The 43,062-nt window shown below is 70.8% G+C and carries 46 protein-coding genes, 2 tRNA genes and 1 pseudogene (1 of these 49 cut by a window edge); 18 read left to right on the top strand and 31 right to left on the bottom strand.

The window, feature by feature from the left end; all coding sequences use genetic code 11:
* Positions 1-357, bottom strand: a pseudogene (locus ACYVC6_RS09470) (homogentisate 1,2-dioxygenase); the annotation flags it as partial.
* Between the two features lie 79 nt (positions 358-436).
* On the opposite strand from ACYVC6_RS09470, the gene ACYVC6_RS09465 reads away from it, so the two are divergent.
* From ACYVC6_RS09465 to ACYVC6_RS09455, 3 genes are read left to right on the top strand one after another with little or no spacing between them, the layout of a single operon-like run.
* Positions 437-1,285 (top strand): hypothetical protein, encoded by an 849-nt coding sequence (locus tag ACYVC6_RS09465; RefSeq protein ID WP_460713274.1) that lies wholly within the window; start codon positions 437-439, stop codon positions 1,283-1,285.
* Positions 1,286-1,315: 30 nt separating this feature from the next.
* On the top strand, positions 1,316-2,536 hold the full coding sequence (gene fahA / locus ACYVC6_RS09460; RefSeq protein ID WP_460713272.1) for a fumarylacetoacetase: 1,221 nt from the start codon (positions 1,316-1,318) through the stop codon (positions 2,534-2,536).
* 20 nt (positions 2,537-2,556) lie between these two features.
* Positions 2,557-3,285, top strand: a complete 729-nt coding sequence (locus ACYVC6_RS09455) for an IclR family transcriptional regulator (RefSeq protein WP_460713270.1) — start codon at positions 2,557-2,559, stop codon at positions 3,283-3,285.
* Here the strand turns inward: ACYVC6_RS09455 and ACYVC6_RS09450 are convergent.
* Together ACYVC6_RS09450 and ACYVC6_RS09445 are read right to left on the bottom strand one after the other, a co-directional pair.
* On the bottom strand, positions 3,200-3,811 hold the full coding sequence (locus ACYVC6_RS09450; RefSeq protein WP_460713268.1) for a YczE/YyaS/YitT family protein: 612 nt from the start codon (positions 3,809-3,811) through the stop codon (positions 3,200-3,202). The two genes, ACYVC6_RS09455 and ACYVC6_RS09450, sit on opposite strands and share 86 nt — an antisense overlap.
* 82 nt (positions 3,812-3,893) lie before the next feature.
* Entirely contained in the window at positions 3,894-5,342 is a 1,449-nt protein-coding gene (locus ACYVC6_RS09445) for an aldehyde dehydrogenase family protein (protein WP_460713266.1), read from the bottom strand.
* A 249-nt stretch (positions 5,343-5,591) separates the two neighbouring features.
* Between ACYVC6_RS09445 and ACYVC6_RS09440 the strand changes: the two genes are divergently transcribed.
* The gene (locus tag ACYVC6_RS09440) at positions 5,592-7,124 is read left to right on the top strand and encodes a GMC family oxidoreductase (RefSeq protein WP_460713264.1); all 1,533 of its coding nucleotides are present in this window, start codon (positions 5,592-5,594) and stop codon (positions 7,122-7,124) included.
* Between the two features lie 139 nt (positions 7,125-7,263).
* On the opposite strand, the gene ACYVC6_RS09435 is transcribed toward ACYVC6_RS09440, so the two are convergent.
* Both ACYVC6_RS09435 and ACYVC6_RS09430 read right to left on the bottom strand, forming a co-directional pair.
* Positions 7,264-7,782 (bottom strand): AraC-like ligand-binding domain-containing protein, encoded by a 519-nt coding sequence (locus ACYVC6_RS09435; RefSeq protein WP_460713345.1) that lies wholly within the window; start codon positions 7,780-7,782, stop codon positions 7,264-7,266.
* A gap of 201 nt (positions 7,783-7,983) precedes the next feature.
* The gene (locus ACYVC6_RS09430) at positions 7,984-8,694 is read right to left on the bottom strand and encodes an IclR family transcriptional regulator (protein ID WP_460713262.1); all 711 of its coding nucleotides are present in this window, start codon (positions 8,692-8,694) and stop codon (positions 7,984-7,986) included.
* Between the two features lie 91 nt (positions 8,695-8,785).
* Here ACYVC6_RS09430 and ACYVC6_RS09425 point away from each other — a divergent pair, with 91 nt between their 5' ends.
* From ACYVC6_RS09425 to ACYVC6_RS09415, 3 genes are read left to right on the top strand one after another with little or no spacing between them, the layout of a single operon-like run.
* Positions 8,786-9,748 carry an MBL fold metallo-hydrolase gene (locus tag ACYVC6_RS09425; RefSeq protein WP_460713260.1) on the top strand — a complete coding sequence of 321 codons (963 nt, stop codon included), beginning with the start codon at positions 8,786-8,788 and terminating at the stop codon, positions 9,746-9,748.
* Positions 9,749-9,793: 45 nt separating this feature from the next.
* Positions 9,794-11,464, top strand: coding sequence for an FAD-dependent monooxygenase (locus ACYVC6_RS09420; RefSeq protein WP_460713258.1), 1,671 nt, complete (start codon positions 9,794-9,796; stop codon positions 11,462-11,464).
* Positions 11,461-12,486 (top strand): AraC-like ligand-binding domain-containing protein, encoded by a 1,026-nt coding sequence (locus tag ACYVC6_RS09415; protein WP_460713257.1) that lies wholly within the window; start codon positions 11,461-11,463, stop codon positions 12,484-12,486. Before ACYVC6_RS09420 ends, ACYVC6_RS09415 begins: the two co-directional genes overlap by 4 nt.
* 26 nt (positions 12,487-12,512) lie before the next feature.
* Here the strand turns inward: ACYVC6_RS09415 and ACYVC6_RS09410 are convergent, their stop codons facing one another.
* From ACYVC6_RS09410 to ACYVC6_RS09360, 11 genes are all read right to left on the bottom strand, one after another.
* Positions 12,513-13,262, bottom strand: a complete 750-nt coding sequence (locus ACYVC6_RS09410) for an ABC transporter ATP-binding protein (RefSeq protein WP_460713255.1) — start codon at positions 13,260-13,262, stop codon at positions 12,513-12,515.
* On the bottom strand, positions 13,259-13,960 hold the full coding sequence (locus ACYVC6_RS09405; RefSeq protein WP_460713253.1) for an ABC transporter ATP-binding protein: 702 nt from the start codon (positions 13,958-13,960) through the stop codon (positions 13,259-13,261). Before ACYVC6_RS09405 ends, ACYVC6_RS09410 begins: the two co-directional genes overlap by 4 nt.
* Positions 13,953-14,999, bottom strand: a complete 1,047-nt coding sequence (locus tag ACYVC6_RS09400; RefSeq protein WP_460713251.1) for a branched-chain amino acid ABC transporter permease — start codon at positions 14,997-14,999, stop codon at positions 13,953-13,955. The genes ACYVC6_RS09405 and ACYVC6_RS09400 overlap by 8 nt, the downstream gene beginning before the upstream one ends.
* A complete protein-coding gene (locus tag ACYVC6_RS09395) occupies positions 14,996-15,862 on the bottom strand; it encodes a branched-chain amino acid ABC transporter permease (protein WP_460713249.1) in 867 nt (288 codons plus the stop codon). Before ACYVC6_RS09395 ends, ACYVC6_RS09400 begins: the two co-directional genes overlap by 4 nt.
* 72 nt (positions 15,863-15,934) lie before the next feature.
* On the bottom strand, positions 15,935-17,257 hold the full coding sequence (locus tag ACYVC6_RS09390; RefSeq protein WP_460713247.1) for an ABC transporter substrate-binding protein: 1,323 nt from the start codon (positions 17,255-17,257) through the stop codon (positions 15,935-15,937).
* A 482-nt stretch (positions 17,258-17,739) separates the two neighbouring features.
* Positions 17,740-17,815, bottom strand: a tRNA-Glu gene (locus ACYVC6_RS09385).
* 61 nt (positions 17,816-17,876) lie between these two features.
* A tRNA-Gln gene (locus ACYVC6_RS09380) sits at positions 17,877-17,948 on the bottom strand.
* A 65-nt stretch (positions 17,949-18,013) separates the two neighbouring features.
* On the bottom strand, positions 18,014-19,033 hold the full coding sequence (locus ACYVC6_RS09375) for a lysostaphin resistance A-like protein (protein ID WP_460713245.1): 1,020 nt from the start codon (positions 19,031-19,033) through the stop codon (positions 18,014-18,016).
* Positions 19,030-20,481, bottom strand: a complete 1,452-nt coding sequence (gltX, locus tag ACYVC6_RS09370) for a glutamate--tRNA ligase (RefSeq protein ID WP_460713243.1) — start codon at positions 20,479-20,481, stop codon at positions 19,030-19,032. Before gltX ends, ACYVC6_RS09375 begins: the two co-directional genes overlap by 4 nt.
* Positions 20,478-21,287 carry a fumarylacetoacetate hydrolase family protein gene (locus ACYVC6_RS09365; protein ID WP_460713241.1) on the bottom strand — a complete coding sequence of 270 codons (810 nt, stop codon included), beginning with the start codon at positions 21,285-21,287 and terminating at the stop codon, positions 20,478-20,480. Before ACYVC6_RS09365 ends, gltX begins: the two co-directional genes overlap by 4 nt.
* A 9-nt stretch (positions 21,288-21,296) precedes the next feature.
* Positions 21,297-21,749, bottom strand: coding sequence for a MarR family winged helix-turn-helix transcriptional regulator (locus tag ACYVC6_RS09360; protein ID WP_460713239.1), 453 nt, complete (start codon positions 21,747-21,749; stop codon positions 21,297-21,299).
* A gap of 59 nt (positions 21,750-21,808) precedes the next feature.
* On the opposite strand from ACYVC6_RS09360, the gene ACYVC6_RS09355 reads away from it, so the two are divergent.
* Together ACYVC6_RS09355 and ACYVC6_RS09350 are read left to right on the top strand one after the other, a co-directional pair.
* The gene (locus tag ACYVC6_RS09355) at positions 21,809-22,177 is read left to right on the top strand and encodes a VOC family protein (RefSeq protein ID WP_460713237.1); all 369 of its coding nucleotides are present in this window, start codon (positions 21,809-21,811) and stop codon (positions 22,175-22,177) included.
* Between the two features lie 4 nt (positions 22,178-22,181).
* Positions 22,182-23,042, top strand: a complete 861-nt coding sequence (locus ACYVC6_RS09350) for a 3-methyladenine DNA glycosylase (RefSeq protein ID WP_460713235.1) — start codon at positions 22,182-22,184, stop codon at positions 23,040-23,042.
* Here ACYVC6_RS09350 and ACYVC6_RS09345 read toward each other — a convergent pair.
* Positions 23,032-23,475, bottom strand: a complete 444-nt coding sequence (locus ACYVC6_RS09345; RefSeq protein WP_460713233.1) for a DUF1330 domain-containing protein — start codon at positions 23,473-23,475, stop codon at positions 23,032-23,034. The two genes, ACYVC6_RS09350 and ACYVC6_RS09345, sit on opposite strands and share 11 nt — an antisense overlap.
* Before the next feature lie 102 nt (positions 23,476-23,577).
* Positions 23,578-23,964: a VOC family protein gene (locus ACYVC6_RS09340; RefSeq protein WP_460713231.1), complete on the bottom strand. Its 387-nt coding sequence runs from the start codon at positions 23,962-23,964 to the stop codon at positions 23,578-23,580.
* On the opposite strand from ACYVC6_RS09340, the gene ACYVC6_RS09335 reads away from it, so the two are divergent.
* Genes ACYVC6_RS09335 through bioD form a run of 5 tightly spaced genes read left to right on the top strand, consistent with a single transcriptional unit; the run spans position 23,963 to position 28,421 of the window.
* Complete coding sequence (locus ACYVC6_RS09335) at positions 23,963-24,268, top strand: DUF1905 domain-containing protein (RefSeq protein WP_460713229.1); 306 nt, start codon at positions 23,963-23,965, stop codon at positions 24,266-24,268. The two genes, ACYVC6_RS09340 and ACYVC6_RS09335, sit on opposite strands and share 2 nt — an antisense overlap.
* A gap of 23 nt (positions 24,269-24,291) precedes the next feature.
* Entirely contained in the window at positions 24,292-25,359 is a 1,068-nt protein-coding gene (bioB, locus tag ACYVC6_RS09330; protein WP_460713227.1) for a biotin synthase BioB, read from the top strand.
* A complete protein-coding gene (locus tag ACYVC6_RS09325; protein WP_460713225.1) occupies positions 25,352-26,632 on the top strand; it encodes an adenosylmethionine--8-amino-7-oxononanoate transaminase in 1,281 nt (426 codons plus the stop codon). Before bioB ends, ACYVC6_RS09325 begins: the two co-directional genes overlap by 8 nt.
* Positions 26,629-27,759, top strand: a complete 1,131-nt coding sequence (locus tag ACYVC6_RS09320; protein ID WP_460713223.1) for an 8-amino-7-oxononanoate synthase — start codon at positions 26,629-26,631, stop codon at positions 27,757-27,759. Before ACYVC6_RS09325 ends, ACYVC6_RS09320 begins: the two co-directional genes overlap by 4 nt.
* Positions 27,756-28,421 (top strand): dethiobiotin synthase, encoded by a 666-nt coding sequence (bioD, locus tag ACYVC6_RS09315; protein ID WP_460713221.1) that lies wholly within the window; start codon positions 27,756-27,758, stop codon positions 28,419-28,421. Before ACYVC6_RS09320 ends, bioD begins: the two co-directional genes overlap by 4 nt.
* 45 nt (positions 28,422-28,466) lie before the next feature.
* Here bioD and ACYVC6_RS09310 read toward each other — a convergent pair whose 3' ends face one another.
* The 5 genes from ACYVC6_RS09310 to ACYVC6_RS09290 form a co-directional block, all read right to left on the bottom strand.
* Positions 28,467-28,859, bottom strand: coding sequence for a VOC family protein (locus ACYVC6_RS09310; RefSeq protein WP_460713219.1), 393 nt, complete (start codon positions 28,857-28,859; stop codon positions 28,467-28,469).
* Positions 28,852-29,637, bottom strand: coding sequence for a MerR family transcriptional regulator (locus ACYVC6_RS09305; protein ID WP_460713217.1), 786 nt, complete (start codon positions 29,635-29,637; stop codon positions 28,852-28,854). The genes ACYVC6_RS09310 and ACYVC6_RS09305 overlap by 8 nt, the downstream gene beginning before the upstream one ends.
* Positions 29,638-29,678: 41 nt before the next feature.
* Positions 29,679-30,248, bottom strand: coding sequence for a GNAT family N-acetyltransferase (locus tag ACYVC6_RS09300; RefSeq protein WP_460713215.1), 570 nt, complete (start codon positions 30,246-30,248; stop codon positions 29,679-29,681).
* The gene (locus ACYVC6_RS09295) at positions 30,218-31,639 is read right to left on the bottom strand and encodes an amidase (RefSeq protein WP_460713213.1); all 1,422 of its coding nucleotides are present in this window, start codon (positions 31,637-31,639) and stop codon (positions 30,218-30,220) included. The genes ACYVC6_RS09300 and ACYVC6_RS09295 overlap by 31 nt, the downstream gene beginning before the upstream one ends.
* Before the next feature lie 118 nt (positions 31,640-31,757).
* A complete protein-coding gene (locus ACYVC6_RS09290) occupies positions 31,758-32,303 on the bottom strand; it encodes an NADPH-dependent FMN reductase (RefSeq protein WP_460713212.1) in 546 nt (181 codons plus the stop codon).
* A 73-nt stretch (positions 32,304-32,376) separates the two neighbouring features.
* Between ACYVC6_RS09290 and ACYVC6_RS09285 the strand changes: the two genes are divergently transcribed.
* On the top strand, positions 32,377-32,979 hold the full coding sequence (locus ACYVC6_RS09285) for a TetR/AcrR family transcriptional regulator (protein WP_460713209.1): 603 nt from the start codon (positions 32,377-32,379) through the stop codon (positions 32,977-32,979).
* A 16-nt stretch (positions 32,980-32,995) separates the two neighbouring features.
* Here the strand turns inward: ACYVC6_RS09285 and cimA are convergent, their stop codons facing one another.
* The 7 genes from cimA to ACYVC6_RS09250 all read right to left on the bottom strand — a co-directional run bounded on the left by cimA (position 32,996) and on the right by ACYVC6_RS09250 (position 39,772).
* Positions 32,996-34,582 carry a citramalate synthase gene (cimA, locus tag ACYVC6_RS09280; protein ID WP_460713343.1) on the bottom strand — a complete coding sequence of 529 codons (1,587 nt, stop codon included), beginning with the start codon at positions 34,580-34,582 and terminating at the stop codon, positions 32,996-32,998.
* Between the two features lie 100 nt (positions 34,583-34,682).
* Entirely contained in the window at positions 34,683-36,260 is a 1,578-nt protein-coding gene (locus ACYVC6_RS09275) for a serine/threonine-protein kinase (protein ID WP_460713207.1), read from the bottom strand.
* 36 nt (positions 36,261-36,296) lie between these two features.
* Entirely contained in the window at positions 36,297-37,073 is a 777-nt protein-coding gene (heR, locus tag ACYVC6_RS09270) for a heliorhodopsin HeR (RefSeq protein WP_460713205.1), read from the bottom strand.
* 120 nt (positions 37,074-37,193) lie between these two features.
* Complete coding sequence (locus tag ACYVC6_RS09265; protein WP_460713203.1) at positions 37,194-37,415, bottom strand: hypothetical protein; 222 nt, start codon at positions 37,413-37,415, stop codon at positions 37,194-37,196.
* Between the two features lie 43 nt (positions 37,416-37,458).
* Positions 37,459-38,529, bottom strand: coding sequence for a branched-chain amino acid aminotransferase (locus ACYVC6_RS09260; protein ID WP_460713201.1), 1,071 nt, complete (start codon positions 38,527-38,529; stop codon positions 37,459-37,461).
* A gap of 20 nt (positions 38,530-38,549) precedes the next feature.
* Positions 38,550-39,623, bottom strand: a complete 1,074-nt coding sequence (locus ACYVC6_RS09255; RefSeq protein WP_460713199.1) for a 3-isopropylmalate dehydrogenase — start codon at positions 39,621-39,623, stop codon at positions 38,550-38,552.
* A gap of 11 nt (positions 39,624-39,634) precedes the next feature.
* Positions 39,635-39,772 carry a hypothetical protein gene (locus ACYVC6_RS09250; protein WP_460713197.1) on the bottom strand — a complete coding sequence of 46 codons (138 nt, stop codon included), beginning with the start codon at positions 39,770-39,772 and terminating at the stop codon, positions 39,635-39,637.
* Between the two features lie 411 nt (positions 39,773-40,183).
* Here ACYVC6_RS09250 and ACYVC6_RS09245 point away from each other — a divergent pair, with 411 nt between their 5' ends.
* Both ACYVC6_RS09245 and ACYVC6_RS09240 read left to right on the top strand, forming a co-directional pair.
* Positions 40,184-40,753: an O-methyltransferase gene (locus tag ACYVC6_RS09245; protein WP_460713195.1), complete on the top strand. Its 570-nt coding sequence runs from the start codon at positions 40,184-40,186 to the stop codon at positions 40,751-40,753.
* Between the two features lie 169 nt (positions 40,754-40,922).
* Positions 40,923-41,909 carry a TerC family protein gene (locus ACYVC6_RS09240; RefSeq protein WP_460713193.1) on the top strand — a complete coding sequence of 329 codons (987 nt, stop codon included), beginning with the start codon at positions 40,923-40,925 and terminating at the stop codon, positions 41,907-41,909.
* Here ACYVC6_RS09240 and yczE read toward each other — a convergent pair.
* Entirely contained in the window at positions 41,836-42,531 is a 696-nt protein-coding gene (gene yczE / locus ACYVC6_RS09235; RefSeq protein WP_460713191.1) for a membrane protein YczE, read from the bottom strand. The two genes, ACYVC6_RS09240 and yczE, sit on opposite strands and share 74 nt — an antisense overlap.
* Before the next feature lie 61 nt (positions 42,532-42,592).
* On the opposite strand from yczE, the gene yczR reads away from it, so the two are divergent.
* Positions 42,593-43,062, top strand: the beginning of a protein-coding gene (gene yczR, locus ACYVC6_RS09230) for a MocR-like transcription factor YczR (RefSeq protein WP_460713189.1). It continues 982 nt past the right edge of the window; the window shows 470 of its 1,452 coding nt (coding positions 1-470); its start codon is at positions 42,593-42,595; its stop codon lies beyond the right edge, outside the window.

Here is a 43,062-nt window from a genome sequence, read left to right as displayed (position 1 = left end):
GATCGCGTTGCGGTAGTAGGGCGAGGGGTCGGTCCCGGTGACGACGTAGCCGATGCGGACGTCGTTGTTGCCGAGCACGAGCCGGCGGTCGGTGACCGCGTCGGTCCCGGTCTCGAGGTCGTGCAGCTTGAGATGTCGCGGCTGGAGGGGGTGGTTGGGCGTCCGGGCCTGGTCGGGCAGCTCCCACACCTCGGTGGCGACGATCGCCGACGGGACGCCGCGGTGGTAGAGCAGCGACGAGTCCGACGAGAAGCCCTCCTCACCCATCAGCTCCTCGTAGTACAGGCGCCCCTCCGGGTCCCGGTGCTGGGTGTGCCGCTTCGGCGGAACCGATCCGACCTGCCGGTAGAACGCCATCTTCCTTACCTCGTCTCGCTCACCGATAATAGAACAGTGCTTATTCTCATTTCGAAGATACTCCGGTACCGTGAGGAGCGTGTCAATCCCCTCGCGCTTCCGGCACCTCGTCGACGACGCCGCGATCTTCCCGCCGGGCCTGTCCCCCCTTCCCGAGGCGGTCGTGGCGCACGCCGATCACCTGCGCTCGGACCATCGCGAGCTGGTGGGTCCGTTCGTGGTGGGCACCGGTCATCTCGCCGAGCTCGTCGGGCTCGCCACGCCGGCGCTCTTCCCTGCCAGGCTCCGGGTCAGCGTCGTGGTGCCGTCGCCCCGGGAGCTCCCCGCAACCGTCCGGACCGTCGACGACGCGGCCCACCTGGAGCTGGCAGGCCTCGAGGTCAAGCTCCACCACGACCGGCCCGCGACGGATCAGGTCCGCGAGATCGCTGCCGGGCAACGGCACGGCGCGGCGACGTATGTCGAGGTTCCCCGGCCCAGCGACCCGCAGTGGCCGGACGTGCTCGAGACATGCGCCGAGTCAGGACTGCGGCTCAAGTTCCGCACCGGAGGCACCGAGGCCGCCGCCTTCCCGTCCGAGACCGAGGTCGCGACCTGGGTGCGCGACGCGGTCGGTAGGTCGGTCCCGTTCAAGTGCACCGCCGGCCTGCACCAAGCGGTGCGCCACACGGGCGCGACGACCGGCTTCGAGCACCACGGCTACCTGAACATCCTGCTGGCCACGGTCCGGGTGGCGCAGGGGGCCGGGCCCGGCGAGGTCGAGGCCGTCGTGGCCCAGCGCGATGCGCACGCGGTGGCCAACGAGGTCGCCCGCTGCTCGGACCGGGTCATGGCCTCGGCCCGCGAGGCCTTCACCTCCTACGGCTCGTGCAGCATCCTCGAGCCGCTCCAGGACCTCGCCGATCTCGAACTTCTCGTCTGCGCCTGACCTCTCCCCCGCATCCACAGGAGCCCACCCATGACGAGCACTCCCTCCTCCACGCCGACGTGGGTCCCCGGCGCCCACGGCAGCCTCTACGACGTCGACAACCTTCCCTACGCCGTGTTCTCCGACGCCTCGGGGCCGAGGCGAGTGGGCGTGCGCATCGGCGACCACGTGCTCGACCTGGCGGCCGCCGCCAGCACGTCGGCCGCGCCGTACGTCCCCCTCGTGGAGTCCGCGTCGCTCAACGCCCTGATGGCCGCCGGACCGGAGACCTGGGCAGCGGTGCGCGCGTGGGTCGTCGGCCTGCTCACCGATCCCGACCAGCAGGGACGGCTCTCCCTGGTCCCCCTGGCCGACGCCGAGCTCGCCCTGCCCTTCGAGGTCGGGGACTATGTCGACTACTACGCCTCCGAGCACCACGCGGCCAACGTCGGCAGGATCTTCCGCCCCGACGCGGACGCGCTGCTTCCCAACTGGAAACACCTCCCCGTCGGCTACCACGGTCGGGCCGGGTCCATCGTGGTGTCCGGCACCGACGTCCACCGACCCTCGGGACAGCGCAAGGCGCCGACGGACGCGGTGCCGTCGTACGGTCCGAGTCTTCGGCTCGACATCGAGGCCGAGCTCGGCTTCGTCGTGGGCCAGCCCCGTCCGCTCGGGCAGCGGGTCTCCACCGCGGAGTTCGCCGACACCGTCTTCGGCGTCACCGGCGTCAACGACTGGTCGGCGCGAGACATCCAGGCCTGGGAGTACGTGCCCCTCGGCCCGAACCTGGCGAAGTCCTTCGCGACCAGCGTCTCCGCCTGGGTCACTCCCCTGGCCGCGCTGGAGCACGCGCGAGTCGATGTGCCCGGCCAGGACGTCGAGGTGCTGCCCTACCTGCGCGAGACCGGGCCATCCGGCTATGACATCGAGGTCGAGGTGGAGGTCAACGGCACTGTCGTCGCGCGCCCGCCGTACTCGTCGATGTACTGGTCGCCGGCGCAGATGCTCGCCCACCTCACGGTCAACGGTGCTTCGCTGCGGGTGGGGGACTTCTACGCGTCGGGCACGATCTCGGGTCCGGAGAAGGAGCAACGCGGGTCCTTCCTCGAGCTCTCCTGGGGCGGCACGGAACCCTGGACCGCCGCGGGGCAGGAGCGCACGTTCCTCGAGGACGGCGACGAGGTGGTGCTGCGCTACACGGCGCCCGGTCGGACCCACGCGCGCATGGGGCTGGGCGAGGTGCGTGGCACGATCCTGTCCACCACCTGACTCATGAGCGGAGCCGGTCGATGAACCCGACGGAGCCTCCTAGCGAGGGTTCCCAGACCTTAGAGCGCGGTCTCGCCGTGCTGCTCGAGCTCGGGCGTCATCCCGAAGGGCTCACCACGAGCGAGGTGGCGACCAGGTGTGGGCTGCACCGCTCCATCACCCACCGCCTCCTGGTGTCGCTGCACCGCACCGCGTTCGCCTACCGCGACGCCGAAGGCCGCTACACCGTCGGGCCCACCGTCCACGACCTCGTCGAGGGCTCCCGACCACAGCTGCGCGAGGTCGCCGAACCCGTCCTCCACCGGCTCGCCCGCCTGGTGGACGCCACCGCGAGCCTGGTGGAGGTGGTCGGTGACCACGCGGTCACGACCCTCGTCGCCGAGCCACCCTCGGACGGTCCCCGCTTCTCCTACCGCGTGGGCAACCGCGATCCACTGGACCGGGGCGCCGGCGGTCTGGCCGCGCTCGCCTCGGGTCCACCGATGGCCGGAGAGCCCGATCGGGTCGCCGAGGTCAGGGCGGCCGGCCACGTCACGACACACGGCGAGCTCAATCCCGGCGCGCACGGAGCAGCAGCCCCGCTGCCCGGCTGGGGTCGGCTCGCGGCGGTCGTGGTGATCACCTCGGACCGGCAGTCGGCCGAGCGGGCAGTACCAGCCCTCGTCAGCGCGGCTCGCGAGATCCTCGCGGCCAGGTCGGCCGAGGCAGCAGAGAGGATCCCGGCAGCGGTCGCAGCCGAAGCCACCTGAACGCCAGGGCCACCGACGGGCCCGCGACGGCGACGAAGAGCACGGTGCCGAGTCCGACGGGCCCGCCGAGCAGCCACCCGAGGCCGAGACCAGTGCCTTCGGAGAGCACTCGCGCGGTCCCCACTCCGATGGGAACCCTCACGTGCAGGGCCAACATGAGCCCGTCGCGCGGCCCCGGGCCCAGATGAGCGCCGACATAGACCGCACATCCGGCAGCGAAGACGGCGATCCCCGCCATGAGCACGACCAGACGCTCCACGAGGGTCTGTGAGGGCAGCGTGGCCAAGACGGACGTGGTCAGGAGCACGTTGAGCGCGAGACCGATGACGAGCACGTTGAGCACCGTCCCGACGCCCGGTCGTACGCCGAGCAGCGCGACGAGCAGCACGAGGACGGTGCCCACCAACATGGACGCGGTCCCGATCGCGATCCCGATCCGCTCCGCCAGTGCGATGTGCAGGACCTCCCAGCTCGCGACACCCAGTCCGGCACGGATCGTCAGCCAGATGCCGACGGACGACACCACGAGGCCGCCGACGAGCTGGACACACCGACCGCCTTTGCTCGTCGGCCAACGAGGCTTCACGCAGTGGGCCGCACGCCGGTGGTCATCCCCCGTAGTGCAGCCACACCGACTTCACCTCCGTGTACGCGTCGAGCGCCCAGGGCCCCATCTCGCGTCCCCAGCCCGAGGCCTTGTAGCCGCCCCAAGGAGCGGCCATGTCGGGGATGGGCGGCATGTTGACGAAGACCGCTCCGGACTTGATGCCGTTCGCCAAACGCTGGGAAGTTGCGATGTCCCGCGTCCACACCGTGGCGGCCAGGCCGTACGGCGTGTCGTTCGCCCGGGCGATCAGGGCGTCGAGCTCGTCGCCGTCGTCATAGCTGGTCACCGAGAGCACCGGCCCGAAGATCTCCTCCCGCATGATCTCCGCGTCGTCGGTGACGCCGCGGAAGACGGTGGGTTCGAAGAAGTAGCCGTCGCGGTCGATCCGGTGTCCGCCGGTGACCAGCTCGGCACCGTCGTCGGCACCGGTGGCGACCAGCTTCTCCACGTGCGCGAGGTGCTTGGCCGATACCAAGGGCCCGAGCACGTTGGACTCATCGGCCCCGGGCCCGATCGGCACCTGCGCCAGCGCCTGTCCCACCTTGTCGACGAACTCCTGCTCGCGCGCGCGGTCGACGTAGAAGCGGGTGTAGGCCGCGCAGACCTGACCGGAGTTGAGCGTCGCTCCCATCACGTTGCCAGCCACTGCGGCGTCGATGTCGGCGTCCCGGGCGATGATGCTCGGAGCCTTGCCCCCCAGCTCCAGGGTGAGTCGCTTGAGGTTGGTCTCGGCGCTGGCCTTGGTGATCAGCCGACCGACCGCGGTGGAGCCGGTGTAGGAGAGGTGGTCCACGTCAGGATGCCGCGCGAGCAGGTCACCGACGCTGCCGTCGCCGGTCACGATGTTGACGACGCCGGAAGGGAAGCCCGCCTCGGCGCACAGCTCCACCAGCCGCAGGCTGGTCAGCGGCGTCACTTCGCTGGGCTTGATCACGACCGTGTTTCCTGTTGCCAGCGCGGGTGCGAGCTTCCAGGCGAGGATCATCAGCGGGAAGTTCCAGGGAGTGATCAGAGCCGTGACGCCGACGGGCTCGCGTCGGGTGTAGTGCAGCGTGTCGGGGAAGGAGATCGGGTTGGTGGTGCCCTGGATCTTGGTGACCCAGCCGGCGTAGTAGCGGACGTGCTCGGCCGCTCCCCCGGCCGAGACCATGCGCGAGATGCCGATGGGCTGGCCCTGGTCGCGGGTCTCGAGCTGGGCCAGCTCCTCGTGATGCTCGTCGATGAGGCTGGCGAGACGGAAGAGCAGCCCTGCGCGCTGAACAGGGAGCAGGCCGGCCCACGCCGGGTCCGTCAGAGCTGCGCGTGCCGCCGACACCGCGGCGTCGACGTCGGCTCGGCTGGCGGTGGGCACCTCGTCGATGACCTGGCCCGTGGCCGGGTCGATCGTGTCGATCGCCGACGTGCCGGTGGAGTCGACCCACTGCCCGTCGATGAAGATCTTGGTGGCCATCGGGATCCTCCTGTGTTGCGCGAGCTCGACGTGGTCGAGCGGTCTCGGGGGGCGTCCGGAACGGAGCGCCTGCACGATTCTGCGCGCCGTCGAGGCGGGTCGACTTGGCTCACCGCGACCGACTTTTGTCGTGGGGTGACGAGTCCCACATGGCGGTCTTCCTTCCGGAGTCGACGTTCGGAGAATGGGCAGTGGGCCGACCGCGGGACCTCCTCGCGGGCCTGCATGTCACCAATGGAAGGTCGCACCATGACGCTGAACGCCGACGTGATCGTCGTCGGAGCCGGGTCAGCCGGTTCCATCCTCGCCCGCCGTCTCGTGGACGCTGGACTCGACGTGCTGCTCGTCGAGGCCGGTGACGAGGACACCAACCCGGCCATCCACGACGTGATGCGTCTGGCCGAGCTCTGGATGAGTCCGCAGGACTGGGGGTACTTCACGGTTCCGCAGAGGAACGCGGCTAACCGGTTGCTCCACCTCCCTCGCGGCAAGGTGCTGGGCGGGTCGCACGCCCTGAACGCCGCGATCTGGGTGCGTGGGTGCGTCGAGGACTTCACCCACTGGCAGCGGCTCGGCGCCCCGCAGTGGGGCTGGGACGACGTCGCCCCCTTCTATGACCGGATCGAGGCGTACGACGGGCCGGTGACCACCGGACGCGGCACCGACGGGCTGCTGGACGTCACTGTCGCCTGGGCCCTCGACCCCATCCAGCAGTCGATCATCGACGCCTCGGTCGAAGCCGGGCTGGAGGTGAACCCGGACTACAACTCCGGTCATCTGGACGGCGTCGCCAGGATGCAGTTCAACATCCGTGGGACCGAGCGCTGGAACACCTACAAGGCCTACGTGAAGCCGGTCCGAGGCCAGGACAACCTCCAGGTCGTCACGGGAGGTCGGGTCAACCGCCTCATCGTCGAGGACGGACGCGTCCGCGGAGTCGAGATGGACGTCGAGGGGGTCCCCACCGAGGCTTTCGCCGCCGAGACGATCCTCTGCGCCGGCGCGCTGGACTCTCCCCGCGTGCTTCTCCGAAGCGGCGTGGGTCCCGCGGATGAGCTGCGTGCCGTCGGTGTCGACGTGGTGCTGGACCTTCCCGGCGTCGGCCGCAACCTGCATGACCACCTGCTCTCTCCGTTGGTCTTCGAGACCACGATCCGCGAGGTGGGGCCACCCACGCCGGGACTGGCCGCGGCCCAGACGCACCACTTCTGGCGCAGTCGCCCGGGACTGGACTCCCCCGACACCCAGCCCATCAACTTCAGTGTCCCGATGTACTCAGAGGAGTGGATGAACGGGCCGGAGTTCGGGTTCTCGCTCATGGCCGGCCTGGTCCGGCCCGAGAGCCGCGGCGCAGTGACTCTGACGGGACCCGACGCCGACGACCCGATCGCCATCGACCTCAACGTCTTCGACGACGAGCGGGACCTCGACGCGCTCGTCGCGTCCGTGCGCAAGTGTCGCGAGATCGGATTGCAGCCCGCCCTGGCGACCGAGTGGGGTGCCCGCGAGCTCTACCCCGGCCCCGGTCTGGAGTCGGACGAGGAGCTGCGTGACTACGTCCGTCGCACGGCGATCACCTACCACCACCAGGTCGGCACGTGCGCCATGGGCGTAGGCCCCGAGGCGGTGGTGGACCCGGCCACGCTCCGCGTCCACGGCCTCGCCGGCCTCCGGGTGGCCGACGCATCGGTCTTCCCCCGCATCACCAGCGGCAACACCAACGCCCCCGCGTGCCTGGTCGGGGAGCGCGCATCTGACTTCGTCCTGGCCGACCAGGCCTAGGCCTGGCTTCGGGTCTCGCCGCGGAACTGCCGCGGCGAGACGCAGTACGCCGCCTTGAACACCCGGGAGGAGTGCGGCGCGTCCGGCAACCCCCCAGCATGCGCCGATCTCAGACACGGAACGGCCTGCGTGCACGGGATCACTGAGCATCCGGCGACACTGCTCGAGGCGTCGCGTCCGGATCCGGTGCGACACCGTTGTCCCTTCGGCCTGGAAGATCTGGTGCAGCTGACGGACTGAGATGTAGTTCGCGGCAGCGATCCGGCGGGGGGGTCAGTGCGTCGTCGTCAAGGTTTGCCTCGACGAAGCTCTTGATCTGTCCGAGCAGCCTGCGTCGGGACTCCAAGGAGCCCTCGAGCGGCGCGTCGAGCTCGCTGGCGAACAGGGTCGTCACCAGATCGATCGTGGGGTGCGCCAGCCGCAGGGCGGGCACCCCGTGGAGCGACTCGAAGTTGCTGGCCAGGCGCAGCAGGAAGGGGCTCAGCATCTGGCACATCGCTCGGTCCGCGGGCAGGCGCCGGGCGGTGAGCTCGCTGAGATCCTCGGTGGTGAGGTCCATGGAGGCCCGGAGGAACATCAGGACGATATGGCGCATCTCGCCCTCCGACACGAGTCTGTAGGGGCGCGTGGTGTCGTAGAGGGCCATGTCACCAGGCATGAGGAGTGCCTCCTTGTGGAAGGAGTCGGGACGGTCGGTCTCCACCTCCAAGGGCACGAAGCTCTGTGAGACATGGCGCCTCCAGTCCGGATCTGTGACGGTTGACACATGCAGGACGGACTTGTCCGCGAGCGCATAGAACTCTGCACACAGAGACAAGAAGCCCCGAACGCCACGTTCGCCACGCCCGGAAGTGGTAGGTCAGCCCTGCAGCGCGCGCATGGTCGTGGCCGCCTCCGAGACCCGCCGGCCTACTGCGTCGATGTCAGCCTCCCCCGCAAAGACCACACAGACGGCGGCCCCGCGAGGGTGCAGCTCGGGCACCGGCGAGGCGACCGCCGAGAGCCCTGAGATGACCTCGCCACTGGTGGAGACCCAACCCTGTGCGCGGGCGCGGGCGACCTCGGGACGCTCCCCCAACTGGGCCGGCGCTCCGGCGAGCAACGCCAGGCCCGGCGCACCCCGGTCGACCGGGTGCCGCGAGCCGGGGCGGTAGGTGACGTGGGCGGCGGCCGTCGACGGAGCGACGGTGAACAGCGTCAGCGCCTCGTTGCCGTCACGCAGCACCACGAACGCGGTCATGCCGAGGTCGTCGGCCAGCGAGGTCAGCTCAGCGACCGTGGCGGCTCCCAGGTCCTGGGTCAGGCTCCGGGCCAGACCGACGAGCCCCAGCCCTCCGCGGTAGAGGTCGTCGGCCCCACGCTCGACCAGTCGGTGGTCCTCCAGCGTGCGCAGCAGCCGGTAGACGACCGACCGGTGCAGGCCCGACATGCGCACGACATCCGGCAGCGACAACGGGGTCTCCGCGACCAGCTCGAGCAACGCGAGCCCGCGATGAAGCGTCTGGGAGCGGGTCCCCTCCACGGGAGCACCGATCGAACCGTCGACCCCGGCCGGCGCGGCCATCCGCATGTTGGACCCCTTGTCTCCGACGCCTGGGAACGTTTACCGTGTCGTAACGCTCGATTACCGAATGTATTGTTCTATATAAGAACGGATCACCATGACTGTCAAGTCCTTCGCATCCTCTGCGGACCTGGGCGAGAAGACCGAGACCCTCGAGGTCCTGGCCGATGGGGTCTACGCCCTCACCGCCGAAGGGGACCCCAACATCGGCGCCATCGAGGGCGAGGACTTCGTCGTCGCCTTCGAGGCACGCGCCACCCCTGCGGCTGCCCGGGACTGGCTCGCGCGGCTTCGCGAGCACACCGACAAGCCGGTCAAGTACCTGGTCCTCAGCCATTACCACGCCGTACGCGTGCTGGGGGCGAGTGCCTTCGAGGCGGAGAGCATCATCGCCCACGACATGACGCGGACCCTGATAGAGGAGCGTGGCGAGCAGGACTGGGCCAGCGAGTACGGCCGCATGCCCCGGCTCTTCAAGGAGCCAGAGGGGATCCCGGGGCTCACGCGTCCCGACATCACGTTCAGCGACCGTCTCACCATCCCGCTCGGAGGCGACCGCGGTGACCTGATCCTGCAGCACTGCGGGCGCGGTCACACGGCCGGCGACATCGTCGCGTGGCTCCCCCGCACCAAGGTGCTCTTCGCCGGCGACCTCGTCGAGGCGCAGGCAGCGCTGTACACCGGGGACGCCTTCCACATGGACTGGTCGACCGGCACCCTCGACAACGTCAAGGCGTTCGAGGCTGAGTCGCTCGTCGGCGGCCGCGGCGCCGTCGCCCAGGGTCGCGATGCGGTCGACTCGGCGATCGAGCAGACCCGGATGTTCCTCCTCACGATGCGTCAGGAGGTGGGCGCCGTGCACGCTGCCAAGGGCACCCTCAAGGAGGCCTTCGAGGCAACGCACGGCGCACTGTTCGAGCAGTTCGGCCGCTGGCCGATCTTCGAGCACTGCATGCCCTTCGACGTCGCCCGGCTGTGGGACGAGCTCAACGGGATCGACTGGCCCCAGATCTGGACCGCCGAGCGCGACCTCGAGGTCTGGGACCAGTTGCAGAGCTGACCCGAACCGATCGTCCGATAGCCCTGACCCGCCAGTGGAGAAGACATGACCGCCGCCACGCCCGCCCAGCTGCCCGGCGACGACGAGCCGGTGCTCGTCATCGGGGCGGGACCCGTCGGCCAGACGGCGGCTCTGCTGCTGGCCCGGTGGGGCGTGCCCGTCGTGGTGCTGGACGCGCATGCCCAGCGAGACCCGGTCGGGAGCAAGGCGCTGGTCCAGCAGCGGGACGTGCTCGACATCTGGTGCGCAGCCGGCGTCGGCTCGCAGGTCGCGGCGGAAGGACTCACCTGGAAGCGCGGACGCACGTTCTACCGCGACCACGAGCTCTTCCTCACCGAGTGGGTCGACCGGGGTGCTTCCCCCCTGCCGGCGTTCGTCAACATCTCCCAAGCTCGGACCGAAGAACTCATGGACGCCGCGATGCAGGAGTCCCCCCTGATCGACATGCGCTGGGGCCACGAGGTGACCGGACTGGATCAGGACGACAGCGGGGTCACGGTCACGTGTCACACGGTCGACGGGGAGACACGGGTCCGCGGCAGCCACCTGGTGGCGTGCGCCGGCGCCCGCGGCGATGCCCTGCGCAGGCTTCTCGGCGTCGACTTCGAGGGACAGTCGTTCGCGGACCCCTTCCTCATCTGCGACATCCGCACCGACCTGGGTGACTGGTCACACGAGCGCCGCTTCTACTTCGACCCCGAGTGGAACCCAGGCCGTCAGGTGCTCGTGCACCCCTGTCCCGGGTCGGTCTACCGCATCGACTGGCAGGTAGCGCCGGGCTACGACCTGGACGCTGAGGTCGCCTCAGGCGCCCTGGACGAGCGGATCCGCAAGATCATCGGCGACACCGACTACGAGATCGTCTGGAAGTCCGTCTACCGCTTCCACGCGCGGGCCGCCTCGCGGATGAGGGTAGGACGCGTGCTGCTCGCCGGCGACCTCGCCCACATCGTGTCGCCGTTCGGCGCACGCGGGCTCAACTCGGGAGTCCAGGACGCCGACAATGCGGCGTGGAAGATCGCCTACGCACGCCTGGGCTGGGGCGACGAGGACGCCCTCCTGGAGAGCTACCACACAGAACGTCTCGCGGCCGCCTGGGAGAACATCGACGTCTCGAGCAGCACGATGGACTTCCTCGTGCCCCAGGACGAGGCTGCCCGGGAGCACCGGCGTCGGGTGCTCGAGCAAGCGGTGACCGATCCCAGCGTGCATCCCCTGGTCGACTCCGGCCGTCTGGCCGAGCCGTACTGGTATCCCGCCTCCCCTCTCGTCACACCGGACCCGACCCGAGCCACTCCCGTCCGGCCACCCAAGGGCCAGTACCCCGTCCCGGCCCCCGGAGCGATCGTCCCCGACTTCCCCGTCACCGTGCCCGGCCGTCCCGAGGTCACCCGGTTCCGGCAGCTGGCGCGTGAGGGCCTCCTCGCGGTCGTGACCACAGACGATGACTCCCCCGTGGGCACAGACTCGGTGACGATCGCGATGGCTGGGCTCCGAGCCGACATCGGGCTGCTCGTCCTGGACTCCGTGGATCCCCACGGGATCGGCAGGTCCGCGTTGGGCGCTCGGCCGGGCGAGGTCTGGTTGGTGCGTCCGGACGCCCACGTCGCTGCGGTCCTGACCTCTACGGAGGCGCTCGTGGCGGCGGTTGAACGTACGCTGGGACTCCTCACCGGCGACCAATCCCTCGGGCTGACCCGCCAGGCGGCATCATGAGCATGACGACCCTCGCACGTCCCAGCGGGACCACGACCCTGTCGACGGCCGACGTCGAGAGCGGCCGGGGCTTCGACTACTGGGCGGACGCCGTGACATCGACGTTCGTTCCCCTCGAGTGCCGGACCCAGCAGTCCGCGGCATTCCACGGCGACCTGGTCAACAGGTGCCTCGGGGACTTCCAGTTCACCCTCGTCAGCGCCGAAGCCCACCGGGTTGCGCGCACCCGCAAGATGATCGCTCTCAACGATCCCGGCTTGATGAAGGTGTGCCTCCAGGTGCGGGGCACAGGGCGGATCAACCAGGACGGCCGCGAGGCAGAGATCCTCCCGGGCGACCTCACCATGTACGACACCTCGCGGCCCTACGTGCTGTCGTACGACCACAACCCGCGAGGCTTCGAGACGCTGGTGTTCATGTTCCCGCAGGCCATGATGGGCCTCCCCGACGACGCGATGCTCCAGCTCACGGCCACCCGCGTCAACGGCACTGAGGGGATCGGCTTGCTCGTTGCGCCGTTCTTCCGCGGGATCGCGGAGGCCATTGCCCAGGACCGGCTCACCTTCAACGGGCGGCTCGCTCTCAACGCGGTCTCACTGCTGGAGACGGTCTATCGCGAGCGACTCGACAAGCCCGCAGGGGACGCCGAGGGCGCTGGGGCCGGCCGGCTGGTCATGATCCAGACGTGGCTGGATCGGCACCTCGCCGACCCGGCCCTGTCGCCGGAGCTGATCGCGAAGGCGCACCACATCTCGGTGCGCTACCTGCACCGCCTGTTCGCCGCAGATGAGACCAGCGTCTCGCGCTGGGTCAAGGAGCGCCGACTCGCTGGAAGTCGCCGCGAGCTGGCGGACCCGGCGCTGGTGCGTCTCTCGGTCGGCGCGATCGCCGCACGATGGGGCATGCACGACCCAGCCGCTTTCAGCCGTTCGTTCCGCGCCGCCTACGGAGTGAGCCCCCGCGAGTACCGCCTCCGCACCCTCGGCATGGGTCCCGGGGTCCTTCCTCCGCACAACGCCTGACGTACCCGGCGCCGGCCGCCGGTCACTTAGGCGCCATGGCTCGCCAGGTACGCGTTGTGCACGCGGTCCGGGTCGGCTCGCAGCGCGGCGGCCGGCTCCAGGAGCCGCATCCGCCCGCGGACGAGAACGCCTGCGGTGGACGCGACGGACAGCGCCACGCTGGTGAACTGCTCGATCAGCAGCACCCCCACCCCGGCCGCGGCGACCTGGCTGAGGGTCGGCACCAGCCGGCGCACGACGACGGGTGCGAGACCGAGCGAGAGTTCGTCGATGACCAGGAAGTCCGGGGGGTCGATGACCGCCTGGGCGATCGCCAGCATCTGCTGCTGTCCGCCGGAGAGCTTCCCGGCGGGCCGGTCCAGCAGCGCCTCCAGCTCGGGCAGGAGGGCGAGCACCCGTTCGCGCCCGGCGGCCTCGTCCTCGCGATCCATGCGGACGGCCGCGACTCGAAGGTTGTCCGAGACTGAGAGGCTCCGGAGGACGCGGTGCCCCTCGGGCACCGTTGCGACCCCGTGGGCCCGGACCTGCTCGGGCTCCAGTCGACCTAGGTCGGTGCTGCCGATGCGGACTGTCCCGGCGCGCGCCGGGATCAGGCCGGCCAGCGCGAGCACCAGGCTGGACTTGCCCGCGCCGTTGGGCCCCAGGAGCGTGGTGATCTCGCCACGTGGCACCGTCAGCGACACATCTCGCAGGACGTCCCGGCCGCCGCGGGCCACGGTGAGGCCGTCAACGACCAGGGCGTCCGCCAGCGACATGTCCTTGGTCTCCGTGCTCATGCGACGTCCTCCGTGCCCAGGTAGGCGCGCTTGACCACCGGGTCCTCGAGGACTCCGGCGGTGGGTCCATGGGCGATCAGCCGACCGAAGTCGAGCACGGCCAGGTCGCGGCAGACGTCTTGGACCAGGTCCATGTCGTGGTCGACCAACATCACCACCGTTTCCGGTGGCTCGGCCACGGCCTGGATCAGGGGCACCAAGCGCTTCGCGTCGGCCTCGGCCAAGCCGGCCCCCGGTTCGTCAAGGAGCACGAGCCGCGGGCGACCGACCATCGCGCGGGCGATCTCGAGCAGCCGTCGCTCCAGCATGCTGAGCACGCCGGCGGGCCGGTCCCAGCCGTGCAGGTCCACGGCCTCGAGCACGCGCTCGACGTCGTTGGCGGCGGCGCCGACGTTCTCGACGACGAGCTGGACGTTGTCGCGCACCGACAGGGTCAGCACGAGCTGCTCCTGCTGGAAGGACCGGCGCAGACCCCAGCGTGCCCGTCGGTGAGGTGCGAGCCGACCGATCCGCTCCCCGGCGAAGGTGATGTCACCGGCGACGGGCTCGACGAAGCCACTCAACACGTTGAGCATCGTGGTCTTGCCGGCCCCGTTGGGGCCGACGAGCCCGGTGACGCCTGGGGTCACATCGAGCGTCACGTGATCGAGCGGCATGACGCCCCCGAACCGGACCGTGAGATCGCGAAGCTCAAGCATGCTCGACCACCCTCTCCACGTCGTCGTCGACCACCGACGAGGCGGTTGGCGATGGTGGGATGAGCCGCAGTGCGATCGCGAGCGCGCTGAGCTGGCCCGCGAGTCCGGTCGGGGCAGTCATGACCGAGTGCACCAGGCCGATCCCGAACACCACGAGGATCAGGTTCCCGTCGAGGCCGAGCTGGTCGAGCAGTGGCGGCAGACCCGAGTAGAAGAACCCGGCGAGGGCCGCCCCGAGCAGGCTGTAGCCGCCTCCTATCAGGACGACGGCGAACAGCACGATCGACTGCTGGGCCGGGAAGCTGATCGGGTCCAGCCTCCCGTCGCCCGTGGCCAGGAGCCCCCCCGCGACTCCTGTGGCGAACGACGTCGCCACCAGGGCGACCAGGCGGTAGCGCGTTACGTTGACTCCGGTGGCGGCCGCTCCCGGAACCGACTGGCCGATCGCCATCCAGGCTCGTCCGGACCGGCCTCGGATCAGGATCCACAGGAGCAGGAACATGAGGCCCGCGACTGCCACCGTGTAGACGTAGAGGACTCGGTCGGACTCCAGGAAATCCGGACGCGGGAGCGAGGACGGCAGGACTGCTCCCTGGGCCTTGCCGAGGAAGCCGTCGCCCCCGTTGGGGAAGCCGACAGCGCCGAACACGACCTCGAACCCTGCGGCGGCCATCAGCGTCACGAGCGCGAGCGCGAGTCCGCTGAGCCGCAGACTCGGGAGCCCGATGAGCACCCCGACCACGGCCGTCACGGCCCCGGCGAGCAGCAGGAGCACCGGATGAGGAAGGGACACCTCGTGCCCGATGCGGAGGAAGGCCCAGCCACCGACGCCCACCAGGGCGACCTGGTTCAGCGAGACGAACCCAAGCCTGCCGTAGAGCACCTGGGCCCCGGCCGCCGCCACGGAGTAGATCGCACAGAAGGTCAGGATGCGCGTCCAGTACCCGCCGACGACCGAGGGCAGGGCGACGAGCACGACCGCGACGACGAGGAGCGCGATGAGCTGGCGCGGGTCGGGCTTCACACGAGTGAGGTTCACGTGGCTGTCCTTGTGGTGTAGCTGATCCGACGACCGAGCCACAGGGTGATGGCGACCGCAGCGACGAACGGCACCAGTGAGCGGTACGGGGCGAGCTCGGTCACCGGAGTCACCATGGCTTGGAGGACACCGATGGCGAGACCGCCGAGGAGCGTCCACCACAGCGACACCAGACGGCCCAGGAGCGCGGCCGCGATGGCGGCGATCACCAGGAAAGTGAGGTTGTTGGCGGTCAGCACCGTGAGGCTGGCGAGAGGAACCGCACTGAGGCCGGCCAGGACCCCCGAGATCGTCCACGCGAGCATCTCGACACGGCGGACCCGGACTCCTAGCAGGCTGGAGAGCTCGCGGTCGTCGGCCAGTGCCCGCATCGCGGTGCCGGTGCGGGTCACCCGGAGCAGCCAGGTCGCGGCGATGGTCACGACGACGGCGAGGACCAGCACAGCGACCTGCGTCATCGACACGCGCACCCCGGCGACGACGAAACCGTGGTCATCGGTCGGGAGGCGGAGCGTCCGGGCCTTGTCGTTCCAATGCCAGTTGCACAGCCCGAGGACCATCAGCGCCGGCCCGAGAGTGGCAGTGGCACGGACCACCGGGTCCTGGTGGGACAGCGCCCGGCCCACCAGACGTCCCCACAGCACGGACAGGACCGGCGCCGCCAGGAACCCCAGGGCCAAGGCCGGGAGAAGCGCCACCCGGTAGACCTGGTTGAGCTCCCAGCCGACGAGGACGGCGAGCGCGCCGTACGCCCCTTGGGCGAGGTTCAGCGTGCCTGAGGCGCGGTAGAGCAGGACGAGTCCGATGCCGGACAGGGCATAGATCGAGCCCATGGCCAGGCCGGCGATGACGAAGGGCAGCACAGCGTCTCCACGGTTTGTGGGTCGGGTGGAGGGCCGGGGGCTGCGCCCCGGCCCTCCACAGGGGCGTGGGCGTCAGCTACCGGTCAGCACGTCCGGGTTGGCCTGTTCGAAGGCGATGATGTCTGCGAGCCCCGGGTCCTGGGTCTCGAAGCAGTCGTTGGCCTTCTCGAACTCGCTGTCGGCTCCCAGCTTCACGTTGAGCAGCTGGTGGTTGGCGTTGTTGTGGCCGTTCGGGCCGGAGAAGTACCAGGCCTGGCACAGCATGTCCGTCTCGAACCCCTTGATCCCCTGAATGGCGGCGCTCACGGTCTCCCGCGAGATCGTGTCCGGGTCCAGCTCGAGCAGGGTGTCCACCAGGACCCGAGCCGCGAGGTAGCCGCCCTGAGAGAACGAGTCGCGGGGCTGGTCCGTCGTGCCGAAGTCCTGGAGCACACGGCGCCAGTTGAGGTTGTCCTCGCCCTCGGAGTCCAGCATCGAGAACTCCGAGTTCGACCAGAGCTTGTCGTTCCAGAAGCTGCCGATCTGACCGGGGAACGTGGTGTCGTAGCACGGAGTGAGGCAGGTGACCGTCGTGTCCTCACCGAGCGCCTGCTGCTCCGCCGCCTTGAGGTAGGTGGCGTTGTCGGCCGCAGCCCATCCGAGCGCAAAGGTGCCCGGCTTCTTGTCGCGCAGCTGGGTGACGAGGCTGGTCGCGTCCTCGATCGGCGGAGGCACGAGGTCGAAGTAGCTGATGTCCACCCCTTGCTCCTTGCCGTAGGCCTCGAGGCCCTCCTTCACCCAGTCACCGAGACCGGGGATGGTGTAGCCCGAGCCGGCAGCCGAGGTGACGCCGTTCTCCTCCACCTGCTGCTGGACCGCCGAGATCATCGACAGGCGGGGACCCGCGTTGAGTGCCGACATGTTCTTGGAGTAGAAGCACGGCTGGGGCACGCCCACGCCGAGGATGTCGTAGAGGTTGCCCTTCTCGTAGATCGGCTGGTTGATGCCGCATGCGATGAACGAGGCGCCGCCGGCCATGGCGACGACGTCGGTGTCACCGGCGAACTTGGTCGCGAGTGCGGACGCCTTCTGCGGGTCCAGCCCGTCGTCCTGTCGGTCGTACTCGATCGGCCGACCGTTGATGCCGCCGTTGGCGTTCACGCAGTCGAAGTACGCCTGGGCGGCCTTCGAGGACGACGAGAAGTCGATGCCGCCGGACTCCGTCGAGATCGCGCCGACCTTGATCGGCGCGCCGGTGGCCTCCTCGCCGTTGGACAGGCCGCAGGCGATCTCGCCGGAGAGCTGGTCGGCATCGATGTCCGAGTCGGCATCGTTGTCGTCGGAGGAAGCGCAGCCCGCGAGGGCTGCGACAAGCGCGCCGGCGGCAGCGAGACTCATGAGGCGAACTGCCAACATGTGAGAACTCCTAGAGGTGAAGGTCCGCCCGAGCGGGCCGGCAGGTGTGGTGATCGCCATCACTCTGCGCCCGACAGAACCCGCTGGCTTGACCGTCGGCGCACGGCTTGTTGTCAACCGGCGCACAACCGCCGCCCGGTAGTCCTTCAGCGACCGAGGAAGTCGACCAGGAGCTCGTTGACCTCGTCAGCGTGGGTCCAGGGCACGCCGTGCGGGGCGCCGTCGATCTCGACGTACGTCGAAGTGGGCAGGGCGTTGGCGAAGCGCCGGCCGGTGGCGTCGATGGGGAGGATGTTGTCGCCGTTCCGTGCACGATCAGAGCCGGGATGTCGATCTTCTCGATCTCGCCGCGGAAGTCGGTCAGCCAGGTCGGCTGGGCCCAGACCGGGGCGAACAGCCCGTCGAGGACGCCCTGCGGAACAGCCTCGGGTTGTCGTCGGCCTGAAGCAGGTAAGGCTCGAGGGAGTCGAGGAAGACCGCCTTGGTACCCCCGACCGGATTCGAACCGGCGCTACTGCCGTGAGAGGGCAGCGTGCTAGGCCGCTACACAACGGGGGCGAGACAACCTGCGAGAGCGTACAGAAACCCCGCGTGCGGGCCCAAATCGCTGGCTGTTTCGCTGGGATACTAGGACTCGAACCTAGACTAACTGGACCAGAACCAGTCGTGCTGCCAATTACACCATATCCCACTGTATTACTGGTGTTAGGCCCGGTTTGCCGCTGTTGTCACCGGGCTCCAGACCGAGGCGAAACCTTACACGCGCCGCTCAGACCCCTCCAAAACCGAGGTCGTCCTGGCGACTCCCATGCGGCGGGCGACCCAGGTCGCCAGCCCGAGGTAGGCCAGGGACTGGGTGAGGGTGACCGGCAGCTGCCACCAGCTGCCGCCGCTGGGGTTGAGGGCCGAGGTCATGTCGCTGTAGGCGAGTGCGAAGCCGTAGGCCAGGAAGTTGTTGAGCACGTGCATGGCGATGCCTGCCTCGAGCCCGCCGGTGGTGATGACCAGGACCCCCGCGACCAGCCCGAAGGCGAGCCGGTCGACGAAGACCGGCGCGTCCTGCGCGCCGTGCGCGAGCGCGAACAGCACCGCCGGGAGCAGCACCGCGGCGGCCCGGCCGGCCTGGGGGCCGAGCGGGGCGAAGATCCCGCCGAAGGCCTGGGTGAGGTAGCCCCGGAACGCGTACTCCTCCCCCGCGGCCTGGAGCGGCGTGAGCAGGACGATGACGAGGACGAAGTCGCGGGTCGTGGTCGTCCACTCGTTGAGCTCACCGCTCATCTCGGCGGCCTCGCCCGCACTCGGCAGGAGGGTGGCGACGACCACGGTCACGACCAGCGCGACGAACGCCAGGCCGAAGCAGGCCGCCATCCAGCCCCACCGCAGCCGGGGAGCCACGGAGGACAGCCAGCCGGGGCGGAGCCGGTGCAGCAGCCAGGTGAGCAGGAGGCACACGGGGATCAGCGCGGCCAGGCTGACGTTGAGGAACCCGAGCACCAGCGGGGTGACGTTGTCCGTGTCGGCGAACCTGTTCGTCGCTTCCTCCACGCTGTCGCCCTGGGTGAGCAGGATGACCAGGAGGACGAGCCCCAGGATGGCCGGCACGACGAAGAAGCTCAGCGCCAAGGAGACGACGCCGACCGCGGGGCGCCACCAGCCTTCCGCACCGGCGCGCTGGATCAGGTGGTACTCGACGGAACCGATCGGCGCCGCCGGAGCCGGCGGCTCGGGATGAACGTAGCCGGGCGGTGGCCACCCGCCGTACGGGTTGTGGGTCACCCCGCCGCCCGTGCCAGCCGACCCAGGCTGCGCTCGCGGCCGAGCAGCTCCAGGGACTCGAAGAGCGGGGGCGAGACCTTCCGCCCCGACACGGCCACCCGCACCGGGCCGAACGCGACCCGGGGCTTGAGCTCGCGCTTCTCCACCAGCTCTGCCTGCAACGCCTCCTGGATCGCGGCGGTCGACCACTCGGAGAGTCCCGACAGCGCCTCGTGCGCCGCGCGTACGACGTCGCGGCCGGCCTCGTCGATCTCGTCGAGGACCTCGAAGGCGTCCTCGTCGACGAACAGGAAGCCGAGCATCGGCACTGCCTCGGTGAGCTTGTTGATCCGCTCGGCCACCAACGGCATGGCCAGGTCGAGGAGCTGCCGGTCCGGCAGCGAGGTCGGGTCGACGACCCCTGCGGCCTCGAGGAACGGCAGCACCCGCTCGGTCATCTCCTCGACCGACAGCATCCGCATGTGCGCGGCGTTGATCGCGTCGGCCTTCTTCTCGTCGAAGCGGGCCGGGTTGGGGTTGACGTCGGCGATGTCGAACGCGGCCACCATCTCCTCGAGGGTGAACACGTCGCGGTCGGGGGCGATCGCCCAGCCGAGCAGGGCGAGGTAGTTGAGCAGGCCCTCGGGGAGGAAGCCGGCGTCGCGGTAGGCGATGAGGTGCGCCTTCGGGTCGCGCTTGCTGAGCTTCTTGTTGCCCTCGCCCATGACGTAGGGCAGGTGCCCGAACCGGGGCACCTCCTTGGCGATCCCGAGCTCGGTCAGCGCCGCGTAGAGCGCGAGCTGCCGGGGCGTGCTCGACAGCAGGTCCTCGCCGCGCAGGACGTGGGTGATCTGCATGAGCGCGTCGTCGACCGGGTTGACCAGCGTGTAGAGCGGCTCGCCGTTGGCCCGGCACAGCGCGAAGTCCGGCACGAACTGCGTCTCGAAGGTGATCTCGCCGCGGACCAGGTCGTCCCAGGTCAGCGAGCCCTCCGGCATCCGGAAGCGGACGACCGGCTTGCGGCCCTCCTCCTCGAACACCATCAGCTGCTCGTCGGACAGGTCGCGGCAGAAGCCGTCGTAACCCATCACCTTGGAGCCGGACGCCTTGCGCCGCGCGTCGACCTCCTCGGTGGTGCAGTAGCAGTCGTAGGTGAACCGGGTGCCGCGCAGCTGCGCGAGCACGTCGAGGTAGATGTCGGTGCGCTCGCTCTGGCGGTAGGGGCCGAACTCGCCGCCCTTGAGCGGGCCCTCGTCCCAGTCGAGCCCGAGCCACTGCATGACCTCGATCAGGCCGTCGTAGGACTCCTGGGTGTTGCGGGCGTGGTCGGTGTCCTCGATCCGGAACACGAAGGTGCCGCCGTGGTGGCGTGCGAACGCCCAGTTGAACAGGGCGGTGCGCGCCAGGCCGACGTGCGGGCTGCCGGTCGGGCTGGGCGCCATCCGCACCCGGACGGGACTGGCGGTCATCGGGTCGCCACCGTGTTGGTCAGCGAGCCGATCCCCTCGATCGACACCTCGACCTCGTCGCCGACCTCCATCGGCCCGACACCCTCGGGCGTGCCGGTGAGGATCACGTCGCCGGGCAGCAGCGTCATCACGCTGCTGACGTGGGCGATGAGGGAGGGGATGTCGAAGATCAGGTCGGCGGTCGTGCCGTCCTGGACGACGTCACCGTTGAGGTGGGTCTGCAGCCGGCGTCCCTTGGCGAAGTCATCGGGGTCGAGGTCGGTCTCGATCCAGGGGCCGAGCGGACAGAACGAGTCGAAGCCCTTGGCCCGGGTGAACTGGACGTCGCTCTTCTGCAGGTCGCGGGCGGTCACGTCGTTGGCGATCGTGTAGCCGTGGATCACGTCGGTCGCCTGCTCGGGGGGTACGTCGCGGCAGATCCGGCCGATCACGACCGCGAGCTCGCCCTCGTAGTGGAGGTTGCTGGTCTGCGGCGGGTAGATGATCTGGTCGCCCGGCCCCACCACGCTGGTGTTGGGCTTGAGGAACATCAGCGGCTCGTCCGGGACGTCGCTGCCCATCTCGGCCGCGTGCGCGGCGTAGTTGCGGCCGATCCCCACGACCTTGCTCCGCGGCAGCACCGGCGCGAGCAGCCGGACGTCGGCGAGCCGGTGCTCCTCCTCGAGCAGCTTGATGCCGACGTAGAGCGGGTCTCCGGCGAGCGCCACGATGACGCTGTCCTCCCCCGGCTCGCCGTGCTGGTCGAGGTCGCCGGTGACGACGCCGTACTGAGGGTCCTCACCGGTGGTGAATCGGGCGATGCGCACCGTCCGACCCTATCTGCGCGACACACGCTCCCTGACCCGCTCCTCCAGGCCCGCCAGGTGGGACGTGGCCTGGGCCACCGCGCGGCGCTCGCGGGCCGGCAGGTCGCCGAGCGCCCCGGCGATCACCTCGATCCTCCGGTCGGCGGCCGCGCGCATCAGGGCACTCCCTGCGTCGGTCGCCGTCACGACCACCATGCCCGCGTGGTCGGGGTGCGCCGTCCGCGCCGCGAGGCCGAGGTCGCACAGCGCGTCGACGAGCCGGGACATGGTCGCGCTGGTGACCTCCTCGTCCCGGGCGAGCCTCCCGAGGGTGCGCGGCCCCCCGAAGTGCAGGACCGAGAGCGCACTTAGCCGGGCCGGTGTGAGGCCGGACTCCGCGTCGACCCGGTGCATGGCCCGCAGGAGGTGGATGGCGAACGAGTTGAGCCGCCGCCCTGCCTCGGTCAGGTCTTCCGCACTCACACGACACATGTTAGTTTCACCAACGACCGTTAGCAGACCTAACTCAAGGGGTGTCGGCGATGCACCTGACCCAGGTGGCCCTGAGGGCCACGGACCTCGACCGCGCCGCGACGTTCTACTCCGACCTGCTCGGCGCCGAGCCGACCGGCCGCTTCGACCCGCCGGGGCTGCTGTTCTTCGACCTCGACGGCACCCGGCTGCTGCTCGACGCCAACGCGCCCTCCTCGATGCTCTACCTGGAGGTCGACGACGTCCGCACCCGCGTCGAGGAGCTGCGCGACAAGGTCAGCGTCGTCACCGAGCCGCACCAGATCTTCAGCCACGAGGACGACACGCTCGGCCCGGCCGGCACCGAGGAGTGGCAGGCGTTCATCACCGACTCCGAGGGCAACATGGTCGGGCTGGTCAGCTTCGCGCCCCTATCCTGACCCGATGCGCGTGCTCGACCGGGTCGTCCTCGACGAGGCGGTCTGGCATGCCCGGGCCGCCGCACACGAGGCTCGCGTCGATGCCTTGGTCGCCGACCACCTCGGGCGCCGCCGCGACGGTGTGAAGCATCCGGTGCACGACTTCCTGTTCACCTACTACTCGTTCCGGCCGGCCCAGCTCCGCCGCTGGCACCCCGGCTACGGCGTCGCGCTGGCCGGCCGCGAGCCGGAGGCCCTGACCGACGCCGACGTGGCCGCCCGACGACCTCTGGTCGAGAGCATCCACACGCTGCTCGTCGCCACCGCCGGGCGCCCTGCCAACTTCGGCTGCTTCGGCATGCACGAGTGGGCGATGGTCTACCGCCAATCGCAGGAAGAGACCCGGCACGCCACGTGGCCGTTGCGGCTCGGAGCCGCCGGCACCGACGAGGTCGTGGAGTCGCACCGGATCGCCTGCTCGCACTTCGACGCGTTCCGCTTCTTCACCGAGCCGGCCCGGCAGCTCAACACCCTGTCCCCCGGCCCGCACGACCGCCCCGCGTTCGAGCAGCCGGCCTGCCTGCACGCCGGGATGGACCTCTACAAGCACGCCTTCCGGCTCTCCCCGCTCGTGCCGTCCGAGCTGGTGGCCGACTGCTTCGAGCTGGCGCGCGACATCCGCGTGCTCGACATGCGGGCCGCGCCTTACGACCTGACCGAGATCACGCTCGATCCCACCGGAGAGCCGTGGACTCCCATCGAGGTCGAGACGCCACAGGGCAAGAGGGCGTATGCGGATGCGCAGAGAGCATTCGCCGACGCGGCCGTTCCCCTCCGCCAGGAGCTGATCTCGACCTGCGAACAGCTCCTTCGAATCACGCGCTGATCAAGACCCGTTGCCGTGCGCACGCCGCGACTCTGTGGCGGTAGGCATCTAGGTAGGCAGGGTCCTCGTGGAGCGCGAGGAGCGCGTCCAGGCTCGGATACTCGCCCACCACCACCAGGTCCCACGTCTCGTCGTCACCGACGAGGTTGCCCTGATGACTGCCGAAGTGGACGAACCTCCCGCCCACGCGGTCGAGGGCCGGCGCCGACACGGCGGCATAGCTGTCGAACGCCTCCCGCCCCGTCACCGCCAGGTCCGTGACCGACCCGTAGTCGGCGATACCCCGGAACGCGAACAGGTTGACGAGAGTCACCGGACGATCGCTCGGGATGGACAGCATGTGCCCCCATTGGTCCTGTGTCGGGCCGCCGATCTCCGCATACAACCGGCCGAGCCGGTGCACCCGAGCGGCGAGGACTTGCTGGCGAGTCATGGCCCGGGAAACCGCGGCGGCCGCTCGTGCATTCCCCGGACCGGGGCGGGCCCTCCGGCTCTCCCCGCTGGTCCCGTCGTGGCCGGTTCGGACGGATCCAGTTCAGAGGTAGAGACAGAAGGGGTGGCCGGCCGGGTCCAGCAGGACCCGGACCCGCTCCTGGGGCTGGAACGCCGCCAGCTCGGCGCCGCACTCGACGGCGTACGTCACCGCCTGCTCGAGGTCGTCGACCTGGAGGTCGAGGTGCAGCTGCATCTGCTGGTCGCCCGGGCCGGCCGGCCACACCGGGGGCACGTGGTCCGGCTCGGTCTGGCAGGCCAGGTTGTAGCCGGTCGTCTCGTCCGGCGCGACCGAGACGAACCCCGGGTCGGACTCGTCGGGGTAGAGCTGCCAGCCGAGCAGCCGGGCGTAGAACTCGGCCAGGGCCTGGGCGTTCGGAGCGCCGAGCACGACGCCGAACCAGGTGGTCTTGTCGGAGCGGAGCGGCATGCTGTCCATCATGGTCACGATCGGCTTCGAGGCGGAGCTCTGGGAGCACGAGAGCCAAGGTGCGTGGTGCTTCGTCACGGTGCCGGAGGAACCCAGCGAGGACATCCGGCTCAGCGGTGCGATGCCGGCCGGCTTCGGCTCCTACCGGGTCGAGGTCACCGTGGGCGCCACGACCTGGCGCACGTCGGTGTTCCCCGCCTCGGAGTGCTTCGTGCTGCCGGTCAAGAAGGCGGTGCGCCGGGCCGAGGGCATCGAGGTCGGCGATGCCGTGGCGGTGAGCCTGGACGTCCTCCTGGCCGAGTGAGCCCGCCCGGCATACTTCTGCGCATGACGCAGTCGTTCTTCGACCAGCTCGCCGCCTCCGTGCTCGACGGCAAGCCCGCCACCGAGGACGACGCTCTGGCGGTCCTCCGGGCGCACGACGACGAGCTGATGGACGTCGTCGCGGCGGCGTCCCGGCTCCGCCGTGAACACTTCGGCAACACCGTCAAGGTCAACTACCTGGTCAACCTCAAGTCCGGGCTGTGCCCCGAGAACTGCAACTACTGCTCCCAGGCCCTCGGCTCCAGCGCCGACATCCTCAAGTACAAGTGGCTGAGCACCGACGAGGCGCTCGAGCAGGCCGCCGCCGGCCTCAAGGGCGGTGCGACCCGGGTGTGCATGGTCTCCAGCGGCCGTGGTCCCACCAACAAGGACGTCGACCGGGTCGCCGACATGGTCGGCTCGATCAAGGCCGAGCACCCCGACGTGGAGATCTGCGCCTGCCTCGGGCTGCTCAAGGACGGCCAGGCCGAGCGGCTGCGCGAGGCCGGGGTGGACGCCTACAACCACAACATCAACACCGCCGAGTCCCACCACGAGCAGATCGTCCAGACCCACACCTACGCCGACCGCGTCGACACGGTCCAGAAGGCCAAGGGCGCGGGTCTCTCGCCGTGCAGCGGCCTGATCGCCGGTCTCGGCGAGACCGACGAGCAGCTGGTCGAGGCGCTGTTCGCACTCAGGGATCTCGAGTCGGACTCGATCCCGGTCAACTTCCTGATGCCCTTCGACGGCACGCCTTACGAGAACGTCTGGGACCTCACCCCGATGCGCTGCGTCAAGATCCTGGCGATGGCGCGCTTCGTGTGCCCGGACAAGGAGATCCGGATCGCCGGCGGCCGCGAGATGCACCTGCGCAGCCTCCAGGGGCTGGCGCTCCAGGTCGCCAACTCGATCTTCCTCGGCGACTACCTCACTTCCGAGGGCCAGGCCGCCGAGGCCGACCTCGAGCTGATCCGCGACCACGGCTTCACCGTGCTGGGGGCGGCGCCCCAGGCGCCCGCGGCGCCCCAGACGTACGACCCCGCCAAGCGCCGCCGCGGTGCCGGCACCGCCGTCGCGCCCAATGCTTGAGACTCCGCACCACCTGCTCGCGTACGACCGCGAGCACCTCTGGCACCCCTACACCTCGATGACGGAACCGACACCGGTCCGGCTGGTGGAGAGCGCCTCCGGCGTACGCATCCGCCTGGCTGACGGCACCGAGCTCGTCGACGCCATGTCGTCGTGGTGGGCGGCGCTGCACGGCTACGCGGTCCCGGAGCTCGACGCCGCCGTACGCCGCCAGCTCGACGACATGGCGCACGTGATGTTCGGCGGGCTCACCCACGCCCCCGCGGTCCGGCTCGCCGAGCGCCTGGTCGCCCTCGCCCCCGACGGGCTCGACCGCGTGTTCCTCGCCGACTCGGGGTCGGTGAGCGTCGAGGTGGCGCTGAAGATGGTGCTCCAGCACCAGCGCGGCCTCGGCCGGCCGGAGCGCACCCGGATGCTGACGCTGCGCGGCGGCTACCACGGTGACACGTTCGGCTGCATGAGCGTGTGCGACCCGGTGGGCGGCATGCACTCGATGTTCAGCGGCGTCCTGCCCGAGCAGGTCTTCGCCGACCAGCCGCCGGCACCGGGCGGTGATGTGGAGGGCTGGGCCGCGGGCTTCCGCGAGCTGGCCGCCGGGCACGCTCTCGAGCTGGCCGGGATCGTCGTCGAGCCACTGCTCCAGGGCGCCGGCGGGATGCACGTCTACGACGCGTCCTGCCTGCGGGTGATGCGCGAGGTGGCCGACCAGCACGGGCTGCTGCTGGTCTTCGACGAGATCGCCACCGGCTTCGGCCGCACCGGCACCTTCTTCGCGGCCGAGGCCGCCGGGGTGGCCCCCGACATCATGTGCGTCGGCAAGGCACTCACCGGCGGCTACCTGACCCTCGCCGCCGTCCTGACGACGGCCGAGGTCGCCCGCGGCGTCTCAGCGTCGGAGTCAGGGGTGCTCATGCACGGCCCCACCTACATGGGCAACCCGCTGGCGTGCGCGGTCGCGCTGGCCAGCCTCGACCTGCTCGAGTCGTCGGGCTGGCGGGCCAACGTGGCCAGGGTCGGTGCGGGGCTGAGTGCCGGGCTCCGGCCGCTGCGCGGCCTGCCGGGCGTCTCCGACGTGCGCACGATCGGTGCCGTCGGTGTCGTCCAGCTCGACCACCCGGTCGACGTCGTCAAAGCGACCGACGCCGCCGCCGAGGAGGGCGTGTGGCTGCGCCCGTTCCGCGACCTGATCTACACGATGCCGCCCTACGTGACCTCCGACGACGACGTCGCGCAGATCTGCCGGGCGATCGGCCGGGCGGTGGAGGTCGGATGAACGTCGACAAGCCCTGGTCGGACTGGCTGGCGCAGCAGGCCGTACGCCGCGACGACGCCGGCCTGCGCCGCACCCTGCTCCCCCGCGGCAGCGCCGACGGGCTGGTCGACCTGGCCGGCAACGACTACCTCGGCCTGGCCCGCGATCCCGTGGTCGTCGCGGCCGCGGCGGCAGCCGCCCAGCGGTGGGGCGCCGGCGCCGGGGCGTCCCGGCTGGTCACCGGCACGCTCGACCTGCACGTCGACCTCGAGCACGCGCTGGCGGCGTACGCCGGCCAGCCGGCCGCGCTGGTCACCAGCAGCGGCTATGCAGCCAACCTCGCCGTTGTCACCGCGCTCGTCGGCCGCGGGTGCCTGGTCGTCTCCGACGCCCACATCCATGCCTCCCTGGTCGACGCGGCCCGGCTCTCGCGCGCCGAGGTCGCTGTCGTGCCCCACTCGTCCGTCGACGCGGTCCGCCTCGCGCTCGAGAGCGCCGACGGCCGGCGGGTGTTGGTGCTGGCGGAGTCGATCTACTCGGTCCTCGGCGACGAGGCGCCGCTCGTCGAGCTGGCCGAGGTCTGCGCCGAGCAGGGCGCGCTGCTGCTGGTCGACGAGGCGCACGGCCTGGGGGTGCACGGCCGTGGAGTGGTCCACCGGCTCGGCCTGGCCGGGCTGCCACACGTGGTGGTGACGCTGACCCTGTCCAAGGCGCTGGGCAGCCAGGGCGGCGCCGTGCTCGGCCCACCGGAGCTCATCGACCACCTGGTCAACACCGCCCGGCCGTTCATCTTCGACACTGCGCTGGCGCCCGCCGCAGCGGGAGCTGCGCTGGCCGCGCTCGGCGTGCTGCGTGACCGCCCAGGTCTCCCGCGGCTGGTCCGAGCCCGGGTCGACGACCTCGCCCACCAGCTGGGCGTGGACGCGCCGCAGGGGGCCGTCGTCTCCCTGCCGATGCCCTCACCGCAGGCCGCGGTGGCCGCGCAGGCCGCGGCGCGGGCGCAGGGCGTCCTGGTCGGCTGCTTCCGGCCGCCCTCGGTGCCCGACGGCGTGTCCCGGCTGCGGATCACCGTGAGCGCCGGCGTCACCGACGAGGATTGGGCCCGTGCCGTGACCGTCCTGGCCGGCATTGCCAAGGAGAGCCGATGAGTGTCGTCCTGGTCACCGGCACGTCGACCGGGGTCGGCAAGACGGTGGCGACCGCGGCGCTCGCCGCCACCGTGACGGGCACCGTCGTCGTGGTCAAGCCCGTGCAGACCGGCGCCGCTGACGGCGACTCCGACGCGCGCGAGGTCGCCCGGCTCACCGGCGTCGAGACCGTCGAGTGGACCACCCTCGACGAGCCGCTCGCTCCCGACACCGCCGCCCGCCGGCAAGGCGTCGAGATCCCGCACGTCGGGTCCTACGTCGCCCCGATCGCCGCCCTGCCGTTCGAGACCGTGATCGTCGAGGGCGCCGGCGGGCTCCTCGTCCGGCTCGACTCGGACGGCGGCACGCTGCTGGACCTCGCGACGATGCTGGCCGCCGTCACCGAGGTCGAGGTAGTGGTCGTCGCGTCCGCGGGGCTGGGCACGCTCAACCACACCCAGCTCACGGTCGATGCGCTCCAGGCGCACGGCCTGACCGTTCCTGGCATCGTCGTCGGCTCGTGGCCGGCCGACGCCGGGCTGGCCGAGCGCTGCAACCTCGAGGACCTGCCGCGCGTCACCGGACTTCCACTGCTCGCGGTGCTGCCCGAGGGAGCGGGCGCGCTCGACCGGGACGAGTTCCGGGCCGCGGCGCCCGGCTGGTTCACCGCCAAGGAGCAGTGACGCAGGTCCGACCCACGCCCGACCGCCGACGGCTGGCCGGTGAGATCACCCGCTCCTGAGCGGGCCGTTCAGGAACCACCGGTGACCGAACGGGTCACGCAGCACCGCGACCCGGCCGGCCTGCTCGTCGTCGGTGGGAGCGCGGTCCAGCGTCGCTCCGCCGTCGGCCATGCGACGGGCGAGCCCGTCCACGTCGTCCACCGCGAGGTGCAGCGTGACCGCGGCGCCGCGGGTCGGGTCCGGCCCCTGCACGTCGTAGTCCGGGAACTCCCCGGACATCATCCAGCCGGCCCCGTCGAGGGCCATCTCGACGTGGCCGAGTCGTCCGTCCGGCATGGTGATCGGGTCGTAGGTCACCTCGGCGCCCAGCACCTCGCGGTACCACTCGATCGCCGCATGCCCGTCGGCCACGCAGATGAACGGCGTCAGGTCAGCCATTGCTCTCCTCCTCGGTCGGTTCCAGCGGCTGCATGAAGGACCACAGGCCGCCCTCGCTGTCGCGGGCGGCGTACTCGCGGACGCCGTAGGGCATCTCGGTCGGCCCGTAGACGACCTCCGCACCCGCCGCGACCGCGCGGGCGTGGTGCGCGTCGACGTCGTCGACGTCGACCGCCATGCAGTGCGAGGCGGTGCCGGACGTCGCGGGCGACGCCAGGCGGAACTCCGGCGACTCCTGATGCATCCAGATCACCCCGTCGCCGGCGAAGACCTCTCCGTGGACCACACGACCGTCGCCGTCCCGGGTCAGCTCGCCGGCCACCAGCCCGAACACGTCGACCAGGTGCCGTTGCGCGGCCTCGATGTCGCGGTAGACCAGGAGTGTCAGCCGGCGGACCGCGGCCGGCTCGTCGCCCAGCCCGGCCAGCAGGTCGAGCAGCTCCTCGTCACGCGGCCGGTCACCGGCCAGCAGCCGTGCCTCCACCGACCGCACCCGCTCGCGCTGTCGCGCTAGCGACACCTGGCGCTCGTCGACGCCGGCCAGGTGTCGACGCGTGATGGCAAGCAGGTCGACGCCGTCCGGGTCGACGTGGGCGAGCGGCGTCCCGAGGTCGCGGAGCAGCCGGATCCGGTAGAGCCGGTCGATCGCCGCGGCGTCGTACCTGCGTCGGCCGGACCCGTCGCGCGGCGGGTCCAGCAGCCCGAGCTCCTCGTAGTAGCGCAGCGTGCGCTGCGTGAGGCCGGTGCGCTCGGCCACGTCGCCGATGGTGAGGTCCATGGCGCCGACGCTAGGACCTCACGTCACGTCAGGAGCAAGTCTCACCAGACATCGCCGTCCCGCCAGTCGCAGGTGAGGTCGCCGTCGAGATCGAGGGGCGTGTCGCCGGGCAGCACGAGCACCCAACCCTCGTCGTCCTCCGTGCGCACCCGGCCCTCCGGGGTCAGGGCGTGGAGCGAGCCGCGCCAGCGCTGCCAGCCTCGGGACTCGTAGAGCAGCATCCCGTCGTCGGTCGCCCCCAGGGCCAGGAGATCGTAGGCCGGGGCGAGCGCCTCGAGTCCGGCCATCACGGCCGAGCCGACGCCGCGTCGTCGGTGCGAGGCAGCGGTGGCCACCGCCTCGACGTAGCCGGCGCGCAGCGCCCGACCACCGTGCAGCATCCGCCGCATGACGAGCGCACCGTGCCCGACCAGCCGCCCGCCGTCGTGGACCAGGACGTGCTGGCCGCCGAGCGCGTGCTCCCAGTCCTCCTCGCCGAACCGCTCGTCCTCCGGCAGGTCGGCGAAGGCCTCGTCCATCAGTGCCCGGGCCGCCGCGAGGTCGGCCGGGGAGGCGTCGGCCGTGTGGGTCCGGGTCGTCCTCACCAGCCCGGCGGCTTCCGGTCGATCCACGGCGCGGCCTCCTCGACCCGGGCGCACAGCGCGAGCAGCAGCTCCTCCTCGGCCGGGCGGGCCGCGAGCATGACGCCCACCGGCAACGTCGCGCCCTCGGTGGACTGCGTCCAATGCAGTGGCAGCGAGGCAGCGGGCATCCCGGTGACGTTCCACGCCGAGGTCCAGGGCGTGAAGGCCTTCTGCGCCTCGAAGTCCGCCGCCGGGTCGGCGTCATTGCGGATCGCGCCGACGGGCAGCGGCGGTGTGGCGAGGGTTGGGGTCAGGACGATGTCGTACGGCGCGAGTGCCTCGAGCGCCCTCGCGGCGTACCGGCGCATCGCGCCGATCGCCAGCCCGAACTCCGGGGCATCGACCGCTCGACCGCGTTCGGTGAGCCACGTCGTGAGTGGGCGCAGCAGGTGCTCCCGCTCCGCAGGGACTACGGAGAGGGCGGTCAGGACGGCCCAGCACGTCTCGAAGATCGGCACGGCCTCGGGCGGCAGGGGAACTTCGACGTCCTCGACCCGGTGGCCGAGCGACTCCAGGAGCCGCGAGGCGTCCACCACCGCCTCGAGGCAGGCCTCGTCCACACTGACATCGGCGATCACCGGGTCGGTGAACCTGGCGATCCGTAGCGTGCCTGGATCCCGGTCACACGCACTCAGGAACGTCCCGGAAGGAGGTGGGGCCCAGGCAGGATCGCCAACCCGACGACCGGCGAGCACGTCCAGCATCGCCGCCGCGTCGCGCACGGTCCGGGAGATCGGGCCCGCCGTCGCCAGCCCCACCGGGTCCCCATACATCGGATAGCCGCTGATCCGCCCGCGCGTGGGCTTGAGACCGAACAGCCCGCAGCAGGACGCCGGGATCCGGATTGAACCGCCACCATCCGAGCCCTGCGCCACCGGCACCAGGCCTGCCGCCACGGCCGCGGCCGCGCCGCCGGAGGAGCCGCCGGCCATCCGGGTCCGGTCCCACGGCGTGACCGCCGGCGGGTAGCCTTCCGGCTCGGTGTAGCACGGCGAGCCGAACTCCGGTGTCGAGGTCTTGCCGATACTCACCATGCCCGCGGCCTCCAGGGCGAGCGTGACGGCGTCACTCACGTCGGGGACGAAGTCGGCGAACGCAGGAGAACCGAAGCGCGTCGGCACCCCCGCGGTGAGGTTGAGGTCCTTGATCGCGGTGGGGACCCCGAACAGCGGGCCGTCCTCCGCGCCCGGAGCCAGGACCCGGGCCCGCTCGCGCGCGAGCTCGGGCGTCAGCGTTACGAACGCGCCCAACGTCTCCGGACCGGAGTCGAGACGCTGGGCGCGCTCGAGGTAGTGCTCGGTCAGCTCGGCAGGCGACACCTCGCGGCGTCGCACCAGGTCGCCCTGCTCCAGGGCGGTCAGGTCGTGCAGGTCGGCCACGGCCCAGACGGTAGCCCGCGCGGCCCGCCCCAGCCGGCCGGCCTCGTCGAGATACACGAATTGGCTGCGCTGGAACCTGCCCGACAGCCAATCCGTGCGTCTCGACGCCCCATGGGGGTCAGGCGGCGGCCGTCTCCTGGCCGGCGTCGACGAGGCGGCGGACCGCGTCGTCGATCTTGGCGCGGACCTCGGCGTCGGCGAACACGTCGACCTCGAGGCTCGACTGGGAGACGACGAGGTCGTCGACGACCGCTGCGCCGGCGATCCGGGCCGAGCGCAGCGTGTCCTCGTGGGCCCACTTGCCGCCGTACGGCGTGGGCGTGACGCCGATGACGCCGAGCGGCTTGCCGGAGATGGCGCCGACGCCGTAGGGGCGGGACAGCCAGTCGATGGCGTTGTTGAGGACCGCCGGCATGGTGCCGTTGTACTCCGGCGTCACGACGAGGAGCCGGTCGGCGCCCGCGACCCGCTCGCGCAGCGCCGCAGCGGCCGGCGGGAGGTCGGGACCGTCAAGGTCCTCGTTGTAGAAGGGCAGGGCGTCGAGCCCGTCGGCGAGCTCGACGGTGACGCCCGCGGGCGCGTGGTCGCGGATCGTCTCGGCGAGGCGACGGTTGACGGAGCCGGCCCGCAGGGAGCCGACCAGGACGAGGATGGATGTGGTCATGGTGGCTAAGCGGACCGTGGTCCGTTTATATTCCCTCGGGTCCGGACGGGTCCGGCCCTACGCTGATCCCGCCATGGCCGACCGACCCCTGCTCCCGCTCCTGGGAGAGACGCCGCGCGAACGCAGCGACGCCGCCCGCAACCGCGAGGCGCTGCTGCGCGCCGCCCAGGAGATCGCCGACAGCTGCGGCTACGACGCGGTCACCATGGACGCAGTGGCGGCCCGGGCCGGGGTGGGCAAGGGCACCGTCTTCCGGCGGTTCGAGTCTCGCGAGGGACTCATGGGCGCACTGCTCAACGCCTCCGAGACGGAATGGCAGGCCATGGTCATGTCCGGCCCTCCGCCCCTTGGGCCGGGCGCGCCACCGATGGACCGCCTCCTGGCCTTCGGCCGTTCCCGCCTCGACATCGTGCTCCAGCACGCCGACCTGATCCGCAACGCCGGCTTCAGCGGAGCGAACCGCTCCTACGCGGCGTACTCCTTCGCAGCGACCCACGTCCGCTACCTGCTCGGCGAGCTCGGCGTCCGCGGCGACATCGCGCTCCTGGCGGTGGCGCTGATGGCTCCGCTGGAGCTCCCGATCCTCGACCAGCAGGTGCGCATCGAGCACATCGACATCGAGCGCATCTATGCCGGCTGGGTCGACCTGGCCCACCGCATCACCAGGCCCCAGTAGACCTCGACCGCCATGCTCAGGAATCGATGTGATGCCTGCGCAGCCCGAACGTCAGCCCGTCGACGAGGGCGCCCCACGACGCCTCGATCACGTTGTGCCCTACCCCGACGGTGACCCACGACGACTCTCCGTCGCTGGTCTCGATCAGCACCCGGGTGATGGCGTCGGTGCCGTGGCCCTGGTCGACGATGCGCACCTTGTAGTCGATGAGCTCGAACTTCGCGACCTCGGGGAACGCCTGGCCGATGGCCGTGCGCAGCGCCTGGTCGAGGGCGTTGACCGGGCCGTTGCCCTCACCGGTGACGACGTAGCGCACGCCCTCCGCCTGCAGCTTCACCGTCGCCTCGGAGGCGGCCTCCTCGCCGGGCCGCGAGTCGGTGATCACCCGCCACGACTCGACCTCGAAGTACGCCGGGCGCACCCCCTCGACCATCTCGGCCAGCAGCAGCTCGAACGACGCGTCGGCCGCCTCGAACGTGAAGCCCCGGGCCTCGAGCTCCTTGACCCGGTCGGTCACCGCGGTGACCAGGTCACGGTCAGAGGACAGGTCGAAGCCGAGCTCACGCCCCTTGAGCTCGATCGAAGCCCGGCCGGCCATGTCGGAGACCAGCAGCCGCATGTCGTTGCCGACCCGTTCGGGCTGGGTGTGCTGGTAGAGGTCGGGATCCACCTTGATCGCGCTCGCGTGCAGCCCGGCCTTGTGCGCGAACGCCGAGGCCCCCACGTAGGGCTGTCGCGAGGCCGGAGGGAAGTTGGTGACCTCCGCGACCGCGTGTGCGATCCGGGTCGACTCCTGCAGCAGACCCGGGGGCAGCACCGCCCGGTCCAGCTTGAGCTCCAGGTTGGCCACGACCGTCACGAGGTCGGCGTTGCCGGTGCGCTCGCCGTAGCCGTTGATGCAGCCCTGCACGTGCGTGGCGCCGGCGGCGACGGCGGCGAGCGAGTTGGCCACCGCGCAGCCGCTGTCGTTGTGGGCATGGATGCCGACCCGCACCCCGGTGGTGCCGATGACGTCGTGGACGACGTCTGCGACCCAGTCCGGAAGCATCCCGCCGTTGGTGTCACACAGGGCGATGACGTCCGCTCCGGCCTCGTAGGCCGTGCGCAGCACCTCGAGCGCATAGTCGCGGTTGGCGCGGTAGCCGTCGAAGAAGTGCTCGGCGTCGAGGAACACTTGCTGTCCCTCGGCCCTCAGGTGGCTGACGGAGTCGCGGACCATCTCGAGGTTCTCCGCCAGCGTGGTGCGCAGCGCGAGCTCGACGTGCCGGTCGTGGGACTTCGCGACCAGCGTCACGACCGAGGCGCCGCTGTCGCGCAGCGCGGCGACCTGCGGGTCGTCGGCGGCGGCCAGGCCGGCCCGACGGGTGGCCCCGAACGCCGCGAGCTTGGCGTGCTTCAGGTCGAGCTCGGTCGCGGCGCGGCGGAAGAACTCGGTGTCCTTGGGGTTTGCCCCGGGCCAGCCACCCTCGATGTAGCCGACCCCCAGCCCGTCGAGCTGCCGGGCGATGGTCAGCTTGTCGGCGACCGAGAGGTTGAGCCCCTCCTGCTGGGCGCCGTCGCGCAGCGTGGTGTCGTAGACGTGGAACGAGCCATGGAGGTCCATCTGGGTTCTTTCGGGTCGAGGCATAAAAAAACCCCTCGGAGTACGAGAGGTGGCGCGTCGAGTGTCTCGACGCGCTAGACGATGATGATCTGCTGCTGCATCACGGTCTCAGGCTACTAGACAGCGGACGATCCTGCCCGGGTGTCCACTGGGTGCCCCGCTGCTCGGCGAGCAGGCCGACAGCCAGCGCGGCCACGACCACCACGACGAACGCGACCGCCCACGAGCGCCAGGCCTTGGACAGCGGGTTGACCACCCGCGCCAGCGGCATCCGCACCCGCGACCCCCCGGGCCCGGTCCACACCGCGACCGCGAACGTCGTGCCGCACACAGCCAGGGTGAGCCGCTCCCCCGCCACGAACGCGTAGCAGAGCAGCGCGGCCGCGACCGCCAGGCCGGCGCTCCACACGACGAGCATGGTGGTGGTGGGGATCGAGCGCACCAGGTCCCAGGGGGTCCTGAGCAGGAACTGCGCCCCGTCGTACCACTTGCGGCCGCGGATCCGCCGCCGGGCGCCGGCAGCACTGGCGGCGAGGGAGCCGCTGCGCAGCACCCAGGTGAGGAGCACGAGTCCCAGCGACCCGAACCAGGGGTAGGCCGCGACGGCCCCGCCACAGACGAGGGCCACGGCCGTCAGGAGGGTCCCGCGGCGCAGGCGCTCCTGCCACGGCGGGCCGGTCGTGACCTCGGTCGCGGACCAGGCGTCGTCCCACTCGCGGTCGACGACGGTCTGGTTCTCGGTCAGGTGGCGGGTGTGGCCTGTCCCGTCGGGGTCCGCGATCACGTCGGTGAGCTCGTCGAGCGCGAGCGCCCCCGCAACCGCGAGCGGCATGGTCATCGGCTCGGGCTCCGCCGGCGCGACAGGGGCCTCCACGAGACCCGCGCGCGGCGCGAGTGCCTCTCGGATCTCGGTGAGCGTGGGGCGGTGGTGCGGCTCCGGGTGGAGCGCCTCGGCGAGCAGGGCGCGCAGCGGCTCGGGGATCCCTGACAGGTCGTGCTCGCCGCGCCGGACCCGGTCCATGATCGCCATCGACGGCCCACGACCGAACGGTGGCCGGCCGGTGGCGGCGTAGGCGACGGTGGCCGCCCACGAGTGGACGTCCGAGGCCGTGGTGGCGTCGTCGCCGTAGAGGATCTCGGGGGCCAGGTAGCCGGGGGTGCCCAGCAGCCAGCCGGTGTGCGTGAGCTTGGGGTCGTCGGCGACCCGCGCCAGGCCGAAGTCGATGAGGATCGGGGTCCGGCCCTCCATCAGCACGTTGCTCGGCTTGACGTCGCGGTGCAGCACGCCGACCGCGTGCACCGAGGCGACCCCTTCGGCGAGGCAGGCCGCGAACCAGGTGAGGTCCGGCCCCTCGATCGGCCCCTCCTCGTGCACGTGGTCATGAAGGGAGAGGCCTGGGACGTAGCGGGTCGCGACGTAGGGCACCGGCCCCCACGGGTCGGCGTCGACGATCTCGGCGACCCACCGGCTCCGGATCCGGCTCAGCGACGACACCTCGCGGGCCAGCCGCGCCCGCGCCTCGTCGTCGCCGACGATGTGGGGTCGCAGCACCTTCAGGGCGACCCGCTCGCCGTCGTCGCCACGCCGGGCGAGGTGGACGACGCCCATGCCGCCCTCGCCGATCTTGGCGAGCAGCGCGTAGTCGCCAACGGTCAGCGACGGGGTCGGGCTGGTCACGCCGATCAGACTAGATCGACGGGGCCCGGGTTCCCGTCACCTCAGCGAGGAGCCGGCGACGATCTGCCACGCCAGGGCGGACTTGGCCACCAGACTGAGCACGAGGTAGGTCTGCTCCCCGTAGTAGTAGTCCGACCAGGGCCCGAACCGGTAGTACTGAAGCCACTGGTTGACCCCGAAGCATGCCCAGAGGATGAACAGCGACAAGAAGATCGAGACGACGAAGTCCTGGTCATTGGGAGCATCCATCAGGTGCGCGGCGACGATCGACCACGGCACGAGCGCGGCCAGGACCCCGGACCAGAACGGGACCATCGTGGTCGTCCGGCGGTCCGGCGGGTTGAGCGACTCCTGCATCCAGCCGCAGACGATCATCACGATCGTCGCCGCGCCGATCACCACCAAGGGAGCGAGGTCGGTCACGCCGGTGTAGAGCGCGATGAGCAGCATCAGGATCGGGGCGCTCACCGCGAACTCCGCCCACCTGATCCGGTTGCGTCCGTGGGCGAGCTCGGCCTCGTAGAACCGACGCAGCAGGGTCGCACTGAGCCCGTGGTTGAGCGCGGCGGCGACGAAGTAGGCCGCCATGAGCACGCCGACCGAGACGTCGAGCAGGGACGACCCCGCGCTCGCTCCCGTCTGGTCGTGGATCGCGATGCGGGTGTCGCCCGCGATCACCAGGACGAGCACGGCCTGGACGAGGTGGACCACCGCCAGTCCGGCGTGCGCCGACCGGAACCTGCTGGCGGCGTGTCGGGGCGCGGTGCTCAGAGCCGGCGGCGTCGGCCGAACGAGCGTGAGCACATGACGCATCGGCCTCGCTTCCCCCCAGAACCGAGTCGTTGTTCGTCCAGCATGCCCCAGCGCCGCGACCCTGCCAAGGGCGGGGTCACAGCACTGGGGTAGGCGTGACGGGAGGGGGTCCGACGAGGCTCAGCGACGCGAGTTGCTCTGCGAGACCCCGCAGAACGAGCCGACGCCGTCGCCGCTGTAGAACACGGACAGTCCACCGTCGGCGGTCAGATCAGCGGCCACGTGGGGGTCGGAGACCCGCCGGGCCACGAAGCGCTGCACCGCCTCGATGTGGTCGCGGTAGAACGCCTCGAGTGCGTCCGGTTCGCCGGCGATCCGGACCAGCGGGTCGTAGAGGGTCACACCACTCCTTGGCCACGACGCCGCACAGCGTTACAGCGCCGCGCTACACGATCCGGTGCATCCACCCGAACGTGTCGTCGGCCCGGCCGAACTGGATGTCGACCAGCGCCTGGCGGATCCGGAAGGTCAGGTCGGTCGACGCCGGCGCGGGTGCCGTGCCGCCCGGCCACCGAAGCTCGCCGACCGGGGTCACCACGGCCGCTGTGCCGCACGCGAAGATCTCGACGATGTCGCCGCTGGCCACGCCCTCGCGCCACTCGTCGATGGAGAAGCGCCGCTCCTCGACCTGGTGGCCCATCTTGCCGGCGAGCTCGATGATCGAACCGCGGGTGATGCCCTCGAGGATGGTGCCCAGGGCCGGGGTGACGATCCGCCCGTCCTTGAAGACGAAGTACATGTTCATGCCGCCGAGCTCCTCGACGTAGGTCGCGGTCTCCTCGAGGAAGACGACCTGGTCGCAGCCCTGCTCGATCGCCTCCCGCTGCGGCAGCAGCGAGCTGGCGTAGTTGCCGCCGGTCTTGGCCGCACCCATGCCACCGCGGCCGGCCCGGGTGTAGTGCTCGGCGAGCCACAGGTTGATCGGCTTGATGCCGCCCTTGAAGTAGGAGCCGGCCGGGCTCGCGATGACCATGAAGGTCACGTGCTGCGCCGGACGGACGCCGAGGAAGGCCTCGGAGGCGAACATGAAGGGTCGGACGTAGAGGCTCTTCTCCCCCTCCTGGTCGGGCACCCAGCGCTGGTCGACGGTGACGAGCGCGTTGACGGCCTCGACGAAGTCCTCGACCTCGAGCACCGGCAGCGCCAGCCGCTGGCTGGAGCGCACCATCCGCGCGGCGTTCTCCTCGGGGCGGAACGACCAGACGGAGCCGTCCTCGTGCCGGTAGGCCTTCATCCCCTCGAAGATCTCCTGCGCGTAGTGCAGGACCGCGGTGGCGGGGTCGAGAGTGAGGGGGCCGTAGGGCTCGATCCGGGCGGCGTGCCAACCCGTGTCGGGCGTCCACTCCACCGTGAACATGTGGTCGGTGAAGTGTGTCCCGAAGCCGGGGTTGGCCAGGATCTCGGCGAGCTTCGCGTCGTCGACCTGGCGCTCGGAGAGCGTCTTGCTGATCTGCATGGACATCAAGGTATCTCTCGTCAGGCCAGGCGTGCAGCGACCGCGTCGCCGACCTCGGACGTACGCCGGGTAGCACCCGGTGCGCGTTCGGCGAGGTCGGCGATGACCGCTGCCTCCACGGCGGCGGCCGCCTCGGCGTAGCCGAGGTGGTCGAGGAGCAGCGCTCCGGACAGGATCGCGGCGGTGGGGTCGGCCTTCTGCTGGCCGGCGATGTCGGGGGCCGAGCCGTGCACGGGCTCGAACATGCTGGGTGCGGTCCGGTCCGGGTTGACGTTGCCGGAGGCGGCCAGGCCGATGCCGCCGGTGATCGCGGCGGCCAGGTCGGTGATGATGTCGCCGAACAGGTTGTCGGTGACGATCACGTCGAAGCGCGCGGGGTCGGTGGTCATGTAGATCATCGCGGCGTCGATGTGCATGTAGTCGGTGGCGACGTCGGGATGCTCCGCGGCGACCTCCTGGAAGAGCCGCCACCACACCGAGCCGGCGTGGACGAGCACGTTGGTCTTGTGGACCAGGGTGAGCTTCTTGCGGGCCCGCCTCTGGGCCCGGGCGAACGCGTCGCGGACGACGCGCTCCACGCCGTAGGCCGTGTTGACCGAGACCTCGGTCGCGACCTCGTGCGGAGTGCCGACGCGCAGCGCCCCACCGTTGCCCGTGTAGGGGCCCTCGGTGCCCTCGCGCACCACCACGAAGTCGACCTCGGCGCCGTTGAGGACATGGTCGGCAAGCGGGGAGGTGGCGCCCGGGAAGATCCGGGACGGCCGGAGGTTGACGTAGTGGTCGAGCTCGAACCGCAGCCGCAGCAGCAGGCCGCGCTCGAGGATCCCGGGCGGGAGGTTGGGGTCGTTGGGCTTGCCGCCCACCGCGCCCAGCAGGATCGCGTCGTGCTCGCGCACCTCGGCCAGCACCGAGTCGGGCAGCACCTCGCCGGTGGCGAGGTAGCGCTCGGCGCCGAGGTCGTAGCGGGTCTGCTCGACCTTGACGTCGGCGGGGACGGCCAGCTCGAGGACCTTGAGCGCCTCGGCGGTCACCTCCGGGCCGATGCCGTCGCCGGGGATGACTGCGAGCTTGATGGTCGTCGCCTCAGTGGTCACGTGGGCCGAGGCTAGTTGTCATCGGGCCGCTGGCCGCCGTTGTCCCGCAGGTCGAGCGACTCCTGCAGCGCTGCCACCGTGTTCTCGTGGCTGCGCGGGTTGTCGGGGTGATGGCTTGCCGGGCCCCAGTCGGGATACATGTCGTACATGGTCGTGCTCCTCGTGGATGGATCAGTCAGTGGATCGCTGAGATGAGTCGGTGTGGCCAAGGACGCCCCGCGACGGGGACGTTCCGACTCGTGGATCGCACGAGGGTGGAGCCTGGCTGCTGGCGGATCACGCTTGCCAAGGATCTGACACTGAGCGAGGGGGTCCGCGTCGCGGGGGCGTCTCGACCTGTTAGCTCGATAGAGCTGGAGTGAGAAGCCACGCAACGCCGACCACCGCGGCGAGGTGGCCTCTCGTCAGGCCTCGCCGCGGCGCTCGATGAGTACGAACACGCTCCGCATGGTGCGAGGAGGGTACCCCCGGGTCGGGTCCGGGCGCCTCCGGTTACGGCGAGTGTTTCGGCATCCGAGACGGCGGACCCGAAATGCGAGACCTGGGCAGAGACTCAGTCAGTGAGTCACCCACCCGAGCTACCCGAGATCGTCAACCGTGCGTTCGACGTCTCGCGCCGAGCCGGCTATGTCTCGTTCTGCCGCAACGAGACCGGGCGGCTGCTCGCCATGCTGGCCGCGACCCGGGACGGCACGATGGCAGAGTTCGGCACCGGCTGCGGGGTCGGTACGGCGTGGCTGCGCTCCGGCGTCCGGGGCGAGAAGGCCCGGATCATCACCGCCGAGCTCGACGCCCGGCTGGCCCAGGCGGCCACGGAGATCTTCGCCGACGACCCCTTGGTCGAGGTCCTGGCCGCCGACTGGTCGACGCTGCTCGACAAGGGCCCCTTCTCGCTGCTGTTCCTCGATTCCGGCCAGCCCACCGAGGTCGGTGTGGACGCGGTGGCCGACCTCGTCGAGGGCGGCGGGATCGTCGTGCTGGACGACTTCACCCCCTGCGAGGTCTGGCCGCCCATCACCAACGGCCGGGTCGACACCCTCCGTGAGGAGTGGCTGACCGACGAGCGGTTCACCACCGTCGAGGTCATGGTCGCCTCCGACGCCTCCACCCTGATCGCCACCCGCCGCTGACCAGGGCCGAACGGCCCCTAAGACCACTGGGTCGCTACACTTCGGGCTGAGGGGAGTACTTCCTCGTCCCGCACCGGTCACTACGGCGCTACCCGGCGCCCCGGACGGGAGCCGACCGTCGTCAGGTCGGTGAAGGAGACCTCGGCCGATCCAACGACCGAGGTGTCTCATGTCCAGCTCCGTGGCCGGTCCCGGCCTGTGGGCGGCCTGCATCGCTGCCGTCCTCCTCCTGCTCGCTCTCGACTTCGCCCTCACCCGCAGGCCCCACGAGGTCTCGATGCGGGAGGCCGTGGCGTGGTCGTCGTTCTACGTTGCCCTCCCCCTGCTGTTCGGGGTCTACGTCTGGCAGCGGTTCGGCGCCGACCGAGGCGTGGAATACCTGACCGGCTACCTGGTCGAGAAGTCCCTGAGCGTCGACAACCTGTTCGTCTTCATGCTGCTGCTGACGGCGTTCGCGGTCCCACGGGCGCTGCAGCAGCGGGTCCTGCTCTACGGGATAGTCGGCGCCTTGATCCTGCGCGGGATCTTCATCGCACTCGGCGCGGCCGCCCTGGCCAGGTTCGACTGGGTCTTCCTGGTGTTCGGGGCGGTGCTGGTCCTCACCGCGGTGAAGATCCTCCGCGACGCCGTGCGCGGTCACGACCACGAGGTCGACATCGAGTCGATGCGCTCGGTGCGCCTGATGCGCCGCCTGATGCCGGTCACGGACGACTACCGAGGCCCGCGTCTCCTGGTGCGGGAGCACGGCCGCCGGGCGCTGACCCCGTTCGCCCTGGTCGTCGTGGCCGTCCTGGCCACCGACGTCGTCTTCGCCGGCGACTCCGTGCCGGCCGTCTACGGCATCACCGAGGACCCGTTCCTCGTCTTCGTCACCAACGCGTTCGCACTGCTGGGGCTGCGCGCCCTCTACTTCGTCCTCGAAGGGGCACTCGCGTCGTTGGTCTACCTGGGCTACGGGTTGGCGGCGATCCTGGCCTTCATCGGAGTCAAGCTCGTCCTCCACTGGGCGCACGGCATCTGGGTCGCGGTCCCCGAGGTGCCGACCCTGTGGTCGCTGGGCGTCATCGTGGTCGCCCTGGCGCTCACCGTGACGCTGAGCCTGCGGGGCCCGGGGCGGCGAGCGGCACGATCCAGGCCGGCAGCATCCGCTGGGTGAGCGGCCCGATGGCGAGCGCGTAGAGCACCGTGCCGAGACCGAGCACGCCACCCAGCGCCAGGCCGATGAGCACGACCGCGACCTCGAGGCCGGTCCGGACCAGGCGGATCGAGAGGCCGGTACGCCGCGCCAGCCCGGTCATCAGGCCGTCGCGCGGGCCACGGCCCAGCTGGGCACCGATGTACATCGCGGTCGCGAGCCCGCACAGCACCACCCCACCGACGGTGAGCGCGACCCGGGCCGCAAGGGCGTCGGGGCGGTCGAGCAGCCAGAGCGTGGCGTCGGCGGAGAAGCCGATCACGAAGGCGTTGGAGATGGTGCCGATGCCCGGGGTCTCGCGCAGCGGGACCCAGAGGACGAGGACCACGAAGCTCATCAGGACGACCGCCTGGCCCAGGGTGATGGGAACGTGCCGAATGAGGCCGGAGTGCAGGACGTCCCAGGGCGCCAGCCCCAGGTCGCCGCGGACCATCATCGCCAGGGAGACGCCGTAGAGCACCAGCCCGACGAACAGCTGGGGCAGCCGGCGGCCGAGGCGGCCGGCGCGGAGCTGCGCGATCGGGCCGAGGTCGGACAGGACCGGGATGGGCAGGGCCGGGCGCGGCGCGGCGGTCGTGGTCACCCCACCATGGTCTCGCCAAGTGGCCTTCTCAGAAATAGCCAATCGTGGGACAGTGGCCTGCATGGAACGTTCCGCCTCGGCAACCGCCGCGATCAGCGCCGCTCGCACCGCCGCCCTCGTCGGTGACTTCGACCGCTCGCCTGCCTATGCGGGACTCGCCGAGGCCCTCGTGCTCCTCATCGGCGACGGCCGGATCGGCCAGGGCACCCGCCTCCCCAGCGAGCGAGAGCTCACCGAGGAGCTCGGGGTCTCCCGGACCACCGTCACCCGGGCCTACGCCGCGCTCCGCGACGCCGGCTACGCCGAGGCGCGCCAGGGGTCCGGCACCTTCACCCGAGTCCCGGGCGGCCGGGCCCGCGCCCACGACCGGGCGCTGCTCCCCCGGCCCGGCGACCACGACGCCATCGACCTCAACTGCGCCGCGCCGTCCGCCCCGCCCCAGCTCGCGGCGGCGTACGCCGAGGCGGCCGCCCTGCTGCCGGCCTACCTCGGTGGGCACGGCTACTTCCCGGCCGGACTGCCCGAGCTGCA

It is taken from the genome of Nocardioides dilutus (genome assembly GCF_054779555.1).
Note: the sequence above shows the minus strand (reverse complement) of the source record. Positions and strands in the feature narration are given on the sequence as shown.

What these genes read in the sequence shown, in the direction of transcription:
- fahA (WP_460713272.1), top strand. Translation starts at nt 1,316, where the DNA reads ATGACGAGCACTCCCTCCTCCACGCCGACGTGGGTCCCCGGCGCCCAC.
- ACYVC6_RS09455 (WP_460713270.1), top strand. Translation starts at nt 2,557, where the DNA reads ATGAACCCGACGGAGCCTCCTAGCGAGGGTTCCCAGACCTTAGAGCGC.
- ACYVC6_RS09445 (WP_460713266.1), bottom strand. Translation starts at nt 5,342, where the DNA reads ATGGCCACCAAGATCTTCATCGACGGGCAGTGGGTCGACTCCACCGGC.
- ACYVC6_RS09440 (WP_460713264.1), top strand. Translation starts at nt 5,592, where the DNA reads ATGACGCTGAACGCCGACGTGATCGTCGTCGGAGCCGGGTCAGCCGGT.
- ACYVC6_RS09435 (WP_460713345.1), bottom strand. Translation starts at nt 7,782, where the DNA reads ATGCCTGGTGACATGGCCCTCTACGACACCACGCGCCCCTACAGACTC.
- ACYVC6_RS09430 (WP_460713262.1), bottom strand. Translation starts at nt 8,694, where the DNA reads ATGCGGATGGCCGCGCCGGCCGGGGTCGACGGTTCGATCGGTGCTCCC.
- ACYVC6_RS09425 (WP_460713260.1), top strand. Translation starts at nt 8,786, where the DNA reads ATGACTGTCAAGTCCTTCGCATCCTCTGCGGACCTGGGCGAGAAGACC.
- ACYVC6_RS09420 (WP_460713258.1), top strand. Translation starts at nt 9,794, where the DNA reads ATGACCGCCGCCACGCCCGCCCAGCTGCCCGGCGACGACGAGCCGGTG.
- ACYVC6_RS09415 (WP_460713257.1), top strand. Translation starts at nt 11,461, where the DNA reads ATGAGCATGACGACCCTCGCACGTCCCAGCGGGACCACGACCCTGTCG.
- ACYVC6_RS09410 (WP_460713255.1), bottom strand. Translation starts at nt 13,262, where the DNA reads ATGAGCACGGAGACCAAGGACATGTCGCTGGCGGACGCCCTGGTCGTT.
- ACYVC6_RS09405 (WP_460713253.1), bottom strand. Translation starts at nt 13,960, where the DNA reads ATGCTTGAGCTTCGCGATCTCACGGTCCGGTTCGGGGGCGTCATGCCG.
- ACYVC6_RS09390 (WP_460713247.1), bottom strand. Translation starts at nt 17,257, where the DNA reads ATGTTGGCAGTTCGCCTCATGAGTCTCGCTGCCGCCGGCGCGCTTGTC.
- gltX (WP_460713243.1), bottom strand. Translation starts at nt 20,481, where the DNA reads ATGACCGCCAGTCCCGTCCGGGTGCGGATGGCGCCCAGCCCGACCGGC.
- ACYVC6_RS09355 (WP_460713237.1), top strand. Translation starts at nt 21,809, where the DNA reads ATGCACCTGACCCAGGTGGCCCTGAGGGCCACGGACCTCGACCGCGCC.
- ACYVC6_RS09350 (WP_460713235.1), top strand. Translation starts at nt 22,182, where the DNA reads ATGCGCGTGCTCGACCGGGTCGTCCTCGACGAGGCGGTCTGGCATGCC.
- ACYVC6_RS09345 (WP_460713233.1), bottom strand. Translation starts at nt 23,475, where the DNA reads ATGACTCGCCAGCAAGTCCTCGCCGCTCGGGTGCACCGGCTCGGCCGG.
- ACYVC6_RS09335 (WP_460713229.1), top strand. Translation starts at nt 23,963, where the DNA reads ATGCTGTCCATCATGGTCACGATCGGCTTCGAGGCGGAGCTCTGGGAG.
- ACYVC6_RS09340 (WP_460713231.1), bottom strand. Translation starts at nt 23,964, where the DNA reads ATGCCGCTCCGCTCCGACAAGACCACCTGGTTCGGCGTCGTGCTCGGC.
- bioB (WP_460713227.1), top strand. Translation starts at nt 24,292, where the DNA reads ATGACGCAGTCGTTCTTCGACCAGCTCGCCGCCTCCGTGCTCGACGGC.
- ACYVC6_RS09325 (WP_460713225.1), top strand. Translation starts at nt 25,352, where the DNA reads ATGCTTGAGACTCCGCACCACCTGCTCGCGTACGACCGCGAGCACCTC.
- ACYVC6_RS09320 (WP_460713223.1), top strand. Translation starts at nt 26,629, where the DNA reads ATGAACGTCGACAAGCCCTGGTCGGACTGGCTGGCGCAGCAGGCCGTA.
- bioD (WP_460713221.1), top strand. Translation starts at nt 27,756, where the DNA reads ATGAGTGTCGTCCTGGTCACCGGCACGTCGACCGGGGTCGGCAAGACG.
- ACYVC6_RS09310 (WP_460713219.1), bottom strand. Translation starts at nt 28,859, where the DNA reads ATGGCTGACCTGACGCCGTTCATCTGCGTGGCCGACGGGCATGCGGCG.
- ACYVC6_RS09305 (WP_460713217.1), bottom strand. Translation starts at nt 29,637, where the DNA reads ATGGACCTCACCATCGGCGACGTGGCCGAGCGCACCGGCCTCACGCAG.
- ACYVC6_RS09290 (WP_460713212.1), bottom strand. Translation starts at nt 32,303, where the DNA reads ATGACCACATCCATCCTCGTCCTGGTCGGCTCCCTGCGGGCCGGCTCC.
- ACYVC6_RS09285 (WP_460713209.1), top strand. Translation starts at nt 32,377, where the DNA reads ATGGCCGACCGACCCCTGCTCCCGCTCCTGGGAGAGACGCCGCGCGAA.
- cimA (WP_460713343.1), bottom strand. Translation starts at nt 34,582, where the DNA reads ATGGACCTCCATGGCTCGTTCCACGTCTACGACACCACGCTGCGCGAC.
- heR (WP_460713205.1), bottom strand. Translation starts at nt 37,073, where the DNA reads ATGCGTCATGTGCTCACGCTCGTTCGGCCGACGCCGCCGGCTCTGAGC.
- ACYVC6_RS09260 (WP_460713201.1), bottom strand. Translation starts at nt 38,529, where the DNA reads ATGCAGATCAGCAAGACGCTCTCCGAGCGCCAGGTCGACGACGCGAAG.
- ACYVC6_RS09250 (WP_460713197.1), bottom strand. Translation starts at nt 39,772, where the DNA reads ATGTACGACATGTATCCCGACTGGGGCCCGGCAAGCCATCACCCCGAC.
- ACYVC6_RS09240 (WP_460713193.1), top strand. Translation starts at nt 40,923, where the DNA reads ATGTCCAGCTCCGTGGCCGGTCCCGGCCTGTGGGCGGCCTGCATCGCT.